Source organism: Kitasatospora sp. NPDC057500, from assembly GCF_042802195.1.
Taxonomy (GTDB): Bacteria; Actinomycetota; Actinomycetes; order Streptomycetales; family Streptomycetaceae; genus Kitasatospora.
On record NZ_JBHVER010000046.1, the window covers coordinates 1 to 42,020 of the forward strand.

At 74.4% G+C, this 42,020-nt stretch carries 40 protein-coding genes; 27 read left to right on the forward strand and 13 right to left on the reverse strand.

Annotation, left to right across the window (positions count from 1 at the left end):
• Positions 1–31: 31 nt before the first annotated feature.
• The 3 genes from ACFU74_RS13050 to ACFU74_RS13060 form a co-directional block, all read right to left on the reverse strand.
• A complete protein-coding gene (locus ACFU74_RS13050) occupies positions 32–1,681 on the reverse strand; it encodes an alpha/beta hydrolase (RefSeq protein WP_380755746.1) in 1,650 nt (549 codons plus the stop codon).
• 155 nt (positions 1,682–1,836) lie between these two features.
• A complete protein-coding gene (locus tag ACFU74_RS13055) occupies positions 1,837–2,616 on the reverse strand; it encodes an HNH endonuclease family protein (RefSeq protein ID WP_380755748.1) in 780 nt (259 codons plus the stop codon).
• 104 nt (positions 2,617–2,720) lie between these two features.
• The gene (locus ACFU74_RS13060) at positions 2,721–3,635 is read right to left on the reverse strand and encodes an NAD-dependent epimerase/dehydratase family protein (RefSeq protein ID WP_380755750.1); all 915 of its coding nucleotides are present in this window, start codon (positions 3,633–3,635) and stop codon (positions 2,721–2,723) included.
• Between the two features lie 123 nt (positions 3,636–3,758).
• Here ACFU74_RS13060 and ACFU74_RS13065 point away from each other — a divergent pair, with 123 nt between their 5' ends.
• The 6 genes from ACFU74_RS13065 to ACFU74_RS13090 all read left to right on the forward strand — a co-directional run bounded on the left by ACFU74_RS13065 (position 3,759) and on the right by ACFU74_RS13090 (position 10,168).
• Positions 3,759–4,748: a GlxA family transcriptional regulator gene (locus ACFU74_RS13065; protein WP_380755752.1), complete on the forward strand. Its 990-nt coding sequence runs from the start codon at positions 3,759–3,761 to the stop codon at positions 4,746–4,748.
• An 84-nt stretch (positions 4,749–4,832) separates the two neighbouring features.
• Positions 4,833–5,435, forward strand: coding sequence for an NTP transferase domain-containing protein (locus tag ACFU74_RS13070; RefSeq protein WP_380755754.1), 603 nt, complete (start codon positions 4,833–4,835; stop codon positions 5,433–5,435).
• 174 nt (positions 5,436–5,609) lie between these two features.
• On the forward strand, positions 5,610–6,524 hold the full coding sequence (locus ACFU74_RS13075; RefSeq protein WP_380755756.1) for a hypothetical protein: 915 nt from the start codon (positions 5,610–5,612) through the stop codon (positions 6,522–6,524).
• A 274-nt stretch (positions 6,525–6,798) separates the two neighbouring features.
• Complete coding sequence (locus ACFU74_RS13080; protein ID WP_380755758.1) at positions 6,799–7,566, forward strand: hypothetical protein; 768 nt, start codon at positions 6,799–6,801, stop codon at positions 7,564–7,566.
• Positions 7,567–7,776: 210 nt separating this feature from the next.
• The gene (locus ACFU74_RS13085) at positions 7,777–8,883 is read left to right on the forward strand and encodes a (2Fe-2S)-binding protein (protein WP_380755760.1); all 1,107 of its coding nucleotides are present in this window, start codon (positions 7,777–7,779) and stop codon (positions 8,881–8,883) included.
• 223 nt (positions 8,884–9,106) lie between these two features.
• Positions 9,107–10,168, forward strand: a complete 1,062-nt coding sequence (locus tag ACFU74_RS13090) for a DUF2637 domain-containing protein (RefSeq protein WP_380755762.1) — start codon at positions 9,107–9,109, stop codon at positions 10,166–10,168.
• Between the two features lie 29 nt (positions 10,169–10,197).
• On the opposite strand, the gene ACFU74_RS13095 is transcribed toward ACFU74_RS13090, so the two are convergent.
• Positions 10,198–12,441, reverse strand: coding sequence for a SpoIIE family protein phosphatase (locus tag ACFU74_RS13095; RefSeq protein ID WP_380755764.1), 2,244 nt, complete (start codon positions 12,439–12,441; stop codon positions 10,198–10,200).
• A 369-nt stretch (positions 12,442–12,810) separates the two neighbouring features.
• Positions 12,811–13,302, reverse strand: coding sequence for an ATP-binding protein (locus ACFU74_RS13100; RefSeq protein ID WP_380755766.1), 492 nt, complete (start codon positions 13,300–13,302; stop codon positions 12,811–12,813).
• A gap of 427 nt (positions 13,303–13,729) precedes the next feature.
• On the opposite strand from ACFU74_RS13100, the gene ACFU74_RS13105 reads away from it, so the two are divergent.
• From ACFU74_RS13105 to ACFU74_RS13115, 3 genes are read left to right on the forward strand one after another with little or no spacing between them, the layout of a single operon-like run.
• Positions 13,730–14,440, forward strand: a complete 711-nt coding sequence (locus tag ACFU74_RS13105; RefSeq protein ID WP_380755768.1) for an urease subunit gamma — start codon at positions 13,730–13,732, stop codon at positions 14,438–14,440.
• Positions 14,437–16,152, forward strand: coding sequence for an urease subunit alpha (locus tag ACFU74_RS13110; RefSeq protein ID WP_380755770.1), 1,716 nt, complete (start codon positions 14,437–14,439; stop codon positions 16,150–16,152). The genes ACFU74_RS13105 and ACFU74_RS13110 overlap by 4 nt, the downstream gene beginning before the upstream one ends.
• 29 nt (positions 16,153–16,181) lie before the next feature.
• Positions 16,182–17,225 (forward strand): agmatine/peptidylarginine deiminase, encoded by a 1,044-nt coding sequence (locus ACFU74_RS13115; protein ID WP_380755772.1) that lies wholly within the window; start codon positions 16,182–16,184, stop codon positions 17,223–17,225.
• Positions 17,226–17,228: 3 nt separating this feature from the next.
• On the opposite strand, the gene ACFU74_RS13120 is transcribed toward ACFU74_RS13115, so the two are convergent.
• On the reverse strand, positions 17,229–17,453 hold the full coding sequence (locus ACFU74_RS13120) for a hypothetical protein (protein WP_380755774.1): 225 nt from the start codon (positions 17,451–17,453) through the stop codon (positions 17,229–17,231).
• A gap of 142 nt (positions 17,454–17,595) precedes the next feature.
• Between ACFU74_RS13120 and ACFU74_RS13125 the strand changes: the two genes are divergently transcribed.
• Positions 17,596–18,204, forward strand: coding sequence for a TetR/AcrR family transcriptional regulator (locus ACFU74_RS13125; protein WP_380755776.1), 609 nt, complete (start codon positions 17,596–17,598; stop codon positions 18,202–18,204).
• A 767-nt stretch (positions 18,205–18,971) separates the two neighbouring features.
• Here the strand turns inward: ACFU74_RS13125 and ACFU74_RS13130 are convergent.
• A complete protein-coding gene (locus ACFU74_RS13130) occupies positions 18,972–20,441 on the reverse strand; it encodes a protein phosphatase 2C domain-containing protein (protein ID WP_380755778.1) in 1,470 nt (489 codons plus the stop codon).
• 253 nt (positions 20,442–20,694) lie between these two features.
• Between ACFU74_RS13130 and ACFU74_RS13135 the strand changes: the two genes are divergently transcribed.
• The 3 genes from ACFU74_RS13135 (at position 20,695) to ACFU74_RS13145 (ending at position 22,808) form a co-directional block, all read left to right on the forward strand.
• Positions 20,695–21,246: a hypothetical protein gene (locus ACFU74_RS13135; protein ID WP_380755780.1), complete on the forward strand. Its 552-nt coding sequence runs from the start codon at positions 20,695–20,697 to the stop codon at positions 21,244–21,246.
• Positions 21,247–21,387: 141 nt separating this feature from the next.
• Positions 21,388–22,065, forward strand: a complete 678-nt coding sequence (locus tag ACFU74_RS13140; protein WP_380755782.1) for a DUF3105 domain-containing protein — start codon at positions 21,388–21,390, stop codon at positions 22,063–22,065.
• Positions 22,062–22,808 carry a DUF305 domain-containing protein gene (locus ACFU74_RS13145; RefSeq protein ID WP_380755784.1) on the forward strand — a complete coding sequence of 249 codons (747 nt, stop codon included), beginning with the start codon at positions 22,062–22,064 and terminating at the stop codon, positions 22,806–22,808. Before ACFU74_RS13140 ends, ACFU74_RS13145 begins: the two co-directional genes overlap by 4 nt.
• Positions 22,809–22,895: 87 nt before the next feature.
• Here ACFU74_RS13145 and ACFU74_RS13150 read toward each other — a convergent pair whose 3' ends face one another.
• Positions 22,896–24,350 (reverse strand): MFS transporter, encoded by a 1,455-nt coding sequence (locus ACFU74_RS13150; protein WP_380755786.1) that lies wholly within the window; start codon positions 24,348–24,350, stop codon positions 22,896–22,898.
• A gap of 142 nt (positions 24,351–24,492) precedes the next feature.
• Here ACFU74_RS13150 and ACFU74_RS13155 point away from each other — a divergent pair, with 142 nt between their 5' ends.
• Positions 24,493–24,996 (forward strand): MarR family winged helix-turn-helix transcriptional regulator, encoded by a 504-nt coding sequence (locus ACFU74_RS13155; protein WP_380755788.1) that lies wholly within the window; start codon positions 24,493–24,495, stop codon positions 24,994–24,996.
• Between the two features lie 125 nt (positions 24,997–25,121).
• The gene (locus ACFU74_RS13160) at positions 25,122–25,643 is read left to right on the forward strand and encodes a GNAT family N-acetyltransferase (RefSeq protein WP_380755790.1); all 522 of its coding nucleotides are present in this window, start codon (positions 25,122–25,124) and stop codon (positions 25,641–25,643) included.
• Positions 25,644–25,673: 30 nt separating this feature from the next.
• On the opposite strand, the gene ACFU74_RS13165 is transcribed toward ACFU74_RS13160, so the two are convergent.
• Both ACFU74_RS13165 and ACFU74_RS13170 read right to left on the reverse strand, forming a co-directional pair.
• Positions 25,674–26,186: a methylated-DNA--[protein]-cysteine S-methyltransferase gene (locus ACFU74_RS13165; RefSeq protein WP_380755792.1), complete on the reverse strand. Its 513-nt coding sequence runs from the start codon at positions 26,184–26,186 to the stop codon at positions 25,674–25,676.
• On the reverse strand, positions 26,183–27,754 hold the full coding sequence (locus tag ACFU74_RS13170) for a DNA-3-methyladenine glycosylase 2 family protein (RefSeq protein ID WP_380755794.1): 1,572 nt from the start codon (positions 27,752–27,754) through the stop codon (positions 26,183–26,185). Before ACFU74_RS13170 ends, ACFU74_RS13165 begins: the two co-directional genes overlap by 4 nt.
• 158 nt (positions 27,755–27,912) lie before the next feature.
• On the opposite strand from ACFU74_RS13170, the gene ACFU74_RS13175 reads away from it, so the two are divergent.
• On the forward strand, positions 27,913–28,320 hold the full coding sequence (locus tag ACFU74_RS13175) for an ASCH domain-containing protein (RefSeq protein ID WP_380755816.1): 408 nt from the start codon (positions 27,913–27,915) through the stop codon (positions 28,318–28,320).
• Between the two features lie 60 nt (positions 28,321–28,380).
• On the opposite strand, the gene rsgA is transcribed toward ACFU74_RS13175, so the two are convergent.
• The gene (rsgA, locus tag ACFU74_RS13180; protein WP_380755817.1) at positions 28,381–29,445 is read right to left on the reverse strand and encodes a ribosome small subunit-dependent GTPase A; all 1,065 of its coding nucleotides are present in this window, start codon (positions 29,443–29,445) and stop codon (positions 28,381–28,383) included.
• 360 nt (positions 29,446–29,805) lie between these two features.
• Positions 29,806–31,101, reverse strand: coding sequence for a YihY/virulence factor BrkB family protein (locus ACFU74_RS13185; protein WP_380755796.1), 1,296 nt, complete (start codon positions 31,099–31,101; stop codon positions 29,806–29,808).
• A gap of 187 nt (positions 31,102–31,288) precedes the next feature.
• Here ACFU74_RS13185 and ACFU74_RS13190 point away from each other — a divergent pair, with 187 nt between their 5' ends.
• From ACFU74_RS13190 to ACFU74_RS13240, 11 genes are all read left to right on the forward strand, one after another.
• Entirely contained in the window at positions 31,289–31,372 is an 84-nt protein-coding gene (locus tag ACFU74_RS13190; protein ID WP_310593185.1) for a putative leader peptide, read from the forward strand.
• A gap of 199 nt (positions 31,373–31,571) precedes the next feature.
• A complete protein-coding gene (locus tag ACFU74_RS13195) occupies positions 31,572–33,296 on the forward strand; it encodes a nitrite/sulfite reductase (protein ID WP_380755797.1) in 1,725 nt (574 codons plus the stop codon).
• Positions 33,297–33,360: 64 nt separating this feature from the next.
• A complete protein-coding gene (locus ACFU74_RS13200) occupies positions 33,361–33,540 on the forward strand; it encodes a hypothetical protein (protein ID WP_350543785.1) in 180 nt (59 codons plus the stop codon).
• Positions 33,521–34,222: a phosphoadenylyl-sulfate reductase gene (locus ACFU74_RS13205; RefSeq protein ID WP_380755799.1), complete on the forward strand. Its 702-nt coding sequence runs from the start codon at positions 33,521–33,523 to the stop codon at positions 34,220–34,222. Before ACFU74_RS13200 ends, ACFU74_RS13205 begins: the two co-directional genes overlap by 20 nt.
• A 61-nt stretch (positions 34,223–34,283) precedes the next feature.
• Entirely contained in the window at positions 34,284–34,865 is a 582-nt protein-coding gene (gene cysC, locus ACFU74_RS13210) for an adenylyl-sulfate kinase (RefSeq protein ID WP_380755819.1), read from the forward strand.
• Positions 34,862–35,800, forward strand: coding sequence for a sulfate adenylyltransferase subunit CysD (gene cysD / locus ACFU74_RS13215; RefSeq protein ID WP_380755801.1), 939 nt, complete (start codon positions 34,862–34,864; stop codon positions 35,798–35,800). The genes cysC and cysD overlap by 4 nt, the downstream gene beginning before the upstream one ends.
• Positions 35,800–37,125, forward strand: coding sequence for a sulfate adenylyltransferase subunit 1 (locus ACFU74_RS13220; protein WP_380755802.1), 1,326 nt, complete (start codon positions 35,800–35,802; stop codon positions 37,123–37,125). Before cysD ends, ACFU74_RS13220 begins: the two co-directional genes overlap by 1 nt.
• Positions 37,126–37,404: 279 nt before the next feature.
• Positions 37,405–38,559: an aliphatic sulfonate ABC transporter substrate-binding protein gene (locus ACFU74_RS13225; RefSeq protein WP_380755803.1), complete on the forward strand. Its 1,155-nt coding sequence runs from the start codon at positions 37,405–37,407 to the stop codon at positions 38,557–38,559.
• 166 nt (positions 38,560–38,725) lie between these two features.
• Positions 38,726–39,529, forward strand: coding sequence for an ABC transporter ATP-binding protein (locus ACFU74_RS13230; RefSeq protein ID WP_380755805.1), 804 nt, complete (start codon positions 38,726–38,728; stop codon positions 39,527–39,529).
• The gene (locus ACFU74_RS13235) at positions 39,516–40,427 is read left to right on the forward strand and encodes an ABC transporter permease (RefSeq protein WP_380755806.1); all 912 of its coding nucleotides are present in this window, start codon (positions 39,516–39,518) and stop codon (positions 40,425–40,427) included. Before ACFU74_RS13230 ends, ACFU74_RS13235 begins: the two co-directional genes overlap by 14 nt.
• Before the next feature lie 10 nt (positions 40,428–40,437).
• Positions 40,438–41,229 carry a sirohydrochlorin chelatase gene (locus tag ACFU74_RS13240; RefSeq protein ID WP_380755807.1) on the forward strand — a complete coding sequence of 264 codons (792 nt, stop codon included), beginning with the start codon at positions 40,438–40,440 and terminating at the stop codon, positions 41,227–41,229.
• Between the two features lie 4 nt (positions 41,230–41,233).
• Here ACFU74_RS13240 and ACFU74_RS13245 read toward each other — a convergent pair whose 3' ends face one another.
• The gene (locus ACFU74_RS13245) at positions 41,234–41,545 is read right to left on the reverse strand and encodes a CopG family antitoxin (protein WP_380755809.1); all 312 of its coding nucleotides are present in this window, start codon (positions 41,543–41,545) and stop codon (positions 41,234–41,236) included.
• Positions 41,546–42,020 lie beyond the last annotated feature (475 nt).

The window sequence follows — 42,020 nt, forward strand, 5'->3', positions numbered from 1 at the left end:
GTGGACGACCGTGGCGCGCCCCGCCGTCGCACTACGGCGCGTCGCTCGCGCAGCGCGTCCCGGCGGCCGGAACCGTGCCGTCGACGAGGAAGGCGTGCACGGCGGTGCGGATGCACTCGCTGAGCCCGTAGCCGGTGTGGCCCTCGCCCTCGCGGGTGAGCAGCACGGCGTTGCCGAGCTGGGCGGCGAGCTTCTCCGCGTTGGCGTACGGCGTGGCCGCGTCGCCGGTGGAGCCGACCACCACGATCGGCGTCGCGGCCTTGGAGGTGATCGCGTGCGCCTTCTCGGGCGAGCGGAACGGCCAGTTGCGGCAGTCGGGGTCGAACAGCGCCGCCCCCGGTTCGTGCCGGCTGATCAGCGGGGCCTTGGCCGCCATCTCGGCGTAGGCGGCCTGGAGCGCGTCGCCGGTCGGGACGTCTGTCGCGCCGTCGGCGCAGTAGACGGCGGTGTAGGCATCGGCGGAGGCGCTGTAGTGGCCGTCCTCGTCGCGCTCGTTGTAGGAGTCCGCGTACGCGAGCAGGTTGTCGCCCTTGCCGCGGAGCATGGCCCAGCCGAGGCTGTTGGCCAGGGCGTCCCAGGAGCTCTCGTCACCGTAGAGGCGCTTGATCACACCGGTCCAGGCCGCGGTGGAGGTGAGGACGCGCCCGTCCTTGGTGGTGAGCGGCTTCTGCTTCAGCCCGTCGAGGAAGTCGGCGAGCTTCCCGGGCGCCTTCTCCGGGTCCTTGCCGAGCGGGCACTGCGCCTGCTTGGCGCAGTGGGCGGCGAACGCCCGCAGTGAGCGCTCGAAGCCCGCGTACTGCTCGATGTTGTTCGCGGCCAGCGGCTTGGCCGGGTCGACCGCGCCGTCCAGGACCAGTCGGCCGACGCGGTCCGGGAACTCCTCCGCGTAGACGCTGCCGATGTAGGTGCCGTAGGACAGCCCGAGGTAGTTGAGCTTCTGATCGCCGAGCGCGGCGCGCAGCACGTCCATGTCGCGGACGGTGTCGCGGGTGCCGATGTGCTCCAGCAGCTTGCCGTACTTGGCCTGGCAGGCGTCCGCGAGGACCTTGCCGTGCTCCGGGCCGAGGTCGTCGGTGGTGAGCCAGGTGTCGCGGGTCTTGTCGTCCAGGCAGTTGATCGGCGCGCTGAGGTCGGAACCGCGGGGGTCGAAGCCGACGATGTCGTAGTGGTCGCGCAGCGGGCCGTCGTAGTCCTTCTGGCCGAGCTGGACCATGCTCACGCCGCTCCCGCCGGGTCCGCCCGGGTTGACCACGAGGGAGCCGGTCCGCTGGCCGGGCTTGGCGCTGCCGAGCCGGGCGACGCCGACATCGAGGGTGTCACCGCCCGGGTCGGCGTAGTCCAGCGGGACCTTGAGGGTGGTGCACTGCACCGCCGACTCGTCGGTCTTCTCGGTCTTCGGGTCGTCCTTGCAGGCCGCCCAGACGAGCTGCTGGCCGTAGAAGGCCTGGAGGGCCGGGTCCGCCTGGCCGGTGGGCTTCACCGTGGGCGTGGGCGTGGCGGTCGGGGTGGGCGTGGGCGTCGCGGTGGCGCTCGCCGTCTCCGCGGGCGACGGCGCGGCAGTGGACGCGGCGGTGGACGCGGCGGTGGACGCGGCGGTGGTGCCGCCCGAGCTGGTGCAGGCGGCCAGCAGGGCGGCCGCGGCGACGGCGGGCAGGGCGCGTCGTGAGAACCGGATGATCATCGAATGCACCGCACACGAATACCATCTGACGATCACACTGTTGACGGCGCCCTACCCGCCGCGACCCGCCCGCCGTGCACGCTTCCGGACAAAGAGCGACGAACCCTTCGAGGAAACGTTTCCGCTGCCGTCGCCGACCGCCCGTCAGCCTCCCGTCAGCCGCCGCACTGCTGGAGCATCGTCTTCTTGTCCGCCGCCGTCACCGGCAGCTGGTACTTCAGCGACACCTGCGCGAAGCGCACCGCGTACGCGCAGCGGATCTCCGGGTCGGCGGGCAGCCAGGCGGAGGGGCCCGAGTCGCCCTTGGAGGCGTTCTGCGAGCCGTCGGCCGGGATGAGGTTCAGCGGGTCGTTGGCTATCTGCACGCGCTTGAGCTTCTCCCACTTGCTCGCGCCCATCTGCCAGTCGTAGGACAGCGGCATCACATGGTCGATCTGGATCTTCGAGGCCTGCTTCTTGTTCCAGTCCACCGTCTTGCCGGTGTAGGGGTCGAAGATGGTCATCGAGGTGACCACGCACTTCGAGCCGTCCTTGCGCTCGACCGCCGAACCGTCCCTGGCCAGCAGGTCGTTGCGGGTGTCGCAGTTGTTGTGGCCGCCGGGTATGCCGTCCACGTTGTCGGTCCAGGCCGGGCCGAACTCATTGCGGTCGTAGCCGTCCTTGGGGCCGGCCGCCGCGGTGGCGACCTTGGCGATCAGTTCGCGGCCCGCCTTCTGCTCCTCGGCGGAAGCCAGCGGCGCCAGACCGGGCTTGGTGCCGTCCGGGTTCTCCAGCGGACTGGTGCCCCGGCCCGCCGCACCCGCCGCCGCCCCGGACCCGGCGGTAGCGCCGCCGTCCGCCCGCTTCCCGTCGTCCGAGCAGCTGCTCAGCACCGCGGCGGATATCAGGAGGACGACGGCGGTGGCGGACAGGGTGGTGCGACGACGGGCGGACACGGGGACTCCCCAGGTGGGCGGGCGGCTGACGGCGCACCAGCAGACCAGCCGCCCCGCAGGGGGTCAAGACACCACAACACGCACCATTTCGATCATGGCGAAGCTCACACCCGCAGGTCCCGGACGATCTCCTCGACCACCGCCTCCAGCGGCGTCGCCGCCACCCCCAGCACCTCCCGGGCGGCCGACGAGTCGAGCAGCAGCGGCCGGTCGTACAGGTAGCCCATCTCCTCGACCTCGGCGAGGATCTCGTCGCCCGACCCGGCGAGCTCCGCCACCGGAACCGCCGTGAGCGCCGGCTCCGGCGCGCCGGCCGCCTTCGCCAGCCGCCCGGCCAGCTCACGGGCGGAGTCCTCGCCGGTACTGGGCACGTGCCAGGCCCGGCCCCAGGACGCCTCGTTGCGCGCGGCGGCGACCAGGGTGGCGGCCACGTCGCCGACGTAGCTCCAGCTGTGCGGCGCGTCCAGGTCGGCGGGGTAGCCGACCGGCTCGCCCGCCACCACGGCCGGTGCCACGGTGAAGGCGAACAGCGAGGTGGCGGCGCGGCCGAGGAAGTCGCTGGCCCGCACCTCGGTGACGCGCGCCCGGCCCGCCGCGTGGGCGGCCAGCGCGTCCGCCCACAGGGCCGCCCGCAGCGCGCCCTTGCGGCTGGTCGGGGCGGCCGGCAGGTCCTCGGTGAGCGGGCCGGACACCGGGCCGTAGCCGTAGACGTTGCCGAGCATGACGTAGCCCGCGCCGGTCCGCTCGGCGGCGGTCAGCAGGGCGGCGGCGAGCGGCGGGAACTCGGTCAGCCAACGGTGGTACTGCGGGGCCGCGCAGTTGATCAGCGAGGCCGCGCCGCCGACCAGCTCGGTGAGGGCGTCGGCGTCGGTGGCGTCGGCGGCGATCCGCTCGACGCCCGGGTGCTCGGGCCCGGTTCCGCGCCGGGTGACGAGGCGGACCCGCTCGCCCTCCCCGGCCAGGCGCAGGGCGGTGGCGGTGCCGGTGGGGCCGGCGCCGGTGACGACGTGGAAGGACATGGAAGGGCTCCTGGTTCGACCGAGGGGTGGTGGCGTCCGACGGGGCGGCGCCGTGATCAACTCTCGGGCAGGGCCCCGCCGCGCGGCAGGGCTCCGGCTGCCAAGGTTCCGGAGGTTCTGGCCATGCACTCGCCCGTCCGGTCGCCCGCGGACGTCCACCGGGTCGCGGTCGTCGCCGTGCCCCCGGTGACCGCCTTCGACCTCGCCATCCCCGAGATCGTCTTCGGCTCCGCCGAGCTGGACGGCCGCCCGGCGTACGAGGTGCGGGTCTGCACGGTCGAACCGGGCCCGGTGGCGAGCACCAGCAGCCTCCAGGTCGTCGTCCCGCACGGCCTGGACGCGATCGCCGGCGCCGACACCGTCCTGGTGACCGGCTCGGCCTCGCGGGCCGACGCCGACGAGCGGATCCTCGCGGCCCTGCGCACGGCGGCCGGCCGGGGCGCGCGGATGGCCTCGATCTGCACCGGCGCCTTCGTCCTCGCCCAGGCCGGACTGCTCGACGGGCACAGCGCCACCACCTACTGGGTGCAGGCGGGCGCGCTGGAGCACCGCTTCCCCAAGGTGCGGGTGCTCCCGCAGGCGCTGTTCGTCGACGACGGCCCGGTACTCACCTCGGCCGGGCTCACCGCCGGGATCGACCTCTGCCTGCACATGGTGCGCACCGACCACGGGGCGGCGGTGGCCAACGCGGTGGCCCGACTGGCGGCGGTCTCCGCGGTCCGCGACGGCGGCCAGGGGCAGGTCCTGCCGACACCGGTGGCCGCCCCGGACGGCAGCTCGCTCGCCGCCACCCGCGCCTGGGCCCTCGCCCGGCTCGCCGAGCCGCTCACCCTGGCCGGGCTGGCCGCGCACGCGGGGGTGAGCGTGCGCACCCTCAACCGCCGCTTCCAGGCCGAGACCGGGACCACCCCGCTCCAGTGGCTGCTCACCCAGCGCCTCGAACAGGCCAGGGAGCTGCTGGAGTCCACCGCGCTGCCGGTCGACCGGGTGGCCGCGCGCACCGGCTTCGTCACCCCCGACTCGCTGCGCCGCCACCTCCTCCAGCGGGTCGGCATGACGCCGCGCGCCTACCGCGCGCACTTCACCCGGCCGGCGGCCCGCACCGGCGGCTGACCGCGGCCCACGACGGCTTGCGCCATCGTCCGGGCACCGCCGGGCGGGCTGCGCGACGACGCCCGGACCGGGCACGCTGGGCGCATGGGACAGAACGATGCCGTGGCCGCCGCCCTGGTGCTGGCCGCCGGGGGCGGGCGGCGGCTGGGCGGGCGGCCGAAGGCGCTGATCCGCTACCGGAGCCGGCCGCTGGTGGAGCACGCGGTGGCGGTGGTCCGCGCGGGCGGCTGCCGGGAGGTGACGGTGGTGCTGGGCGCCGACCGGGAGCGGGTGCGGTCGACCGCCCACCTGCCGGGCTGCCGCCTGGTGGCCAATCCGGACTGGGCGGACGGCCTGGGGAGCTCGCTGCGCACCGGCCTGGCCGCGCTGCCCGCCCGGTCCCCGGCGGCGCTGGTCATGCTGGTGGACACCCCGGGGGTGAGCCCGGCCGCGGTGGCCCGGCTGCTGGCCGCGCACCGGGCCGGCGCGCAACTGGCCGCCGCGGTGTACGGGGGGAGGCGCGGGCACCCGGTGCTGATCGGCGCCCGGTACTTCGCCGAGGCGGTGGAGGGCGCGCACGGCGACGCGGGGGCGCGTGCGCTGCTGGCGGCGCATCCGGACGACCTCACGCTCGTCGAGTGCGCCGATGTCGCCGCACCGGACGACCTCGACACCCCGGCCGACCTCGCCCGCTGGGGCGCCGAGTGACTCACGGGCCGCACCGGACCGCACCCGTGCGCCCCCGTTCGTCCCGGTCGCGGGCCCGCCTCCCGCCCAAGGGGGAGGCGCCTCCTCCTCACCGGCGACCGATCGAGCGCACACCCCTGATTCGTCCCTGAGGATTGCCGCATTCCGCGCCGCGCCCCCCGGGTTTCGTGGAGCATGGGACACGTCACCCGCCCCCGACTCGAACGGACGGTGCCCGCGATGCCCGGACTGCCCGACGACTTCACCGGACACGACCCGGCCGGGCGCGGCCCGGGGGCGGCGGGTGGTGCCCGGGCGATCCGCTGCCCCGCCTGCCGTCGGGAGCACCTGTACGAACCGCCGTCGCTGCCCTGCCCGTGCGGTGCCTCGCTCAAGGTGCCGCTGCTGCGCGGCGGAGTGCCGGTGCAGGTGCGCTTCCGCTCGTGGGAGGACTCCTGGCTGAGCATGCGCTGTCCGCACTGCGGGCGCTCCGACCAGTGGCCGCAGCCCGAGTTCACCTGCAACTGCGGGGCCACCGTCCGGCTCCCGGTGGACCGGACGACCCGGCTGGGCGGCGGCTCCGCCCCCGGTCCGCTGGGCGCCGCCACCGGCCCGCGGGCCTCCCACCCGCACCCGGCCCGCCCCGCGCACTCGCTGGACGCGCCCGCCGCGGCGCCGCCGGCCACCGGTGCGGGCACCCCCGCGGCGCCCTGGCGGCGGCGCGCGCCGTTCCGCCCGCACCCGGTGCGGACCTCGCAGGACGCGGTGTTCACCGCGGCCCGCTACCTGGAGTGGCTGGGCTTCGACGACCTCGAACTGACGGAGGCCCAGGAGCGCGACGGGGTCACCCTGCTGGGCAGCCGGATGGTCGCCCAGGTGGACACCTGGACCGAGCCGGCCGACGTGAAGTCGGTCGAGTGCCTGTGGCTGCAGACCCTGCACGCGGAGGAGATGGCCGCCGCGATGTTCACCCTTGCGGGCTATTCGCACCAGGCCACGGTGCGCGGCGAACAGCTGCTGGTGGCCCTGTTCAGCCTGGACCTGGCGGGCGTGCCGCAGCCCGCGAACGGCGCCGCGGAGGCGCTGATGGAGACCGGCTGGACGTCCTGAGGTCCCGCCCGGCGCCCGGCCGGGCGCCCGCTGATCGTTTAGACGAAAACCCGTCCGAACGCAACAACCTCCGCTCGTGATCTGGTGCACAAGCTCGCCCCCGTGTTGAATTGCCGCCACAACGCGGGCCTGTGGCGCGTCATGCCACGAGTGGGGAGGGGCCCGCTTCCTGCTGGATGGCGCACACAAGGAGGTGGCGTTGTCGGAGCACGGATGGGGCCCAAGCGGCCGGGACGCACGGGGGCCGGCGACGCCTCCGGAGCCGGGGGACACCGTGTGGCGGCTACGGTCCCGGGCGTGCTGGCGGGAGGCCGCCGACCTGTTACGGCCCGCCGCCGAGCGCGACCCGGCGGCGGCGCTCGTCAGGGCCGAACTGTTGATCGAGCAGTGCCTGTTCACCGCCGCCAACTGGAGCCAGGCCGAACAGGCACTGCGGCTGGCCGAGGCCGTCGCGGCGACCACCGAGCAGCGAGCGGCGGCGGCCTGCGCCCGGGGCTTCCTGGCGTACGTGGCCAGCGTGCTCGGCGCCCGCGACCGGCTGGACGAGGCACAGGCCGCGCTCGGCCGCACCTCGGCGCTGCTGCCGCCGGACGCGCCGGGCCGGCCGCTGCTGGACTTCCGGCGGGGGCTGGTCGCGGAGAACCTGCTGCGCGACCCGAAGGCGGCCTGGATCGCCTACCGGCGGGCGCACGACGGGGCGGGCGAGCGCGGCGACGAACTGCTCCGCTCCTCGACCTGGCGGCACCTGGCCGCGCTGGCGCTCGCCGCCGGGGACCGCGAGCGGGCGTGGGAGGGGTTCGACGCCTCGCTGCGGCTGCGCGAGCAACTGGGCTTCACGGTGGGGGTGGCGCCGGCGCTGGCGGCGCTGGCCGAGGTGTCCGAACCGGCCGAGGCCGCACGGCTGCGGGCGGAGGCGACCAGGCTGGTCCAGGCGCTCGGGGGCGTACCGGTCTGGCTCGCCCGGCAGCTGGGCGCGGGGCGGGCGCCGGGCGCTCCCCCGGACGGGCGCGTCGAGAGGCAGATCCGGGGGCCGATCAGCTAAGGTGAGCCTAACCTGGCCGGGTCGAGCAGTGACCCGGCCAGGTTCGCCTCGCCGTTCCCGGGCTCCGCCAGGCCCCGGCCGGCCGGGCCCGGACGTACGGCGCGACGGCGCCACGGCGCCCCCGCCCGGGGGCAGGCCGGCGGCGGACGGGCTCCGGCCCGGGCACGGGCCGGGCGGTCCGGCCGCCCGGTCGACCCGATGGGCACGACCATGACCGTGAGCAGCACCCGGCCCGCCCCCGAACCCCCGGCGCCGACCGCCCCCACCCGCTGCCACGGCCCCTCCCCCGCGCCCGCACCCCCGGTCACCGGACCGGCGAGCGGGAACACCACCGCGCCCACGCCGACCGCGCCGACGCCCACCGCACCCGCCCCGGGAACCGCGGCAGCCGCCCGCCGCCCCGTCACCGAGCCGGCGGGCACCGGCACCCCCGTGCCCGCCCCCGGCGCCCTCGCCTCCCCCGCACCCGGGGCCGCCGGGTCGGACGGCGTGCCCGCCGCGCCCGGAGCGGGCGCGTACCGGCGGCTCGGGGAGGTGGTGCCGGAGGTGCGGGTGCGGTGTGCGCCGCCGCGGAGCGGACGGGGGTGGATCGCGGGGGCGGAGCTGGTGGCCGATCCGGCGGCACTGCGGGAGCTGGTGGCGCACGAGGCCCGGCAGGGCCTGGCCCGCTACGGCCGGGCGCTGCGGCCGGACGTGGCGGCCGGCATCGGTCTGCACCGGTTCGCCTGGGCCGCCTCGCTGCTGTTCACCCTGCCGTGGTTCCTGGAGCGCCGGGTCCCGCTGCTCACGCCCGCCGACGTGTCCGTCCGCCGCCGCAGCGGCGAGCTGACGGTCCGCCCGGGCGCCTTCGTCGGCCTGCGCGGCGGCCCCCCGGCCGGGGCGGCGTCGACCGGGACCGCGTCGGCCGGGGCGGCCCGGGCGGTGCCCGACGAGACGGCACTGGCCGCCGAGCTCCGGGCGGCGCTGGCGGGCTTCCTGACCCCGGTGCTGACCGCGTTCCGCCCGGAGGTGCGGCGCGGGCCGCGGGTGCTCTGGGCGATGGCCACGGACGCGGTGGTGGAGGGCCTCTGGTACGTCGGCGGGCTGCTCGGCGAGGAGGAGCGCGCACGGGCGGAGCTCACCGCGCTGTTCGCCGCGGACGGCCCCGGCGCGCCGGAGTGCGCGCCCTTCACGCCGGGCGCCGGATTCACCACCCCGGCGTCCGGCTCCCTTCCGCACACCGAACGCCCCGAGCGGTGCCGGGCCAGCTGCTGCCTCGTCTACACCGCGCGCATCGAGGCGATGTGCGCCGGTTGCCCCCGGCTCGCGCGCGGTTGACGGAGGTCGGGGACGGCCCGCGCCCCGCTGTCGGCCCGCCCGCCGCCACCTCCGGAATTCCCGCCTCCCCTTTTCCCATAAAAATATGACGATGTGCCTTATCTTTCGCCAGAAATACCCCTCTCCGGTGCATTGACAGGAAATCAGCCATTCTCCTCCCGGGCATCCGTCATGATGGTCCCCGCCATCACGACGACGCAGGAAAGCGAGGCTGGTCCAGGCGATGAAATTGTCCGACATACCGCTTGGTTGGGCCATCACCGGCGTTGCGGTGCTGCTGGTCGGCGCACTCCTGGTGGCCCTGGCCCGGAACCGGGGAAGTACCGGCAGCGGGCACGCCGCGGATTCCTGGGAGCGGGCCGAGGAGCGCCGCCGCCGCAAGGAGTCCCTGTACGGCGGCGCCTCCTACACGCTGCTGTTCTGCTGCGCGGCGGTGGCCGCCGCGCTCTCCTTCCACGGCCTGGTCGGCTTCGGGGTGCAGAACCTCAACCTGTCCGGCGGCTGGGAGTACCTGGTGCCGTTCGGCCTGGACGGCGCGGCGATGTTCTGCTCGGTGCTCGCCGTCCGCGAGGCCAGCCACGGCGACGCGGCGCTCGGCTCCCGGCTGCTGGTCTGGCTGTTCGCCGGGGCCTCGGCCTGGTTCAACTGGGTGCACGCCCCGCGCGGCTTCGGCCACGCCGGCGCGCCGCAGTTCTTCGCCGGGATGTCGCTCTCGGCCGCCGTGCTGTTCGACCGGGCGCTCAAGCAGACCCGCCGGGCCGCGCTGCGCGAGCAGGGGCTGGTCCCCCGCCCGCTGCCGCAGATCAGGATCGTCCGCTGGCTGCGCGCCCCGCGCGAGACCTACGCGGCCTGGTCGCTGATGCTGCTGGAAGGCGTGCGCAGCCTGGACGAGGCGGTCGACGAGGTCCGCGACGACAAGCGCGAACGGGCCCGCGAGAAGGAGCGCCGCAAGCTGGCCGGGCGCCGCGAGCGGGCCGAGATCCGGGCGATCAACCGCACCAACAGCGTCTGGCGCCAACGCGGCGCCGGCGGCGCGCCCCCGCCGGCGGCCCGGCAACTGGAGTCCGGGCCGGACTCCGCCATAGCCGCCGCCACGGCCGTCGACGGCGACGGCGGCCCCGGACCGGATCGCCCCGCTGTCGAGGGCACCGTCACCCAGCCCGGCCTGCCGGCCAGGCCCGAGCGCCGCACCATCGACCTCACGGCGGACGAGGACACCGTGCCGCTGCCCCGGCTGGACGAGCTGGAGCAACGCTTGAAGGACCTTCAGCAGCAGTGGGGCTGACGCCCCGGAGACGGACCCCCCCCGGGTCCTCACTCCGCGGGCGTCACGCTGAGCTCGAACCACATCCGCTTGCCCGTCCCCCGGGGCTCCACGCCCCAGCCGTCGGCCAGCGCCTCGACCAGCATCAGCCCGCGCCCCGAGGAGGCCTGCTCCCCCGGTGTGCGGCGGGTCGGCCAGAGGTCCGACTCGTCCTCCACCTCGACCCGCAGCCGTGCCCGGCCGCCGTCCGCGACCGGTTCCCGGTAGAGGCGGGCGGTGAACATGGCGTCCCGGTCGGTGTGCCGGATGGCGTTGGTGACCAGCTCGGAGGAGAGCAGCTCGGCGGTGTCGATCAGCTCGGCCACGCCCCAGCGGCGCAGCGCGTCGCGCAGCTCGGCGCGGACCTCGGAGATCCGAGCGAGGTCGGCCTGGCCGATCCGGCGGCGCAGCTGCTGGGCCGCCAGACCGCCCTCGGGGCCGTCCCAGCGCAGCAGGAGCAGCGCTATGTCGTCCTCGCGCTCGCTGGAGTCGGCGGCCTGCGAGGCGATCCGGTCGGCGAGTTCGTCCAGCGGGTCGCGGCCGGTCCCGTCCGCCAGCGGTTCGGAGAGCACCGCGGTGAGCCGGGCGACGCCCTCGTCGAGGTCCATGCCGCGCGATTCGACCAGGCCGTCGGTGCAGAGCACCACCGTCTCGCCGGGGTCGAGGCTGAACCGGGTGACCCGGTACTCCTCGTCCGGGGCGATGCCGAGCGGCAGTCCGCCGGCCACCGGGACGGTGGTGGCGGTGCCGTCGCCGCGCCGCACGACCGGGTCGAGGTGGCCGGCCCGGACGGCGTAGACGACGCCGTAGTCGACGTTGACCTCGGCGTAGGTGCAGGTGGCGAAGTGGTCGGTGTCGAGGTCGGCGAGGAAGCGGGAGGCCCGGGCCATCACCGCGGCGGGCGGGTGGCCCTCGGCGGCGTAGGCGCGCAGGGCGATCCGCAGCTGGCCCATGATGCCGGCCGCGTGGACGTCGTGGCCCTGGACGTCGCCGATCACCAGGCCGACGTGGCCGCCGGGCAGCGGCACCACGTCGTACCAGTCGCCGCCGATCTGCAGGCCGGAGCCGGCCGCCAGGTAGCGGACGGCGGTGGTGACGCCCGGTACGGACGGCACGGTGCGCGGCAGCATGACGCGCTGGAGGCCCGCCGCCAGCTCGTGCTCGGCGTCGTGCAGCCGGGCCCGGGCGAGGGACTGGGCGACCAGGCCGCCGAGGGTGGAGAGCAGGGTGCGCTCGTCGGCGTCGAGCTTGCGGTCGTCGTCGAAGCTGACCACGCAGACGCCGATCGCCCGGCCGCTGGCGACCAGCGGCAGGAAGGCCCAGGAGCTGCGGGTGGTGCGGCGGGCCTGCTCCCAGACGTCGGGGTAGCGCTCGCGGTACTCCTCGCGGCTGCCGCAGAACACCGGAGCGCGGCCCCGCAGCGCCTCGGCGGCGGGGTGGCTCGGCGGCAGCATCGAGCGGTCGTAGCCGGACAGCTCGTCGGTGCGGTAGCCGGAGGCGCCGAGGACCTGCACCCGGCCGGCCTCGAAGGAGGCGAGCACCAGGCCGTCCGGCGGCAGGCCGGGCAGCGGCAGCTCGGTGAAGACCCGGGCGACGTCGCGCACGGTGACCGCCTCGGAGAGCGCGCGGGCGGCCTCCTTGATGAAGCGGGAGCGCTCCTCGCGCAGCAGGGCGAGCCGGTCGGCGCGGTCGCGCTTGTGCAGCTCGACGGTGGCGTCCCAGACGAAGCCGACCATCCGGGAGGCGCGGCCGAAGGCGTCGGCGAGGACCCGGCCGCGGAACCGGACGGCCCGCATCGCGCCGGTCGGGCCGACCGTCCGGTAGTAGGCGCCGCACTGGCCGAGTTCGGCGACGGCGCGCTCGACCCGGCGGCGCACCACGGGGGCGTCCTCGGGGTGGAGCAGGGCCAGGAAGGAGGCGGAGGAGCGGTCGAAGCGGCCCTTCTCGACGGCGTCCAGGCCGACGATGGTGCAGGCGCGCTGGTCGCCCTCCAGGATGTCGCGGCGGATGTCCCAGTCGAACGAGCCGATGCCGTTGGCGGCCATCGCCGGTTCCAGCCAGTCCGGCGTGGTGTCGCCCGGGGAGAGCGGCAGGCCGCCGGAGAGCATCGGCGCGAGCCGGCCGGCCGCCAGGCCGGGGGCGGTGCGCAGCGTGTGCCGCCGGGCCGCCTGCGCGGGGGGTCTGGCCCGCCCGGAGCCGGTCGTGGACGGACCGGTAGGAAGGGCCGGCCCCGGTGACTCGGACTCTGTGGGCATGCTGCTCCTGCCGCTGCCGTGACGGACCGCGCCGACCGTCCGGACGGGCCGCGTGGCGTATGTGGGTGGTGCTCGACGGTCGCGCGCCGACGGGCGGTCAGAGGTCGAGGTGGATTTTCCCCGCCGCATCTCGCACGTGGGCACACATTCCCACCATCCTGGCCAATGTTCGGCCGAGCGGCAATGGCAACGGGCCGGAAATCTTGCCTTCCGCCTTCACTTCCGGGCATCGTTCGACAGCGAACAGTACTCATGCGACAAACGCCGTCCGCCCCACCGGCCGAAACGGGCCCTCCCCCGGCCGGAACGGGGCCGTCCGCCGCCCGGAAACGGGGCCGCCCGCCCGCTCGGAGCGGGTCCGCGCGGCCGTCAGGCGACGATGGTGGCCAGCTCGAACCAGGTGACCTTGCCGTCGCCGCGCAGCTGGACGCCCCAGGAGTCGGCGAGCGCCTCGACCAGCAGCAGCCCGCGGCCGGAGGTGGCGCAGGTGTCCGGGTCGCGGCGGCGGCCGGGCAGCCGGGCGGTGCCGTCCTGGACCTCGATCCGCAGCCGCTGGTCGCCGGTGAGCACGGCGTCGAAGACCGCGCCCTGGCCGGTGTGCACCAGCGCGTTGGTGACCAGCTCGGAGGTGAGCAGTTCGGCGGTGTCGGCCAGCTCGGGCACGCCCCACAGGCCGAGCGCGGCGCGCAGCCGGCGGCGGACCGCACCGACGCCGACCAGGTCGGCGGCCTCCAGCGCCAGGTGGAGCCGGCGGTTGAGCGCACACCCCGGCGCCGGTACGCCCGGCCGGGTGACGCCCGCCGCGCCCACCGCGTTCGCGGGGCCGGCCGTGCCCGTCGGGGCTCCCTGACCCCCGGTCACCCGGAAGGCTCCCCCCGAACTTGTCCGCTGCCGCGGGAATCGCGACTGACCGTCCATCACCCCTGCCCCCGCCCTCGTTCCTGGCCGCCGGTCCGCATCCCCCGCCGGCCGGTCGGCCCCCTTGGTACTGACCAACCATCCTCATGCCCAGCTTTCGGCATTTGGAACAGTGCCCAGGCGATCACCTGGGGTGAAAGGGGCACGGGGCGCTTCGCGTGATCCAACCGGCCGCGCCGGACAGGTTTGCGAAGCGTACGGGCGGTTTTCGACCTCCGGCGGCGCCGCGCCGGGGTCCGCCGACGGGCCGATCGCCGCGGGAGCGGCAAGGCTGGACAGGGCGGGCGGCTCCGGGTTCAATGACCGGAGATGTTTGAACGCCGTTCTAACAACCCTCACCCCCTCTCCCGGCGACCGCGAGCGAGGAACCGTGCGACTGACCCCCACCGAGCGGGACCGGCTGCTGATCTTCACAGCAGCCGAACTGGCCCGCGCCCGCCGCGCCCGAGGCGTCCGCCTCAACATCCCCGAGGCGACCGCGCTGATCGCCGACACCGTCTGCGAGGCCGCCCGGGACGGCCGGCGCCTCGCCGAGGCCATCGAGGCCGGCCGCTCGGTGCTCACCGCCGACGACGTGCTGCCCGGCGTGCCCGACGTGGTCACCGTGGTCCAGGTCGAGGCGGTCTTCGACGACGGCACCCGCCTCGCCGTGGTCAACGACCCGTTCCGGGGCGCCGGCTCGCTCGGCGACGAGGCCCCCGGCGGCGCGCTGCTCGGCGACGGCGCCGGCTACGACCCGGTCGAGGAGACCGTCGTGGTGCCCGTCCACAACACCTCCGGGGTGCCGATCTCGGTCACCTCGCACTTCCACTTCTTCGAGGCCAACCCGCGCCTGGCCTTCGACCGCGCCGCCGCCTACGGCACCCACCTGGCGATCCCGGCCGGCTCCTCGGTGCGCTTCGACCCGGGGGCCACGGTCGAGGTCGGCCTGGTCCCGATCGGCGGCGCGCGGGTCGCGATCGGCTTCGCCGGCCTGGTCGACGGCCCGCTGGACGCCCCCGGCGCCAAGGAGGCCGCGCTGGCCAAGGCCCGCGCCACCGGCTACCTCACCCACTTCGACGACGCGGAGGTCGAGTCGTGACGTCCATCACCCCCCTCGACTACATCTCCGTGCACGGCCCGCGGGCGGGCGACCGGATCCGGCTCGGCGACTCCGGGCTGATCGTCCGCGTCGAGTCCGACTCGCAGACGCCGGGGGACGAGTTCCTGGCCGGCTTCGGCAAGACCGCCCGTGACGGCCTGCACCTCAAGCCCGCCGCCGTCCGCGACACCTGCGACGTGGTGATCAGCAACGTCCTGGTGATCGACGCCGTCCAGGGCATCCGCAAGACCTCGATCGGCCTGATCGCCGGGCGGATCGCCTCGATCGGCCGGGCCGGCAACCCCGACACCATGGACGGCGTCGACGTGGTCGTCGGCACCGGGACGACGATCGTCTCCGGCGAGGGCATGATCGCCACCGCCGGCGCCATCGACACCCACGTCCACCTGCTGTCGCCGCGGATCATGGAGGCCTCGCTCGCCTCCGGCGTCACCACGATCATCGGCCAGGAGTTCGGCCCGGTCTGGGGCGTCGGCGTCAACTCGCCGTGGGCACTGCGGCACGCCTTCAACGCCTTCGACGCCTGGCCGGTCAACATCGGCTTCCTCGGCCGCGGCTCCTCCTCCGACGAGGCCCCGCTGATCGAGGCCCTGGCGGAGGGCGGCGCCTCCGGCTTCAAGGTGCACGAGGACATGGGCGCCCACACCCGCGCCCTGGACACCGCACTGCGGGTCGCCGAGGAGTACGACGTCCAGGTCGCCCTGCACACGGACGGCCTCAACGAGTGCCTGTCCGTCGAGGACACCCTCAAGGTGCTGGAGGGCCGGACCATCCACGCCTTCCACATCGAGGGCTGCGGCGGCGGCCACGTGCCCAACGTGCTCAAGATGGCGGGCGTGCCGAACGTCATCGGCTCCTCCACCAACCCCACCCTGCCGTTCGGCCGGGACGCGCTGGGCGAGCACTTCGACATGATCGTCTCCGCCCACGACCTCAAGACCGACCTGCCCGGCGACGCCGCGATGGCCCGCGACCGCATCCGGGCCGGCACGATGGGCGCCGAGGACGTGCTGCACGACCTGGGCGTCATCGGCATCACCTCCTCCGACGCCCAGGGCATGGGCCGGGCCGGCGAGACCGTGCGCCGCACCTTCGCCATGGCCGGCAAGATGAAGGCCGAGCTCGGCCCGCTGGACGGCGGCTTCGGCACCGTCGAGAGCGGCGACGACAACGAGCGCGTGCTGCGCTACATCGCCAAGCTCACCATCAACCCCGCCATCGCCCACGGCCTGGCCCACGAGGTCGGCTCGATCGAGATCGGCAAGCTCGCCGACATCGTGCTGTGGCGCCCGGACCACTTCGGCGCCAAGCCGCAGCTGGTCCTCAAGGCGGGCTTCCCCGCCTACGGCGTGGTCGGCGACCCCAACGCCTCCACCGACCGCTGCGAGCCCCTGGTGCTCGGCCCGCAGTTCGGCGCGCACGGCGCCACCGCCGCCGACATCTCGGTCGCCTTCGTCGCCCGGGCCGCCGCCGACTCCGCCTACCTCGACCGGCCCGCCGACGGCCTGCCGACCCGGCGCCGGCGCGTCGGCGTGCGGAACACCCGCGGCATCGGTCCGCGCGACATGGTGCGCAACGCCCGGACCGGTCGCGTCGAGGTCACCGAGACCGGCCTGGTCTCGCTCGACGGCGCCCCGCTGCGCTCCGAGCCCGCCGACAGCGTCTCGCTCAGCCGCCTCTACTTCCTCTGACCCTCCCCGCCCCACCGAAGGACGCCGCGATGACCACCCCCACCCCCGCCTCGCTCGGCTACCGGATGCCCGCCGAGTGGCACCCGCACGAGCGCACCTGGATGGCCTTCCCGACCGACAACCCGACCTTCGACACCCCCGAGCACCTGCACGCGGCGCGCGAGGCCTGGGCGAACGTCGCCAACACCGTCGTCCGGTACGAGCCGGTCACCCTGGTCGTGAACACCGGCGAGACGGCGGAGGCCCGCAAGTACGTCGCCGACGCGGTCGAGATCGTCGAGCGCCCGCTGAACGACGCCTGGATGCGCGACATCGGCCCGACCTTCCTGGTCGACGGCAAGGGCGGGCTGGCCGCCGCCGACTGGATCTTCAACGGCTGGGGCGCGCAGTCCTGGGCCCGCTGGGACAAGGACCAGCACATCGCCGAGCACATCGGCGAGCTGACCGGGGTCCGGCGGTTCGCCTCCCGGCTGATCAACGAGGGCGGCGGCATCCACGTCGACGGCGAGGGCACCGTACTCGTCACCGAGACCGTCCAGCTCGGCGAGGGCCGCAACGCCGACTGGACCAAGGAGGAGGTCGAGGCCGAGCTGCACGCCTTCCTCGGCACCACCAAGGCGATCTGGCTGCCGCGCGGGCTCACCCGCGACTACGACGAGTTCGGCACCCGCGGGCACATCGACATCGTCGCCTCTTTCGTCCGCCCCGGCGTCGTCGTCGCCCACGTCCAGCCGGACCCGGCGCACCCCGACCACGAGGTGTGCCGGGAGCTGGTGGCGATCCTGCGCGCCTCCACCGACGCCCAGGGCCGCCCGCTGGAGGTCCTGGAGCTGCCCGCCCCCACCGTCCTGCTGGACGAGGAGGGCGAGCCGGTCGACTACTCGTACATCAACCACTACGTCGCCAACGGCGCCGTGGTGCTGTGCGCCTTCGACGACCCGCGCGACCAGGAGGCCGCCGCCGTCCTGGCCCAGGCCTACCCCGGCCGCACGGTCGAACTGGTCGACGCGCGCGAGATCTTCGCCAACGGCGGCGGCATCCACTGTATTACTCAGCAGCAGCCGAAGGCCTGATTCCTATCGGTGGTGCCTCCCGAGGTCGTCGATGGTGAGTCCGTGGGAGCTGTGCACCGCGATCGAGCTGTAGGAGGAGCGGAGGGCCCTGAGCCGGGCCGTCCGCTCCTGCTCGGCCAGCACCCCGTCGAGGTTCTCGGTCGGGCCGCTGCGGCGCCGGTGGAGGTACACCGCCAGGCCGGCCACCAGAACGGCGAGGCCGGCGAACAGGGCGATCATCGTGGCCATGGCCACCCCCTCGGGTCGGGGAAGTCCTGGTCGGTTCGTACCCGCAGGAGCAGGGGTTCGAACCGGCGCCCGTCCCGCTCCGTGGTCCACCGGCCACGATCGGTATCGTGAAGGCCCCCTTGAGCCCGGAGGAGCAGCACCGATGGCCGACGCCCGCCCGCGCCGACCTGCCCGCCCCCGCGAGGAGGTCTTCGCCGCCGCGCGCACCGCGATCGCCGAGCACGGGCTCGCCAAACTCACCATGGCCGGCCTCGGCAAGCAGCTCCAGATGAGCGCCGGGCACCTGCTCTACTACTTCGGCAGCAAGGACCAACTGCTGCTGGAGACCCTCCGGTGGAGCGAGGAGCAGCTCGGCACCCGCCGCCGCGCGATGCTCGCCGCCCGCGGCCACGACGTCCACCGGCGGCTGGCGGAGTACACCACGCTCTACCTCCCGGAGGGCCCCGGCGACCCGCGCTGGATCCTCTGGGTCGAGGTGTGGGGGCGCTCCCCCGCCAGCGAGGAGCTGCGGCGGGGGCAGCTGGAGATCGAGGCACCCTGGCAGGCCGACCTGGTCGCCCTGATCGAGGAGGGCACCGCCACCGCCCGCTTCGCCCCCTGTGACGCCACCGAACGCGCCGTCCAGATCCGCGCCCTCCTCGACGGCCTGGCCGTCCCCCTCGCCCTCGGCCTCCCGGGCACCACCCACCCCCGTACCCACCACCTCGCCACCACCGCCTGCACCACCCTCCTGGGGCCCACCCCGCCCTGACCGCCCGGGCCCGCACGAACACCGCCAAGAGGCCGCAACAGCCCCAGCCCCAGGCCGACCACAGGCCCACCCCGCATCGGCCCGCGGCTGGCAGTGCCCACCCACGCCACCAAAGGGCCGACAACAACACCGCCACCGCACCGCCGACCCACCCCACGCCAACCCCGCCCATCACCCCCTGCCCAGACGCCGCCAAAGGCCGACGACAACACCGCCAACCCACCCCACCCTGACCCACAGCCAGCCCCCCACCCCACCAGAGGGCCGACGACAACCCCACCGCCACACCGCCAACCCCGACTGTCACCACCCCACAACCAGCAGCCCGCCAACTCCTGCCGCTGGTGGCGGCGGCCGGCCCAGCCGCCCACCGACCGGTTGAGGGCGGTGTGAGTTGGTGGCGGTTGACATGACGAAGCCGCATGCGTGGCCATGCCGCCACCGAAGGCCGGCGGCATGGCTGACGAAGGCCTCAGCTGCCCATGCTTGCCCAGCCCAGGCACGCGTGGGTCAGTAGCGGGCGAGCGCAGGAACCAGCCGGACTCACATGCGCGGCCTGGGCGTCGCCGGAAGCCGGGGTGGCGACCGCACGGGAACCTGCCGCGCTCACACACGCGGCCCGGCTGCCGCCGAAGGCCGAGGGTGGCCAGACGCCAGGGACGGCCGAACGCCAGGGTGGCGACCGCACGGGAACCAGCCGCGCTCACACACACGGCCCGGCTGCCGCCGAAAGCCGGCGGCCGAGGGGGGTGGCGGGTTGGGGTGTGTTACTCGGTCCAGACGGCGGCGGCGGTGCGGTCGTCGGTGTAGCCCTTGGCGCGGACCTGGACCTGGCGGAGGAAGTCGACGGTGCCCGGGGGGTGGGGGTGGGCCCAGTGGGAGGCCAGGAAGTGGGCGACGGCCGGTTCGTCTGTGATCGGGCGGGCCAGGCCCGCTGTGCAGAGCAGCAGGATGTCGCCCGGGGTCGCCGGGACCATCCGGAAGCGGAACGGGCGCGGGTCCTGCGCCGGGGTCTCCGGGACCGGCGGCTGGCCGTCGGGCTGGTGCAGCAGGCGGGCCGCGTAGGCGTCGATCCAGTGGCCGGACCGCAGGAGGTACAGCCCGCCCGGGCCGACCCCGAACGCCGCCCGGTACCCGGCCTCCGGATCGAGCGAGACCAGCAGGCAGTGCAGCGAGGCCGCGGACGGCTCGGCGTCCGCGCCGTCCGCCGCGTTCTCCGGCTCCAGGGCGCGGAGCGGGGCGACGGCGCTCAGCGCGAGTCGCTGGAGGCCGTAGCGCAGCCGGTCGCGGGCGCCGTCGCGCAGGTCGGCGGCCAGGCCCTCGCGGCTGCGGCCGACCGCGCCGGCGAGCTGGCGGCAGGCCTCGGCGGCGGAGGTGGCGACCTGCTCGGCGGCGGGCCCCGCGTGGTCGAAGCCGCCGAGCACCGCGAGCAGCAGACCGTCCGTTCCCTCCCCGAACCGCGTCACCAGCAGCGAGTCCCGCCGGGGTTCACCCCGGTAGCGCGCGGAGTCGCCCCGGACGGAGACCGCCCGCAGCGTGGTGGCGGCGTACTGGGCGCCCTCCAGCACGGTGTCGGCGACGACGCCGCCCAGCGAACCGGGGTCGGCCTCGGGTAGGGCGGTCGGCTCGGGACCGTAGGTGGGCGGACGCTCGCCGACGTGCGGCACGGCGGGCGCGGTCTCGTCCCGCCCCGGTCGCGAAGGCGGTCGCGGCGCGGGCGCCTCGACGACGACGGGCTCGGGGTCCGGCTCCACTTCCACCTCGGGCTCCGGCTCCGGCTCGGGCCCGGGCCCGGGCCCGGGCTCCGGGACCGGAGCCTCGGCCGCGGGCTTGGCCCGCGGTTCGGGCACCCGGGCGTCCGCCGCCCAGGAGGGGGCGGGGAAGCGGTGCGTCTCGTCGGCCGCCGGGGGCTGCGGGGCGATCACTCCGGCGGCGGTGTCGAACCAGTCGTCGATGCTGTCCCGCCCCAGCACCTCCTCCGCCGCCGCCTCGTCGACGGCGGCGGCGACCTCGTCGACGGCGACCTCGTCGACGGGGACCGCCTCCTCCTCGGGCGCGGTCCGCTGCTGCCCGATGAGGCCGGCCGCCGTCTCGAACCAGTCGTCGACGCTGCCCTCCCCCGGACCGGCGTCCGGGGTGTCGGGCAGGGTGCCGGCGGGGCCCGCGTAGACCGTGTCCCACCAGCCGTCGTCCGGCCGGTGCTGCTCCTGCTGCGCGGGTGCACCCTGCTTGGTCATCTGGCGGCTCCTGGTCGCTGGCTCGACGTCATTGTCCCCAAGCACAAGGGCGCTGTCCGGGTTTCGACGACAACCGCGCGCACATCGGCCGATATCGATCACGGGGTTCGCCGCCCGTTTCGTTTCCGTTCCTCCCACAGTCGACCGAACCGCCCCGACCAGGGTGTTTCCGGGGTATTCCGGTGGCTCCGGCCCTGAAAATGAGGACCGAGGAGAGGGATCGCTTCACTCGTTCGGCTGATTAAATGTGCGCATGACCGCGTCGGCCCCCAGCAACCCCCGACCGGGGAGGGCCGCACTGGCGGTCCGCCCGGTGGGCGCGCTGTGGATCCTTCTTCTGGTCGGACTGCTGACGGCGCTGCCCTGCGCGGCGCACGCCAAGGCGGTCACGGCCGAGCGGGCAGGCTCCCCGGTGACCGTCCCGACCGGCCCCCTGGTGGGTCCCCCGACGGCTCCGGCAGCCGGCGACGCCACCGCGGCCGCCCCGGTCCACCCGTACGGCAGCGCCGCCACCGGTCCGGACACCGTGCCGCAGACCCTCGGCGACCGGATCCGCGCGGAGAGCCACCGGCACTGGACCTGGTGCTCGGTCGACGGCGACCCGCCGCACCGCAACAACGGCTGCTCCAGCCACCCGTACTGCGCCCAGGACGCCCAGCTCCCCAATCCGCCGCCGCACCCGCAACCCGCGGCGGCGCCCCTGGCGGAGGCCCCCGAGGCACTGCCCCGGGTGGTGCCCGCAGGGCTGCTGGTCGGCCCGCACCCCGCGCCCGACCTGCACGAACTCCAAGTACACCGGTCCTGAGCGGAACCCGCCGCCGGCCCCGGCCCCTCCCCCGTCGACCTACGCGTCGCCGGACGGGCGGGCGGGACCGACGGATCCGCCCCTTCCCGCCACTTCTTTCAGACCGCCGCGCCCGATGCGCGGTGGGGACAAGGACACCACATGGGTTCCGCCTCCAAGCAGTCGAAGGCACAGAGCAACAAGCCCAGCGCCAAGCAGGCGAGCAACGACCGCCGCGCGCGGATCGCCGAGCTGCGCGCCGCCGAGCAGCGCCGTGACCGCCGCAACAAGATCGTCGCCGGGACGGTCGCCGGTGCGCTGGTGATCGCGGCGATAGCCACCGGCACCTGGATCGTGGTCGACGCCAACAAGGACAAGAAGGCCAAGGAGGCCGCCGCCGCGGCCCCGATCGACGGCGTGCAGACCTTCGGCGAGCTGAGCCGCAACCACGTCAAGGACAAGGTCACCTACCCGCAGACCCCGCCGGTCGGCGGCGACCACAACGCGATCTGGCTGGACTGCATGGGCACCGTCTACGACCAGCCGGTCGAGAACGAGCGCGCCGTCCACTCGCTGGAGCACGGCGCGGTCTGGGTGACCTACAACGGCAAGGCCACCCCGGACGACATCAAGACCCTGTCGGAGAAGGTCAAGGCCACCCCGTACTCGCTGATGAGCCCGTACCCGGACGAGCAGGGCACCATCACCCTGAGCGCCTGGTCGACCCAGCTCACCGTGGAGAGCGCCGGCGACCCCCGGGTGGAGCAGTTCTTCACCAAGTACGTGCAGGGCAAGCAGACCCAGGAGCCCGGCGCCTCCTGCACGATGGGGGCGATGTGACCGCCGCCGGGGCGAACGCGGGGAACACCGGGCACGAGGAGGGCTCCGCCGAGGACTCCGCGGCGGCGACGGACCGCGCGGCCTCGCGGCGGCGGATCTGGTGGCCGGCCGCGCTGGCCGCCGCGCTCGCCCTCGCGCTCGGCGTGCCGGCCCTGGTGGCGGGCGGGACGTCCGCCTCCGGGTCCTCCTCGGTCAGCGCCCCGGCGGACGACTCCCCCGAGGCCGGGTTCGCCCGCGACATGTCGACCCACCACCAGCAGGCGGTGGACCTGTCCTTCATCATCCGCGACCGGACGTCGGACGAGTCGACCCGCACCCTGGCCTTCGACATCATCAACACCCAGGCCAACCAGCGCGGCATGATGATGGGCTGGCTCGACCAGTGGGGGCTGACCCAGCACTCCGCGGCCAAGCCGATGGCCTGGATGGCGACGGGCGGCCACGGCCACGGCGCCGACTACCAGGCGCACGACGGCTCGCTGATGCCCGGCATGGCCACCACCACGCAGCTCACCGAACTCCGTTCGCTCAGCGGGCGGGACGCCGAGGTGTTCTACCTCCAGCTGATGCTGGAGCACCACAAGGGCGGTGTGGAGATGGCCCAGGGCTATGTCGACATGGCGGGCAACGAGACCGAGAAGCGGCTCGCGCAGTCGATGGTGAACGGGCAGACCTCGGAGATCGACCTGATCACCGACATGCTGAAGGAGCGCGGCGCCGCCCCCGGCGTGCCCGCCTCCTGATCCGGCACCTCCGGCACATCCTGCGCACCCGACGGCCGGGGCGGCGAACGGTTCACCCCGTCCGCCGCCCCGGCCGTTTCGGCGTCCTCAGCGCCGCCGCACCGGTCGGCTGAGCGCCACCGCCAGACCCGCCACGGCGGCCAGCGCCAGCAGCACCGCCCGGCCGCCCGGCACCGGTCCGGCGAGGTGGACGCCGAGCACAGGCAGCGCGGTGCCGAGCGCCGTCCCGAGGCTGCGGGCCATGTTGACCATGCCGCCGCCGACGGCCGAGCACTCGGCCGGGATCGCCCGCATCACCAGCGCGTTGTTGGCGGGCAGCAGCAGGCCGAGTCCGCCGCCGGCCACCAGCAGCGGGAACGCCAGTGCCGGGGCGGGTGCGCCCGCGACCGGCAGCAGCACGCAGCCCAGCAGCCCGGCCCCGGCGAGCGAGGCGCCGAAGCGGCAGCGGGTGACGTCCGACCAGCCGCGCGGCAGCAGCGCACCGCCCACCGTCGCGGCCACCGCGAAGGCGGCCGGGAGCACGGTGACCACCAGGCCGGCCTGCCCGGTCGACAGGCCCGCCTCGGCGAGCAGCACCGGACCGAGCACCAGCGGGCAGAACAGCAGCAGGTAGCCGATCAGCGAGACGGCGAGGCCCGGGCGCACCCCGGGGGTGTTGACCAGGCCGGGGGCGAGGATCGGCCGGGTGGCGCGGCGCTCCTGGCGGACCAGGCCGAGTCCGAGCAGCACGGTGGCGAGCAGCAGGGCGGCGACCGCCCAGCCGGGCAGCGGCAGGCCGGAGGCGGCGGAGAGGGCGAGCAGCAGCGCGGTGGTGGAGCCGGCGAGCAGCAGCAGGCCGGCCAGGTCGAAGCGCCCGCCGTCGGGGTCGGGCCCGGCGTCCCGGCGGGCCGGCGGCACCGGGCCGGCGTCGGGGCGGCGGGTGCGGGGCAGCAGGAACCACCCGGCCAGGATGCCCACCAGCGCGACCGGCGCGTTGATCCAGAACACCCAGCGCCAGGAGGCGTGCTCCACCAGCAGGCCGCCGAGGCTGGGCCCGAGCGCCAGGCCGAGCCCCTGGGCGGCGGCCTGGATGCCGAGCGCCCGGCGCATCGCGTGCTCGGGCACGCCGCGGGCGACCAGCGCGACGCTGTTGGCCTGCATCATCGCGCCGCCGACGGCCTGCACGGCCCGGCAGGCGACCAGGGCTCCGAGGCTGCCGGCGAACCCGGCGGCGAGCGAGGCGAGGCCGAAGACGGCGAATCCGCCGATGTACACGGTCTTGCGGCCGACCAGGTCGGAGAGCCGGCCGACCGGTGCGAGCAGCGCCACCAGGACCAGCAGGTAGGCGAGGGCGACCCATTCGACGGCGGCGAACCCGGTGCCGAAGTGCCGCTGGAGCGCCGGGTAGACGAGGGCGGTGATGCCGGCGGTCAGCTGGCCGAGGAAGGCGCCCAGGCAGACGGTGCCGACGGCGAGCCAGTGGGCGTGCCGCCAGCCGGATATGCCGTGCGGCCGGGCGCGCTCGGTGAGCAGCCGGGCGGTGAGGGTCGACGCCGCGTTCATACGGCGAAATATATCGGATACAGATATGTTCTATCTACGATCTGATCTGCGTGCGACCGGTCTGTCACGGAGCGGGGCCGGTCGTCCCCGACCCGTCCGAGGCGGTCGGGCGGCGCGGGAACCAGGCGCTACGCTGTCGGCCATGCCGTCGTCACCGTCTGTTCCCGAACCCGCCGCCGACCCACAGGACGTGGAGCCGGCGGCGATCGAGCGTGCCCGGCGGCTCACGGACGCGGTGACCCGGCTGCGGCGGGCGTTGCGCAGCAGCATCCGCACCGACTACCCGTGGGAGTCCCTGCCGATGGCGCAGGTCGAACTCCTCCAGACGCTCGCTGCCGCCCCGCTGCGGGTCGGTGAGCTGGCCGCCCGGCAGCGGCTCGCCCCCAACACCGTCAGCGGCCTGGTCGGCAAGCTGCTGGACGCCGGGTTCGTCGACCGCCAGACCGATCCGGGGGACCGCCGCACGGCGCGGATCGCGCTCACCCCGGCCGGGCGGCGCCAGCTCGACGACTGGCAGCGGGCCCATGAACGGCGGATCGCCTCCGCGCTGGACACCCTCTCCCCCGGCGACCGGGACGCCGTGATGCACGCGCTGCCGGCCCTGGAGAACCTGGCCCGCGCGCTCGCCGGACCCGCCAACGGCTGAGGGCCCGCCAACGGCCGAGGGAGCACCAACGGCCGAGGGCGAGCCAACGGCCGAGGGCGCGTCCGGGCCGACCCGGCCGGGAAATCCGGTACCGCGCCGGCCGTCCGCCCGGCTAGCGTCCCGCCATGGACCCCGCGCTGCTCCGCCTCGTCCCCTGGACCGACGCCGACCTCGCCCTGCTGCGGCTGGTCAACACCCCGGAGATGCGCGAGCACGTCGGCGGCCCGGAGGACGAGGAGCGGATGCTGCTGCGGCACCGGCGCTACCTGGACTTCGTCCCCTCCGGCACCGGCTGCATGTACCGCGTCGTGCTGGAGCCGGAGGGGGTGGCGGTCGGCACGGTCGGCTACGCCGAGCGGACCTGGCAGGGCGGGACCGTCTACGAGATGGGCTGGAACGTCCTGCCGCCGTACCAGGGCCGCGGCATCGCCGCGGTGGCCGCGCGGACCGCCCTCGGGGCCGCCGCCCGCACCGCGCGCCACCGGTACCTGCACGCCTTCCCCTCGGTCGGCAACCCGGCCTCCAACGCGGTCTGCCGCCGGGCCGGCTTCACCCTGCGCGGCGAGACGGACTTCGAGTTCCCGCCCGGGCGCCGGATGCGCAGCAACGACTGGCGGGTGGACCTGCGGGCGCGCCCGACCGCCTGACCGGGAGCGCCGCACGGCCGCGACGGCGGCTCAGAACAGCGAGGTGCCGCCCTCCAGGTCGAGCAGCCAGCGCTTGCGGTCGACGCCGGCGGCGAAGCCGGTGAGTGCGCCGTTGGCGCCGACCACGCGGTGGCAGGGGCGGATGATCAGCAGCGGGTTGGCGCCGACCGCGCCGCCCACCGCACGCACCGCGCGCGGGGACTCGCCGGCCAGGTCGGCGAGCTGCCCGTAGGTGACGGTCCCGCCGTAGGGGATCTTGTCCAGGGCCGCCCAGACCCGGCGGCGGAACTCGGTGCCGACCGGGGCGAGCGCCAGGTCGAAGGCGGTGCGCTCGCCCGCGAAGTACTCGGTGAGCTGGGTGACCGGCTCCGCGAGCGCCTCCGGGTCGTGCACCCAGTCGTCGGCGGGCTCGGCGAGCGCGTACCGCTGGCCGGGGGCGGTGACGGTGGCCAGCCCCGCCGGGCCGCCGCCGTCCGGGACGATGCCGCTGAGCATCAGCCGGCCGAACGGGCTCTCCATGTGGGTGAAGACGGTGGTGCTCATGCTGCGGTGTTCTCCGTTCCGGTGCTGGGGTCTGCGGCCGGGCCCGCCCAGAGGCGGTGCACGGCGTACGAGCGCCAGGGGGCCCAGGCCTCGGCCGCGAGGGCGGCGGACTTCGGGTCCCCCGGGGCGCCGAGCCGGAGCAGTCCGTGCTTGACGCCGATATCGCTCGGGAGGAAGACGTCGGGGTCGGCGAGGGCGCGCATCCGCAGGTAGCCGACGGTCCACGGGCCGATGCCGGGCAGGGCGAGCAGTTGTGCGGCCGCCTCCGCCCGGTCGACGCCGCCGTCGAGCCGGACGACGCCCTCGGCGAGCGCGGCGCACAGGCCGGTGAGGGCGCGGCGCCGGGCGACCGGCATCGCGAAGTCCTCCGGGTCGGCGGTCGCCAGGGCGGCGGCGGTCGGGAAGAGCAGCCGCAGGCCGCCGTTGGGCTCGGGCAGCGCGGTGCCGTACTTCTCGGCGAGCCGGCCGGCCAGGGTGCGGGCGGCGCCGACGGTGATCTGCTGGCCGAGGACGGCGCGCACGGCCAGTTCGTGCGGGTCGACGTGGCCCGGCGAGCGCAGTCCGGGGCGGGCCCGCACCAGCGGGCCGAGCAGCGGGTCGGCGCCGAGCTGCTCGTCGACCGCGACCGGGTCGGCGTCCAGGTCGAACAGGACGCGCAGGCGCTGGACCGAGGTCGGCAGGTCGCGCAGGTCGGTGAGCAGCAGCCGGCAGTCGAGCCAGCCGCGGGTGGCCGCATCGCCGGGGGCGAGGCCGTCCACCTCGGCGATGCCGTGGCCGTACGGGAGCGCGAGGGTGCGGCGGTAGGTGCGCACTCCGGGGCGGGCTCCCGGGACGACCTCCTCCACGCCGGGGACGGCGCGCAGGGCGAGGAAGTCGATCAGGTGATCGCTGTCCAGGGCTCCCCGGTAGGCGAGCCGCAGCGCGAGGCCGCCGGCCGGGGTGGCGGTGCGGCGGCCGGCCGCGACCTCGGCGCGCAGGCCGCTGGGCGTGCGGTCGTAGACCTCGCGGACGGTGTCGTTGAACTGCCGCACGGAGGCGAAGCCGGCGGCGAAGGCGATGTCGGTGACCGGCAGCTCGGTGGTCTGGAGCAGCAGCCGGGCGGTCTGGGCGCGGCGGGCGCGGGCGAGCGCGATCGGGCCGGCGCCGAGTTCGGCGGTGAGCTGGCGCTGGAGCTGGCGGGAGCTGTAGCCGAGGCGGTGGGCCAGACCGGCCACGCCCTCGCGGTCCACGACGCCGTCGCCGATCAGCCGCATCGCCCGGCCGACCAGGTCGGCCCGGTGGTTCCACTCGGGCGAGCCGGGGACGGAGTCTGGGCGGCAGCGGCGGCAGGCCCGGAAGCCGGCGCTCTGCGCGGCGGCGGCGCTGGGGTAGAAGGTGCAGTTGACGCGCTTCGGGGTCACGGCCGGGCAGCTCGGGCGGCAGTAGATGCCGGTCGAGGTGACGGCCGTGAAGAAGACGCCGTCGAAACGGGCGTCCCGGCTGTCCACGGCGCGGTACCGGATGTCGTCGTCGATCACGTTGTCCAGTCTGCGGCACCCGGCGGGCTCCGACTGGCGGGAATCGGACATGGGCGTCAGGGGCCGGCCGGGCGGAAAACCGCGCGCCCTGCCGCCGGTCGGCCGGATAGCCTGCGCACGTCCACTCCCAGTACCTCCGGCGCCGACCCCCAGGAGCCCCCGTGTCCGAACAGCCCTACACCGGTGCGGACGACCCCCGGGTCACTGCGTTGCGGGTCGACGAGTTCGCCTTTCCCGGACCGCTGCGGGACCGGCTGGTCGGCGCCGTGCTCTCCGGTGCCAAGACCAGCACCACCGGCCTGCTCGCCGAGTACGAGCGGGAGGGCGAGCCGCTGCCCGTCGTCGGCACCCGCGGGGCGGTGGTCGATTCGGACGGGCGGATCGTCGCGGTGACCGAGACCACCGAGGTCCGGGTCGTCCCGCTCGTCGAGGTCGACCTTCGGCACGCCCTCGACGAGGGCGAGGGGTACGCGTCGGTCGCCGAGTGGCGGGCCGGGCACGAGGGGTTCTGGCACGGCGCGGAGCTGCGCGCGGCGCTCGGCGACCCGGCGTTCACGGTCGACGACGGCACGGCCGTCGTCCTGGAGCGCTTCCGGCTGGTCGCCGGCTTCCGCTGACTCATGGGCCCGTCGGCGGCGGCGGGGTGCCGTCCCCCGCCGCCGCCGAACGGCCGGGCGTCATCGCTTCACTGGACCACCCGCCGCACGCATCGTCTTGGTGATGGTCTTCCACTTCTTCAGCCGGGCCGAGGCCAGCCGGGCGTCGGAGCGGGAGGCGATCCAGTCGTTCTCCCGCTGGAGCTTGCGGTAGCTCTCCATCCGGCGCTCCGGCAGCGAGCCGTCGGCGAGCGCGGCCCGCACCGCACAGCCGGGCTCGCTGTCGTGGTTGCAGTCGTGGAAGCGGCACTGCTCGGCCAGCTCCTCGATGTCGGCGAAGGCGAGCGCCACGCCCTCGCCACCGTAGAGGCCGACCTCGCGCAGGCCGGGCGTGTCGATCAGCACCCCGCCGCCGGGCAGCGGGACCAGTTCGCGGGTGGTCGTGGTGTGGCGGCCCTTCTGGTCGCCGGCCCGGGCCTCCTGGACGGCCATCACAGCGGTCCCGGCGAGCGCGTTGGTCAGGGTGGACTTGCCGACGCCGGACTGCCCGACCACGGCGGTGGTGCCGGGCGTGCAGGCGCGCAGCACGTCCATCCCCTCGCCGGTCTCGGCGCTGACCACCAGCACGGTGACGCCGGGCGCGGCGGCCTCGACGTCGGCGCGGATGAAGTCGGCGTCGTCGACCAGGTCGGCCTTGGTGAGCACGACCAGCGGCTCGGCGCCGGACTCCCAGGCGAGGGCGAGGAAGCGCTCGATCCGCCCGAGGTCGGGCTCGGCGGCGAGCGAGGCGGCGACCACCACGGTGTCGACGTTGGCGGCGAGGACCTGGCCGTCGGAGCGCTTGCCGGCGACCTTGCGGATGATCGCGGTGGAGCGCGGCAGCAGCGCGGCGACCGTGGGCATGGGCAGCCCCGCCGAGAGGTCGACGGCGGCCCAGTCCCCGGTGCACGGGCAGTTGACCATGTCGGCGTCGCCGACCTGCCGGGTGTCGGCCCGGACGGTGCGCAGTGCGCCGGTCTCGGGATCGGCGAGCACGGCGTCGCACTGGCCGCGGTCGACCCGGACGATCCGGGCCGCGACCAGGCCGGCCCCGGCGAGCGGCGCGAACAGCTCGTCGAGCTCGGCCGTCCACCCGTAGCCGGCCAGCGGCGGGGCGCCGTCGAGGTTGCCGAGGTCGCCGAGGTTGTCGAAGTTGTCAGAGGAAACGGAGGCAGCGTTGAACAACGCAGTGGGCCCTTCGGGAGGAAAGTGATCCCGCCGGGCTGCTGCGGCTGCGTGCGCGAGGGGCTACGTCAGCCGGCGGCCGGCAGGGAGAGGTGGATGCGGGCGCTGCCCAGGGCAGCCGTCATGACAGTCGTGGTCACGGGGCTCACCTCCTGCTTTCTCTCCTCGAACGGCGCCGACGCCGCCCGAACCGGACGCCCACACGCTAGCGGCCCGGCCCCACCCTGCCAACAGGTTTTCCACCTGCGGCTCCCCTCCCCGCAAGCCCTCAGGGCTCAGCGCTCAGCGCTCGTCCCACGGCGGGCGGGGCGGGCGGGTCGGCAACGGGTACTCGGGCGGCGGGGCGGTCGGGCGGTCGCTGTCCGGCGGGGGCGGGGAGGGGCGGTGGTGCGGGCCGGCTCCGCGCGCGGTGAGGCGGCCGCGGACGTTCTCGGCGGCGAGCACGTCGGCCCACCGCTCGGGGTACTCCGAGGGCACCTCGACGTCCTCGCCCTCGTCCTCCCAGTACTCCTCCTCGCCGCCCTCGGCGAGGCCCAGTTCGCGCGCCCGGCGGGCCCGTTCGACGGCGCGCCGGGCGGCCACCTCGCGGACCACCGCGGCGGCGGCCTCCTCCTGGGCGCGCTCGACCTCGGCGCGGGCGTCGGCGGTCTCCAGGGTGGGCCAGCGGCGGTCTATGGCCGCGTTCATGGCGGCGCCGATGAGCACCGCGAGCGCCACCACGAAGATCCACAGCAGCACGGCCACCGGCGCGGCCAGCGAGCCGTACACCGAGTGGCCCTCGATGGAGCTGACCAGGTAGAGGCGGAGCGCCACGCTGCAGAAGACCAGCACCACCAGGGCGACCAGGGCGCCGGGGATGTCCTCGCGCCAGGGCGTGGAGACCGGCACCGCCAGGTGGTAGAGGGTGGTCAGCGAGACGATCAGCAGCAGGATCGCGAACGGCCAGTAGACGGCGTTGAGCAGCCCGGCGCTCGCCGGCACGGCGTTGCTCACCAGCTCGGGACCGGTGATCAGCACCGGCAGCACCAGCGAGCCGATCACCAGCGCGCCGAGGTAGAGGCCGAGCGACATCGTCCGGGTCTTGACGATGCCGCGCTTGCCGTCCAGTCCGTACATCACGGTGATGGTGTCGATGAAGATGTAGAGCGCCCGGGATCCGGACCACAGCGACAGCAGGAAGCCGATCGAGATCAGGTCGGGCCGGGTCTGGTCGAACACCTGCTTGAGCAGCGGCTGGACGACCTGGGTGATGGAGGAGTCCGAGAGGACCGTACCGGCCGCCGTGACGATGTCGGCCTTCAGCTTGTTGATGGTGCCGGCGCCGAGGAAGTCGTCCAGGTAGCCGAGCGTGCCGGCCAGGCAGAGCAGCAGCGGCGGGATGGAGAGGAGGGTGAAGAACGCCGCCTCCGCGGCGAGTCCGGTGACCCGGTACTCGACGCAGGTGTTGGTGGTGTCCTTGACCAGCGCCCAGACGGTGCTCCGCCAGGTGACCTGCCTGGTCGCCCGCCGGGAGCCCTTGCCCCGACGACGGGAGGGCCGCTCGGGGTTGGGTCTGATCGTTTCGCCTGCTGCTTGCACAGGGCTAACGGTATCGGGCCGGACCCGGTCGACGGTTCTCCCGGGTCCGGGCGCCGCGCGGACGGCCTCGCGGGGCCCGGTCGGCGGGAGCGGCGGGAACGCTCCGGCATCTCACGATTCGAAACTTCGGCATCCAGAATGCGGACGTTAGTGGACCGCGAGTCGTGCGCCGTGCGAATCTCTTGCCATGCCGAGCGCCGGAACCACCCTAGTAGGTCGACTGCACGTCGATCTCCTTCGCGTGTCCAGCGCCATCTGTCCGGTGACCTGAGCCCGACCCCGCCGTCTTCCACCGCACCCGGCGCCACCTCCCCCGCCATCCCCGCTGAAGCGGATGCACAGGCGCCCGCCCGGCCACCGCGACTGCTCTCCCGGCCCCGAGAAACCCGCAGGTCACAGCAGTACCGCACCGCCGAGCACGCCCAGCGATCCACCCGGCGTCAGAGCCACCTGCCCCGAAGGACTTCACCATGGCCACCACCCCCGAGACCGCCGAGCCCACGGCCGACCGCGCGCCCGCGCGCCGCCCCGCCGCCGCTCGCAAGGTGACCCGTCACCGCGGCGAGGGCCAGTGGGGCATGGGCCACTTCACTCCTCTGAACGCCAACGAGCAGTTCAAGAAGGACGACGACGGTCTCAATGTGCGGACACGTATTGAGACGATCTACGCGCACCGGGGCTTCGACTCGATCGACCCGGCCGACCTGCGCGGCCGGATGCGCTGGTGGGGTCTGTACACCCAGCGCAAGGAGGGCATCGACGGCGGCAAGACCGCGATCCTGGACCCGCACGAGCTCGACGCCGAGTACTTCATGCTCCGCGTCCGGATCGACGGCGGACGCCTGACGGTCGCCCAACTGCGCGCCATCGCCGAGGTGTCCGAGCAGTACGGCCGCAACACCGCCGACCTGACGGACCGGCAGAACGTCCAGTACCACTGGATCCGGATCGAGGACGTCCCGGCGATCTGGCAGAAGCTGGAGGCCGTCGGCCTGTCCACCACCGAGGCCTGCGGCGACACCCCGCGCGTCATCCTCGGCTCCCCGGTGGCCGGCATCGCCGAGGACGAGATCATCGACGGCACCCCGGCCGTCGAGGAGATCCACCGCCGCTTCATCGGCAACAAGGACTTCTCCAACCTGCCGCGCAAGTTCAAGTCCGCCGTCTCCGGCTCCCCGCTGCTGGACGTCGCGCACGAGATCAACGACATCGCCTTCGTCGGCGTGGTCCACCCCGAGCACGGCCCCGGCTTCGACCTCTGGGTCGGCGGCGGCCTGTCCACCAACCCGAAGCTCGGCGTCCGGCTCGGCGCCTGGGTCCCGCTGGACGAGGTCGCCGACGTCTTCGGCGGCGTCATCGGCATCTTCCGCGACTACGGCTACCGCCGGCTGCGCAACCGCGCCCGGCTGAAGTTCCTGGTCGCCGACTGGGGCACCGAGAAGTTCCGCCAGGTGCTGGAGGACGAGTACCTCAAGTACAAGCTGGTCGACGGCCCGGCGCCGCAGGAGCCCGCCGGCCGCTGGCGCGACCACGTCGGCGTGCACCGGCAGAAGGACGGCAACTACTACGTCGGCTTCGCGCCGCGGGTCGGCCGGGTCGACGGCAGGCTGCTCGCGAAGATCGCCGACCTCGCCGAGGCGCACGGCAGCGACCGGCTGCGCACCACCGCCGAGCAGAAGATGCTCGTCCTCGACATCGCCGAGGACCGGGTGGAGTCCCTGGTGGCCGGCCTGGAGGCGCTGGACCTGCGGGTCACCCCCTCGCCGTTCCGCCGCGGCACCATGGCCTGCACCGGCATCGAGTACTGCAAGCTCGCCATCGTCGAGACCAAGGAGCGCGGCCGCACGCTCATCGACGAGATGGAGAAGCGGCTGCCCGACTTCGACGAGCCGCTGACCATCAACATCAACGGCTGCCCGAACGCCTGCGCCCGCATCCAGGTGGCGGACATCGGTCTCAAGGGCCAGCTGGTGACGGACGACCAGGGCAACCAGGTCGAGGGCTACCAGGTGCACCTGGGCGGCGCGCTCGGCCTGGAGGCCGGCTTCGGCCGCAAGGTCCGCGGCCTCAAGGTCACCAGCGAGGGCCTGCCCGACTACGTCGAGCGGGTGCTGACCCGGTACCGGGAGGACCGCACCGAGGGCGAGCGCTTCGCGCAGTGGGCGGCGCGGGCCAGTGAGGAGCAGCTGTCGTGAGCGAGCGGAGCGTTCAGGGGTGCGCGTCCCGCGAAGCGACCGCCGAGCGCAGCGAGGTGGGCGCATGAGCGAGCGCGCCGCGCCCTTCTTCTGCCCGTACTGCGGGGACGAGGACCTGCGCCCGTCGGAGGCCGGACACGGCGCCTGGGAATGCCACGGGTGCCGCCGGGCCTTCCAGCTGAAGTTCCTCGGCCTGCTGTCACCGACCAACGGGGGTAACCAGAGTGACCGGCACGACGACTGACCACGAGGAGCTGGCCACCCGGGCCGGCCGCGAGCTGGAGGAGGCCACCCCGCAGGAGATCCTGCGCTGGGCGGCCGACACCTTCGGCAAGCGCTTCTGCGTCACCTCCTCCATGGAGGACGCGGTCGTCGCCCACCTGGCCTCCTCGGTCTTCCCCGGCGTGGACGTCGTCTTCCTGGACACCGGCTACCACTTCCCCGAGACCATCGGCACCCGGGACGCGGTGGCGGCGACCATGCCGGTCAACGTCATCACGCTCGCCCCGGCGCTGACCGTGGCCGAGCAGGACGCCCGGTACGGGCCGCAGTTGCACGACCGGGACCCGGACCTGTGCTGCTCGCTGCGGAAGGTCGAGCCGCTGGACCGCGGCCTCGGCGGCTACGACGCCTGGGCCACCGGACTGCGCCGCGACGAGTCCCCTACCCGTGCGAACACCCCGGTGGTCGCCTGGGACGCCCGTCGCCGCAAGGTCAAGATCGCCCCGATCGCCCGCTGGACGCAGGAGGACGTGGACGCCTACGTCAACGCCAACGGCGTGCTGCTCAACCCGCTGCTGTGGGAGGGCTACACCTCGGTCGGCTGCTCCCCGCTCTCCTGCACCCGCAAGCCGGGCGAGGGCGAGGACGCCAGGGCCGGCCGCTGGTCCGGCTCCGGCAAGACCGAGTGCGGCATCCACCTCTAGACCCGACCGACCGTCAACACCCTCCCGTTCTAAGGACTGCAACGTGACCACAGCCGACACCCTGGCCGCCGCCGGAGCCGCAGAGGCGGCCCCCGCGGCCGGCCCCTGCGAGCGCGGCGCCACCGTGTGGCTGACCGGGCTGCCGAGCGCGGGCAAGACCACGCTCGCCTTCGCCCTGGCCGAGCGGCTGCGCGCCGAGGGCCACAAGGTCGAGGTCCTGGACGGCGACGAGATCCGCGAGTTCCTCTCCAAGGGCCTCGGCTTCAGCCGCGAGGACCGGCACACCAACGTCACCCGGATCGGCTTCGTCGCCGAGAAGCTCGCCGCCAACGGCGTCAAGGTGCTCGCCCCGGTGATCGCCCCGTTCGCCGACTCCCGCGCCGCCGTACGCGAGCGGCACGCCGCCAACGGCACCGCGTTCCTGGAGATCCACGTCGCCACCCCGGTCGAGCTGTGCGCCGAGCGCGACGTCAAGGGGCTGTACGCGAAGCAGGCGGCCGGCGAGATCTCCGGCCTCACCGGCGTCGACGACCCCTACGAGGCGCCCGAGCACCCGGAGCTGCGGCTGCAGACCCAGGGCCGCGCGGTCGCCGAGTCCGCCGCCGAGCTGCACGCCTTCCTGACCGAGAGGGGCCTGGCATGACCACCGCGACCCAGAGCCTGGTCCAGGCCGACGACAACCCCTTCGCGCTGTCCCACCTGGACGCGCTGGAGGCCGAGTCGGTGCACATCTTCCGCGAGGTCGCGGGGGAGTTCGAACGCCCGGTGATCCTGTTCTCCGGCGGCAAGGACTCCATCGTCATGCTGCACCTGGCGCTCAAGGCCTTCTGGCCGGCCGCCGTCCCGTTCTCGCTGCTGCACGTCGACACCGGCCACAACTTCCCCGAGGTCATCGAGTACCGGGACCGCGTCGCGGCCCGGCACAACCTGCGCCTGCACGTCGCCTCGGTGCAGGACTTCATCGACCGCGGCGTGCTGCGCGAGCGCCCCGACGGCACCCGCAACCCGCTGCAGACCGTCCCGCTGCTCGACGCCATCGAGAAGGGCCGCTTCGACGCCGTCTTCGGCGGCGGGCGCCGCGACGAGGAGAAGGCCCGCGCCAAGGAGCGCGTCTTCTCGCTGCGCGACGAGTTCGGCGCCTGGGACCCGCGCCGCCAGCGCCCCGAGCTGTGGTCGCTCTACAACGGCCGGCACGCCGTCGGCGAGCACGTGCGCGTCTTCCCGCTCTCCAACTGGACCGAGCTGGACGTCTGGCAGTACATCGAGCGCGAGAACATCGAGCTCCCCGAGATCTACTACGCCCACGAGCGCGACGTCTTCGCCCGCAGCGGCATGTGGCTGACCGCCGGCGAGTGGGGCGGCCCCAAGGAGGACGAGCCGGTCGAACGGCGGCTGATCCGCTACCGCACCGTCGGTGACATGTCCTGCACCGGTGCCGTCGACTCCGACGCCACCACCATCCAGGCCGTCATCGCCGAGATCGCCGCCAGCCGCCTCACCGAGCGCGGCGCCACCCGCGCCGACGACAAGCTCTCCGAGGCCGCGATGGAAGACCGCAAGCGCGAGGGATACTTCTAATGAGCACCACCCAGACCGGCACCGCCACCTCGCTGCTGCGCTTCGCCACCGCCGGCTCCGTCGACGACGGAAAGTCCACCCTGGTCGGCCGGCTGCTGCACGACTCCAAGTCGGTGCTCGCCGACCAGCTGGAGGCCGTCGAGCACGCCTCCCGCAACCGCGGCCAGGACGCGCCCGACCTCGCGCTGCTCACCGACGGCCTGCGCGCCGAGCGCGAGCAGGGCATCACCATCGACGTGGCCTACCGCTACTTCGCCACCCCCCGGCGCCGGTTCATCCTCGCCGACACCCCCGGGCACGTGCAGTACACCCGGAACATGGTCACCGGCGCCTCCACCGCCGAACTGGCCGTCGTCCTGGTCGACGCCCGCAACGGCGTGGTCGAGCAGACCCGCCGGCACGCCGCCGTCGCCGCCCTGCTGCGGGTGCCGCACGTGGTGCTGGCCGTCAACAAGATGGACCTGGTCGACTACGCCGAGCCCGTCTTCGCCGCCATCGCCGAGGAGTTCACCGCCTACGCGGCCTCGCTCGGCGTCAAGGACGTCGTCGCGGTGCCGATCTCGGCGCTCGCCGGGGACAACGTCGTCGAGCCGTCCGCGCACATGGACTGGTACGGCGGCCCGACCCTGCTGGAGCACCTGGAGACCGTGCCGGTCGGCAGCGACCCGAGCGCCGAGCCGGCCCGTTTCCCGGTCCAGTACGTGATCCGCCCGCAGACCGAGGAGCACCCGGACTACCGCGGCTACGCGGGCCAGCTGGCCTCCGGCGTGCTGCGGGTCGGCGACGCCGTCACCGTGCTGCCCTCGGGCCACACCACCACCGTCACCGGCATCGACGCCCTCGGCCGGGCCACCGACATCGCCTGGGCCCCCCAGTCGGTCACCGTGCGCCTCGCCGACGACATCGACATCTCCCGCGGCGACCTCATCGCGGCCGGGCCCGCGCCCGTCCCCACCAAGGACATCGAGGCCACCGTCAGCCACCTCAACGAGCGGCCGCTGCGGGCCGGGGACAAGGTGCTGCTCAAGCACACCACCCGCACCGTCCGCGCGCTGGTCAAGGAGATCACCTACCGGATCGACATCGACAGCCTGGAGCAGCGCTCCGGCGCCGAGGGGCTGAACGTCAACGACATCGGCCACGTGGTGCTGCGCACCGCCGAGCCGCTGGCGCTCGACGGGTACCGCGACAACCGCCGGACCGGCTCGTTCCTGCTGATCGACCCGGCCGACGGCACCACCCTCACCGCCGGGATGGCGGGCGAGGCCTTCGAGACCGTACGCACCACCGACGCCAACGACCCCGACGAGGAGGACTGGGTCTGATGCCCAGCGAGGCGTTCTCGGGCATGGACAAGGAAGGCGGCCGCATCGGCAGCGGCGTCCTCGGCAGCGGCCAGGGCGGCCTGACGCGATGTGTGGGCCGACAGGGCTGAGAACCGCCCTGTCACCGGGCCGGCCGGTCGCTGTCCCTCCCCACAGCAGGCGCAGCGACCGCCCCGGCCCGGCTTGCCCGGCACCCGCGCGGTGCCGCAAGCACAACCTTGACCGAACGTCCGCCCGGGACCGCCTTCCTGACGGTCCGTCCGCGAACAGGACTCACCCATGGCACCGAACCAGGCACTTCCGCATACCCCGGCACACCCCGGCGCCGGCCGGATCAGACGCTCCGCCGCGGCCGCCGTGGCCGGCCTCACCGCCGTCGCGCTGCTCTCCGCCTGCGGGTACGGCTCAAACAACGACGACAAGTCCAACACCGCCGCCCCCGCCGGTGATTCCGCCTCCGGCGCCAAGCTCTCCGCCGACACGGTGAAGATCGGCTACTTCGCCAACCTGACCCACGGCACCCCGCTGGTCGGCCTCCAGGAAGGCATATTCCAGAAGGAGCTGGGCGCCACCCAGATCAAGACCCAGGTCTTCAACGCGGGCCCGGCCGAGATCGAGGCGCTCAACGCCGGCTCCATCGACATCGGCTGGATCGGCCCCTCCCCGGCGATCAACGGCTACACCAAGTCCGACGGCAAGTCGCTGAAGATCATCGGCGGTTCGGCCTCCGGCGGCGTCAAGCTGGTGGCCAACCCCGAGAAGATCGCCTCGCTGGACGACCTCAAGGGCAAGAAGATCGCCACCCCGCAGCTGGGCAACACCCAGGACGTGGCGCTGCTCAGCTACCTGGCCGGCAAGGGCTACAAGGTCGACGCCCAGTCCGGCGCCGGCGACGTCAGCGTGGTCCGCTCGGACAACAAGGTCACCCCGGACGCCTACAAGCAGGGCTCCATCGACGCCGCCTGGGTGCCCGAGCCGACCGCCTCCAAGCTGGTCACCCTCGGGGCGAAGGTCCTGCTCAACGAGAAGGACCTCTGGCCGGACAAGAAGTTCGTGATCACCAACATCATCGTCTCGCAGAAGTTCCTGGCCGAACACCCCGACGTGGTCGAGGCCGTGCTGCGCGGCTCGGTGAACACCAACGCCTTCATCAAGGCCAACCCGGACAAGGCCAAGGGCATCGCCAACGAGGCCATCAAGAAGGAGGCCGGCAACGCCCTGGAGCCGGCCATCCTCGACCCGGCCTGGGCCGACATCGACTTCCTGGACGACCCGCTGGCCGCCACCCTGCAGACCGAGGCCGACAACGCCGTCACCGCCGGCCTGCTCAAGAAGCCGAACCTGAACGGCATCTACGACCTCACCCCGCTCAACAAGGTGCTGAAGGAGAAGGGGCAGAGCCCCGTCGCGGACGCCGGACTCGGCGCCAAGTAGCGCCCGGAGGACCGCACCACCGCACCCGGAAACCCCGCGGTCCGGCCCCCGCCCCGCCCGAACCGATGCCCGCTCGATGCCCCGAGCCCGGGCCGGTCGGGGGCCCGGACCGCGGCCCTCTCCCTGACACCAGATGCCAGACCACACCACGCAGGAGGTGCCCGGAATGACTCCGGCACTGACCACCTCGGACGACGCTCCCGGCGTCGGCACTCGCGACGGCTCCCCCGCCGTCCGGCTCTCGCACGTCCACAAGTCCTTCGGCCGCCCCGGCGCGCAGACGCACGTCCTGGACGACATCACCCTCGATGTCGCCCCGGGCGAGTTCGTCACGCTCCTCGGCGCCTCCGGCTGCGGCAAGTCCACCCTGCTCAACCTGGTCGCCGGCCTCGACAAGCCCACCTCGGGCGGCATCGAGGTGCCCGGAGGACGCCCCGCGCTGATGTTCCAGGAACACGCGCTCTTCCCCTGGCTCACCGCCGGCAAGAACATCGAACTCGCCCTCAAGCTCGCCGGCGTCCCCCGCCCCGAGCGCCGCCCCGAGGCCGAGCGGCTGCTCGAACTCGTCCGGCTCCAGGGCTCCTACGACAAGCGGGTGCACGAGCTGTCCGGCGGCATGCGCCAGCGCGTCGCGATGGCCCGCGCGCTCGCCCAGGGCAGCCAGGTGCTGCTCATGGACGAGCCGTTCGCCGCCCTCGACGCCATCACCCGCGACGTCCTGCACGACGAGATCACCCGGATCTGGTCCGAGCGCAAGCTGACCGTCCTCTTCGTCACCCACAACGTGCGGGAGGCCGTCCGGCTCGCCCAGCGCGTGGTGCTGCTCTCCTCCCGCCCCGGCCGGGTCGCCCGCGAGTGGCGCATCGACCTCCCGCAGCCGCGCCGGATCGAGTCCTCCGGCGTGGCCGACCTGTCCATCGAGATCACCGAAGAACTGCGTGGGGAGATCCGCCGCCATGGCCAGCACTGACACCACCACCAAGACCGGGCCGGGTCACGGCGGCACCGTCGCCGACTACACCGGTGTCGAGGCGGGGCTGGACGCGCTGGACGCGGTCGTCACCCAGCGCAACTCCACCGCCGACACGCTGCGGCAGAAGGTCCTGCCGCCGCTGCTCGGCGTCGTCCTGGTGCTCGCCCTGTGGCAGGGCGCCTACAGCCTCCACGTCACCACCGCGTACAAGCTCCCCAGCCCGCTGGACGTCTGGCGGGCCGCCGAGGACCTCTGGTACCAGGGCACGCTGTTCTCGATCATCTGGACCAGCGTCTGGCGCGGCCTGTCCGGCTTCGTGGTCGCGGTCGTCATCGGCACCCCGATCGGCCTGCTGGTCGCCCGGGTCAAGCCGGTGCGCGCCGCGCTCGGACCGGTGCTCTCCGGCCTGCAGTCGCTGCCCTCGGTCGCCTGGGTGCCGGCCGCCGTCATCTGGCTCGGCATCAACGACTCGATGATGTACGCGGTCATCCTGCTCGGCGCCGTCCCGTCCATCGCCAACGGCCTGGTCGCGGGCATCGACCAGGTCCCGCCGCTGTTCCTGCGGGCCGGCCGCACCATCGGCGCCACCGGCCTGACCGGGGCCCGGCACATCCTGCTGCCCGCCGCCCTGCCCGGCTACCTGGCCGGACTCAAGCAGGGCTGGGCGTTCTCCTGGCGCTCGCTGATGGCCGCCGAACTCGTCGCTTCCTCCCCCGACCTGGGCCTCGGCCTCGGCCGGTTCCTGGAGAACCAGCGCGAGTTCTCGGACATGGCGGGCGTGCTGCTCGGCATCATCCTCATCCTGTTCGTCGGCATCGCCATCGAACTGCTCGTGTTCACCCCGGTCGAGCGCCGGGTCCTGCGCAACCGCGGCCTGCTGGCCTCCGGCAAGTGAGGCCTCCCGCATGACCGACCGCCGGCTGCCCGCCGCCCCCGCCACCACGGTGGCGGCGGGCAGCCCCACCCTGCTGCTGATCGCCCACGGCAGCCGCGACCCCCGGCACGCCGCGGCCGTCGCCGCGCTGGTCGCCCAGGTGCGGGCGCTGCGCCCCGGACTGGACGTCGCCACCGCCTACCTGGACCACTGCGCCCCGCGCATCCCGCAGGTGCTGGACCGGCTCGGGCCGGCCGCGGTGGCCGTCCCGCTGCTGCTCAACCGGGCCTTCCACGCCAAGCACGACATCCCCGCCGCCCTGCGCGCGGCCGGCGCCGGCCTACCCGTGGCCGAGGTGCTCGGGCCGTCGCCGCTGCTGCTGTCCGCCCTGGACCGCCGGCTCACCGAGGCCGCCCCCGCGCTAGCCTCCCCCGCCGTCCGCGCCCGCACCGGCGTCGTGCTGGCCGCCGCCGGCTCCTCCGACCCGGCCGCCGACGCCGCCACCCGGGCGGTCGCCGCCGAGTGGCGCCGCACCCGCGGCTGGGCCGCCGTCGAGGTCGCCTACGCCTCCGCCGCCGGCCCCCGCGTCCCCGACGCCGTCGCCGCCCTGCGCCGCCTCCCGGACATCGACCGGATCGCCGTCTCCCCCTACCTCCTCGCCCCCGGCCTGCTCCCCGACCGCATCGCCGCGGCCGCCACCGACGCCGCCGCCGACCACCTCGCCCCCACCCTCGCCCCCACCCCCGACCTCGCCCGCCTCCTCCTCACCCGCTACGACGAGGCCCGCACGAGGACGCGGACGGCCCCGGCCCTCACCGCCTGAACGCTCAGGACGCCTTGCGGTGCTGGTACTCCGCCACCGCCGCGGTGATCACGCTGAGCGGGACGACCACCTCCTGGTCCGCGACGGCCGCCTCGATCCACTCCCGCATGATCACCGTCGGCTTGATCCCTCTGGCCTGCGCCCGCCGCCGGACCTCGTCCATCACGGGCTTCGGCAGCCGGAGCGAGGTCGTGATCATCACCGACTCGGTGGGGATCGGCTCCGCCGGCTCGGCCGCCATGATGTCGTCCTCGGTCAGTTCGTGCGTCTCGTAGAACTCGGCCAACGCCTCAAGGTCCGCACCGTTGTCAGTCATCTGCCACCCTCAACTCGTCCGCTTGAGGAACAAGCGCCGCTCGGAGCCGGTCATGTCCCGCGCCGTGACGCAGTACCAGCAGGCCTTCGCCGCGGTGCTCACCACCAACACCACCAACAGGTGACGCCCGGCATCCGTCACGCCGAGGCAGAGCGTCGTTCCGTCGCGCCCCGGGACCGACCACCTCGGCCGGGTGAACACGACCTGCTCCACTTCGCAGGGAGTCACTCCATGCCTGGCGATGTGCTCCTCGGACCGGTCGGTCCAGTAGATCTCAGTTTGCACGACAGAGAGCGTGTTGCAAACGCATTGCGTCTGGCGAATCGGCCCCACCCGATCGGACGATGAGCGCGAACGCACTCGACCGGCGGGGGGATTGTAAGGGCCCCCGGGGGCCCCCCCCCCCCCCCCCAGGGCCCCGGCCCCCCGGGGGGCCGGGTGGGGGCGGGGGGGGGACCGGGGCGGGGCGGGCGGG

Bases quoted from the DNA above. Each gene is read 5' to 3' on its own strand.
- ACFU74_RS13230 (WP_380755805.1), top strand. From the start codon at position 38,726: ATGACTCCGGCACTGACCACCTCGGACGACGCTCCCGGCGTCGGCACT.
- ACFU74_RS13130 (WP_380755778.1), bottom strand. From the start codon at position 20,441: ATGACCAAGCAGGGTGCACCCGCGCAGCAGGAGCAGCACCGGCCGGAC.
- ACFU74_RS13075 (WP_380755756.1), top strand. From the start codon at position 5,610: ATGGGACACGTCACCCGCCCCCGACTCGAACGGACGGTGCCCGCGATG.
- ACFU74_RS13200 (WP_350543785.1), top strand. From the start codon at position 33,361: ATGAGCGAGCGCGCCGCGCCCTTCTTCTGCCCGTACTGCGGGGACGAG.
- ACFU74_RS13170 (WP_380755794.1), bottom strand. From the start codon at position 27,754: ATGTCCGATTCCCGCCAGTCGGAGCCCGCCGGGTGCCGCAGACTGGAC.
- ACFU74_RS13085 (WP_380755760.1), top strand. From the start codon at position 7,777: ATGACCGTGAGCAGCACCCGGCCCGCCCCCGAACCCCCGGCGCCGACC.
- ACFU74_RS13235 (WP_380755806.1), top strand. From the start codon at position 39,516: ATGGCCAGCACTGACACCACCACCAAGACCGGGCCGGGTCACGGCGGC.
- ACFU74_RS13125 (WP_380755776.1), top strand. From the start codon at position 17,596: ATGGCCGACGCCCGCCCGCGCCGACCTGCCCGCCCCCGCGAGGAGGTC.
- ACFU74_RS13245 (WP_380755809.1), bottom strand. From the start codon at position 41,545: ATGACTGACAACGGTGCGGACCTTGAGGCGTTGGCCGAGTTCTACGAG.
- ACFU74_RS13155 (WP_380755788.1), top strand. From the start codon at position 24,493: ATGCCGTCGTCACCGTCTGTTCCCGAACCCGCCGCCGACCCACAGGAC.
- ACFU74_RS13120 (WP_380755774.1), bottom strand. From the start codon at position 17,453: ATGGCCACGATGATCGCCCTGTTCGCCGGCCTCGCCGTTCTGGTGGCC.
- ACFU74_RS13090 (WP_380755762.1), top strand. From the start codon at position 9,107: ATGAAATTGTCCGACATACCGCTTGGTTGGGCCATCACCGGCGTTGCG.
- ACFU74_RS13225 (WP_380755803.1), top strand. From the start codon at position 37,405: ATGGCACCGAACCAGGCACTTCCGCATACCCCGGCACACCCCGGCGCC.
- ACFU74_RS13070 (WP_380755754.1), top strand. From the start codon at position 4,833: ATGGGACAGAACGATGCCGTGGCCGCCGCCCTGGTGCTGGCCGCCGGG.
- ACFU74_RS13060 (WP_380755750.1), bottom strand. From the start codon at position 3,635: ATGTCCTTCCACGTCGTCACCGGCGCCGGCCCCACCGGCACCGCCACC.
- cysD (WP_380755801.1), top strand. From the start codon at position 34,862: ATGACCACCGCGACCCAGAGCCTGGTCCAGGCCGACGACAACCCCTTC.
- ACFU74_RS13195 (WP_380755797.1), top strand. From the start codon at position 31,572: ATGGCCACCACCCCCGAGACCGCCGAGCCCACGGCCGACCGCGCGCCC.
- ACFU74_RS13115 (WP_380755772.1), top strand. From the start codon at position 16,182: ATGACCACCCCCACCCCCGCCTCGCTCGGCTACCGGATGCCCGCCGAG.
- ACFU74_RS13240 (WP_380755807.1), top strand. From the start codon at position 40,438: ATGACCGACCGCCGGCTGCCCGCCGCCCCCGCCACCACGGTGGCGGCG.
- ACFU74_RS13095 (WP_380755764.1), bottom strand. From the start codon at position 12,441: ATGCCCACAGAGTCCGAGTCACCGGGGCCGGCCCTTCCTACCGGTCCG.
- ACFU74_RS13165 (WP_380755792.1), bottom strand. From the start codon at position 26,186: ATGAGCACCACCGTCTTCACCCACATGGAGAGCCCGTTCGGCCGGCTG.
- ACFU74_RS13190 (WP_310593185.1), top strand. From the start codon at position 31,289: ATGCCGAGCGCCGGAACCACCCTAGTAGGTCGACTGCACGTCGATCTC.
- ACFU74_RS13160 (WP_380755790.1), top strand. From the start codon at position 25,122: ATGGACCCCGCGCTGCTCCGCCTCGTCCCCTGGACCGACGCCGACCTC.
- ACFU74_RS13220 (WP_380755802.1), top strand. From the start codon at position 35,800: ATGAGCACCACCCAGACCGGCACCGCCACCTCGCTGCTGCGCTTCGCC.
- ACFU74_RS13150 (WP_380755786.1), bottom strand. From the start codon at position 24,350: ATGAACGCGGCGTCGACCCTCACCGCCCGGCTGCTCACCGAGCGCGCC.
- ACFU74_RS13065 (WP_380755752.1), top strand. From the start codon at position 3,759: ATGCACTCGCCCGTCCGGTCGCCCGCGGACGTCCACCGGGTCGCGGTC.
- ACFU74_RS13135 (WP_380755780.1), top strand. From the start codon at position 20,695: ATGACCGCGTCGGCCCCCAGCAACCCCCGACCGGGGAGGGCCGCACTG.
- ACFU74_RS13140 (WP_380755782.1), top strand. From the start codon at position 21,388: ATGGGTTCCGCCTCCAAGCAGTCGAAGGCACAGAGCAACAAGCCCAGC.
- ACFU74_RS13050 (WP_380755746.1), bottom strand. From the start codon at position 1,681: ATGATCATCCGGTTCTCACGACGCGCCCTGCCCGCCGTCGCCGCGGCC.